At 66.8% G+C, this 56,223-nt stretch carries 53 protein-coding genes, 3 tRNA genes and 1 pseudogene (1 of these 57 only partly in view); 18 read left to right on the plus strand and 39 right to left on the minus strand.

The window, feature by feature from the left end; all coding sequences use genetic code 11:
• A partial coding sequence (acs, locus tag AC3FMM_RS27815; protein WP_488687765.1) for an acetate--CoA ligase occupies positions 1-1,946 on the minus strand: 1,946 nt, incomplete at its 3' end.
• A 310-nt stretch (positions 1,947-2,256) separates the two neighbouring features.
• Here acs and AC3FMM_RS27820 point away from each other — a divergent pair.
• The 4 genes from AC3FMM_RS27820 (at position 2,257) to murI (ending at position 6,494) form a co-directional block, all read left to right on the plus strand.
• Positions 2,257-3,216 (plus strand): DMT family transporter, encoded by a 960-nt coding sequence (locus tag AC3FMM_RS27820; RefSeq protein ID WP_115710120.1) that lies wholly within the window; start codon positions 2,257-2,259, stop codon positions 3,214-3,216.
• Positions 3,217-3,315: 99 nt separating this feature from the next.
• The gene (locus tag AC3FMM_RS27825) at positions 3,316-3,864 is read left to right on the plus strand and encodes a TIGR00645 family protein (RefSeq protein ID WP_115680614.1); all 549 of its coding nucleotides are present in this window, start codon (positions 3,316-3,318) and stop codon (positions 3,862-3,864) included.
• Positions 3,865-4,060: 196 nt separating this feature from the next.
• Complete coding sequence (locus tag AC3FMM_RS27830; protein WP_115710122.1) at positions 4,061-5,584, plus strand: fumarate hydratase; 1,524 nt, start codon at positions 4,061-4,063, stop codon at positions 5,582-5,584.
• 100 nt (positions 5,585-5,684) lie between these two features.
• On the plus strand, positions 5,685-6,494 hold the full coding sequence (gene murI, locus AC3FMM_RS27835) for a glutamate racemase (protein ID WP_115710123.1): 810 nt from the start codon (positions 5,685-5,687) through the stop codon (positions 6,492-6,494).
• A 13-nt stretch (positions 6,495-6,507) separates the two neighbouring features.
• Here murI and AC3FMM_RS27840 read toward each other — a convergent pair whose 3' ends face one another.
• The gene (locus AC3FMM_RS27840; protein ID WP_115681464.1) at positions 6,508-8,820 is read right to left on the minus strand and encodes an AAA family ATPase; all 2,313 of its coding nucleotides are present in this window, start codon (positions 8,818-8,820) and stop codon (positions 6,508-6,510) included.
• Positions 8,821-9,307: 487 nt separating this feature from the next.
• On the opposite strand from AC3FMM_RS27840, the gene AC3FMM_RS27845 reads away from it, so the two are divergent.
• The 4 genes from AC3FMM_RS27845 to AC3FMM_RS27860 all read left to right on the plus strand — a co-directional run bounded on the left by AC3FMM_RS27845 (position 9,308) and on the right by AC3FMM_RS27860 (position 11,773).
• Positions 9,308-9,964, plus strand: coding sequence for an energy transducer TonB (locus AC3FMM_RS27845; RefSeq protein WP_115710125.1), 657 nt, complete (start codon positions 9,308-9,310; stop codon positions 9,962-9,964).
• 63 nt (positions 9,965-10,027) lie between these two features.
• On the plus strand, positions 10,028-10,756 hold the full coding sequence (locus AC3FMM_RS27850; protein ID WP_018005132.1) for a MotA/TolQ/ExbB proton channel family protein: 729 nt from the start codon (positions 10,028-10,030) through the stop codon (positions 10,754-10,756).
• A 21-nt stretch (positions 10,757-10,777) separates the two neighbouring features.
• Positions 10,778-11,191, plus strand: coding sequence for an ExbD/TolR family protein (locus AC3FMM_RS27855; RefSeq protein WP_115710127.1), 414 nt, complete (start codon positions 10,778-10,780; stop codon positions 11,189-11,191).
• A gap of 252 nt (positions 11,192-11,443) precedes the next feature.
• Positions 11,444-11,773 carry a hemin uptake protein HemP gene (locus AC3FMM_RS27860; protein WP_115711686.1) on the plus strand — a complete coding sequence of 110 codons (330 nt, stop codon included), beginning with the start codon at positions 11,444-11,446 and terminating at the stop codon, positions 11,771-11,773.
• Between the two features lie 266 nt (positions 11,774-12,039).
• On the opposite strand, the gene AC3FMM_RS27865 is transcribed toward AC3FMM_RS27860, so the two are convergent.
• From AC3FMM_RS27865 to AC3FMM_RS27880, 4 genes are all read right to left on the minus strand, one after another.
• Entirely contained in the window at positions 12,040-12,447 is a 408-nt protein-coding gene (locus AC3FMM_RS27865) for a heme-binding protein (RefSeq protein WP_062800826.1), read from the minus strand.
• Between the two features lie 162 nt (positions 12,448-12,609).
• Positions 12,610-12,867 carry a hypothetical protein gene (locus AC3FMM_RS27870; protein WP_115680618.1) on the minus strand — a complete coding sequence of 86 codons (258 nt, stop codon included), beginning with the start codon at positions 12,865-12,867 and terminating at the stop codon, positions 12,610-12,612.
• A gap of 267 nt (positions 12,868-13,134) precedes the next feature.
• The gene (locus AC3FMM_RS27875; protein WP_116312829.1) at positions 13,135-13,497 is read right to left on the minus strand and encodes a hypothetical protein; all 363 of its coding nucleotides are present in this window, start codon (positions 13,495-13,497) and stop codon (positions 13,135-13,137) included.
• A gap of 714 nt (positions 13,498-14,211) precedes the next feature.
• A complete protein-coding gene (locus AC3FMM_RS27880; RefSeq protein ID WP_488687766.1) occupies positions 14,212-15,300 on the minus strand; it encodes a YeiH family protein in 1,089 nt (362 codons plus the stop codon).
• Between the two features lie 99 nt (positions 15,301-15,399).
• Here AC3FMM_RS27880 and AC3FMM_RS27885 point away from each other — a divergent pair, with 99 nt between their 5' ends.
• A complete protein-coding gene (locus AC3FMM_RS27885; protein WP_116312831.1) occupies positions 15,400-16,341 on the plus strand; it encodes a LysR family transcriptional regulator in 942 nt (313 codons plus the stop codon).
• Between the two features lie 22 nt (positions 16,342-16,363).
• On the opposite strand, the gene AC3FMM_RS27890 is transcribed toward AC3FMM_RS27885, so the two are convergent.
• The 6 genes from AC3FMM_RS27890 to uvrC all read right to left on the minus strand — a co-directional run bounded on the left by AC3FMM_RS27890 (position 16,364) and on the right by uvrC (position 21,261).
• The gene (locus AC3FMM_RS27890; RefSeq protein WP_115710134.1) at positions 16,364-17,596 is read right to left on the minus strand and encodes a cation:proton antiporter domain-containing protein; all 1,233 of its coding nucleotides are present in this window, start codon (positions 17,594-17,596) and stop codon (positions 16,364-16,366) included.
• A 348-nt stretch (positions 17,597-17,944) separates the two neighbouring features.
• Positions 17,945-18,018: transfer RNA gene (locus tag AC3FMM_RS27895), tRNA-Cys, on the minus strand.
• A gap of 99 nt (positions 18,019-18,117) precedes the next feature.
• Positions 18,118-18,193 (minus strand) — tRNA-Gly (locus AC3FMM_RS27900).
• A gap of 61 nt (positions 18,194-18,254) precedes the next feature.
• Positions 18,255-18,330: transfer RNA gene (locus tag AC3FMM_RS27905), tRNA-Gly, on the minus strand.
• 171 nt (positions 18,331-18,501) lie between these two features.
• Complete coding sequence (gene pgsA / locus AC3FMM_RS27910; protein WP_115680623.1) at positions 18,502-19,101, minus strand: CDP-diacylglycerol--glycerol-3-phosphate 3-phosphatidyltransferase; 600 nt, start codon at positions 19,099-19,101, stop codon at positions 18,502-18,504.
• Positions 19,102-19,218: 117 nt separating this feature from the next.
• Positions 19,219-21,261: an excinuclease ABC subunit UvrC gene (gene uvrC / locus AC3FMM_RS27915; protein ID WP_488687782.1), complete on the minus strand. Its 2,043-nt coding sequence runs from the start codon at positions 21,259-21,261 to the stop codon at positions 19,219-19,221.
• Between the two features lie 172 nt (positions 21,262-21,433).
• On the opposite strand from uvrC, the gene earP reads away from it, so the two are divergent.
• Together earP and efp are read left to right on the plus strand one after the other, a co-directional pair.
• Positions 21,434-22,597, plus strand: coding sequence for an elongation factor P maturation arginine rhamnosyltransferase EarP (gene earP, locus AC3FMM_RS27920; RefSeq protein WP_115710138.1), 1,164 nt, complete (start codon positions 21,434-21,436; stop codon positions 22,595-22,597).
• 204 nt (positions 22,598-22,801) lie between these two features.
• Positions 22,802-23,362, plus strand: a complete 561-nt coding sequence (gene efp, locus AC3FMM_RS27925) for an elongation factor P (protein ID WP_010814696.1) — start codon at positions 22,802-22,804, stop codon at positions 23,360-23,362.
• A gap of 96 nt (positions 23,363-23,458) precedes the next feature.
• On the opposite strand, the gene nagZ is transcribed toward efp, so the two are convergent.
• The 23 genes and pseudogenes from nagZ to AC3FMM_RS28040 form a co-directional block, all read right to left on the minus strand.
• Positions 23,459-24,508 carry a beta-N-acetylhexosaminidase gene (gene nagZ, locus AC3FMM_RS27930; RefSeq protein WP_115710140.1) on the minus strand — a complete coding sequence of 350 codons (1,050 nt, stop codon included), beginning with the start codon at positions 24,506-24,508 and terminating at the stop codon, positions 23,459-23,461.
• Positions 24,509-24,522: 14 nt separating this feature from the next.
• A complete protein-coding gene (gene acpS / locus AC3FMM_RS27935) occupies positions 24,523-24,945 on the minus strand; it encodes a holo-ACP synthase (RefSeq protein WP_111517564.1) in 423 nt (140 codons plus the stop codon).
• Entirely contained in the window at positions 24,942-25,724 is a 783-nt protein-coding gene (pdxJ, locus tag AC3FMM_RS27940; protein ID WP_115680627.1) for a pyridoxine 5'-phosphate synthase, read from the minus strand. The genes acpS and pdxJ overlap by 4 nt, the downstream gene beginning before the upstream one ends.
• Before the next feature lie 38 nt (positions 25,725-25,762).
• Positions 25,763-26,650, minus strand: a complete 888-nt coding sequence (gene recO, locus AC3FMM_RS27945) for a DNA repair protein RecO (RefSeq protein ID WP_115710142.1) — start codon at positions 26,648-26,650, stop codon at positions 25,763-25,765.
• 54 nt (positions 26,651-26,704) lie between these two features.
• Positions 26,705-27,640 (minus strand): GTPase Era, encoded by a 936-nt coding sequence (gene era / locus AC3FMM_RS27950; RefSeq protein ID WP_115680629.1) that lies wholly within the window; start codon positions 27,638-27,640, stop codon positions 26,705-26,707.
• Positions 27,637-28,407, minus strand: coding sequence for a ribonuclease III (gene rnc, locus AC3FMM_RS27955; RefSeq protein WP_012353305.1), 771 nt, complete (start codon positions 28,405-28,407; stop codon positions 27,637-27,639). Before rnc ends, era begins: the two co-directional genes overlap by 4 nt.
• A gap of 1 nt (position 28,408) precedes the next feature.
• The gene (locus AC3FMM_RS27960; RefSeq protein WP_115680630.1) at positions 28,409-28,804 is read right to left on the minus strand and encodes a DUF4845 domain-containing protein; all 396 of its coding nucleotides are present in this window, start codon (positions 28,802-28,804) and stop codon (positions 28,409-28,411) included.
• Positions 28,805-28,851: 47 nt separating this feature from the next.
• Positions 28,852-29,751 (minus strand): signal peptidase I, encoded by a 900-nt coding sequence (gene lepB, locus AC3FMM_RS27965; protein WP_111517561.1) that lies wholly within the window; start codon positions 29,749-29,751, stop codon positions 28,852-28,854.
• A 98-nt stretch (positions 29,752-29,849) separates the two neighbouring features.
• On the minus strand, positions 29,850-31,643 hold the full coding sequence (gene lepA, locus AC3FMM_RS27970; protein WP_115710143.1) for a translation elongation factor 4: 1,794 nt from the start codon (positions 31,641-31,643) through the stop codon (positions 29,850-29,852).
• Between the two features lie 197 nt (positions 31,644-31,840).
• Positions 31,841-32,146 (minus strand): glutaredoxin family protein, encoded by a 306-nt coding sequence (locus tag AC3FMM_RS27975; protein WP_115710145.1) that lies wholly within the window; start codon positions 32,144-32,146, stop codon positions 31,841-31,843.
• Positions 32,147-32,152: 6 nt separating this feature from the next.
• Positions 32,153-33,643 (minus strand): DegQ family serine endoprotease, encoded by a 1,491-nt coding sequence (locus tag AC3FMM_RS27980; protein ID WP_115710146.1) that lies wholly within the window; start codon positions 33,641-33,643, stop codon positions 32,153-32,155.
• Between the two features lie 129 nt (positions 33,644-33,772).
• Positions 33,773-34,852, minus strand: coding sequence for a MucB/RseB C-terminal domain-containing protein (locus AC3FMM_RS27985; protein ID WP_116313279.1), 1,080 nt, complete (start codon positions 34,850-34,852; stop codon positions 33,773-33,775).
• Positions 34,853-34,860: 8 nt separating this feature from the next.
• Positions 34,861-35,490 (minus strand): annotated as a pseudogene (locus tag AC3FMM_RS27990) (sigma-E factor negative regulatory protein).
• 120 nt (positions 35,491-35,610) lie between these two features.
• The gene (rpoE, locus tag AC3FMM_RS27995) at positions 35,611-36,210 is read right to left on the minus strand and encodes an RNA polymerase sigma factor RpoE (RefSeq protein ID WP_010814682.1); all 600 of its coding nucleotides are present in this window, start codon (positions 36,208-36,210) and stop codon (positions 35,611-35,613) included.
• A 56-nt stretch (positions 36,211-36,266) separates the two neighbouring features.
• On the minus strand, positions 36,267-36,875 hold the full coding sequence (locus AC3FMM_RS28000) for a hypothetical protein (protein ID WP_240987680.1): 609 nt from the start codon (positions 36,873-36,875) through the stop codon (positions 36,267-36,269).
• Positions 36,856-38,088: a beta-ketoacyl-ACP synthase II gene (fabF, locus tag AC3FMM_RS28005; protein ID WP_115680637.1), complete on the minus strand. Its 1,233-nt coding sequence runs from the start codon at positions 38,086-38,088 to the stop codon at positions 36,856-36,858. Before fabF ends, AC3FMM_RS28000 begins: the two co-directional genes overlap by 20 nt.
• Before the next feature lie 190 nt (positions 38,089-38,278).
• A complete protein-coding gene (gene acpP, locus AC3FMM_RS28010) occupies positions 38,279-38,518 on the minus strand; it encodes an acyl carrier protein (RefSeq protein WP_008644813.1) in 240 nt (79 codons plus the stop codon).
• A gap of 169 nt (positions 38,519-38,687) precedes the next feature.
• On the minus strand, positions 38,688-39,437 hold the full coding sequence (gene fabG / locus AC3FMM_RS28015; protein ID WP_488687767.1) for a 3-oxoacyl-ACP reductase FabG: 750 nt from the start codon (positions 39,435-39,437) through the stop codon (positions 38,688-38,690).
• A gap of 16 nt (positions 39,438-39,453) precedes the next feature.
• Positions 39,454-40,383, minus strand: coding sequence for an ACP S-malonyltransferase (gene fabD, locus AC3FMM_RS28020; protein WP_488687768.1), 930 nt, complete (start codon positions 40,381-40,383; stop codon positions 39,454-39,456).
• An 82-nt stretch (positions 40,384-40,465) separates the two neighbouring features.
• Positions 40,466-41,446, minus strand: coding sequence for a beta-ketoacyl-ACP synthase III (locus AC3FMM_RS28025; protein WP_488687769.1), 981 nt, complete (start codon positions 41,444-41,446; stop codon positions 40,466-40,468).
• 53 nt (positions 41,447-41,499) lie between these two features.
• Positions 41,500-42,579 carry a phosphate acyltransferase PlsX gene (gene plsX, locus AC3FMM_RS28030; RefSeq protein ID WP_062800881.1) on the minus strand — a complete coding sequence of 360 codons (1,080 nt, stop codon included), beginning with the start codon at positions 42,577-42,579 and terminating at the stop codon, positions 41,500-41,502.
• Positions 42,580-42,744: 165 nt separating this feature from the next.
• Positions 42,745-42,924 carry a 50S ribosomal protein L32 gene (rpmF, locus tag AC3FMM_RS28035; RefSeq protein ID WP_010814675.1) on the minus strand — a complete coding sequence of 60 codons (180 nt, stop codon included), beginning with the start codon at positions 42,922-42,924 and terminating at the stop codon, positions 42,745-42,747.
• Between the two features lie 119 nt (positions 42,925-43,043).
• Positions 43,044-43,634, minus strand: coding sequence for a DUF177 domain-containing protein (locus tag AC3FMM_RS28040; protein WP_115710153.1), 591 nt, complete (start codon positions 43,632-43,634; stop codon positions 43,044-43,046).
• Positions 43,635-43,828: 194 nt separating this feature from the next.
• Between AC3FMM_RS28040 and AC3FMM_RS28045 the strand changes: the two genes are divergently transcribed.
• Together AC3FMM_RS28045 and AC3FMM_RS28050 are read left to right on the plus strand one after the other, a co-directional pair.
• A complete protein-coding gene (locus tag AC3FMM_RS28045; protein ID WP_414249338.1) occupies positions 43,829-44,428 on the plus strand; it encodes a Maf-like protein in 600 nt (199 codons plus the stop codon).
• Between the two features lie 25 nt (positions 44,429-44,453).
• Positions 44,454-45,185 carry an SAM-dependent methyltransferase gene (locus AC3FMM_RS28050; protein ID WP_488687770.1) on the plus strand — a complete coding sequence of 244 codons (732 nt, stop codon included), beginning with the start codon at positions 44,454-44,456 and terminating at the stop codon, positions 45,183-45,185.
• Between the two features lie 72 nt (positions 45,186-45,257).
• Here AC3FMM_RS28050 and AC3FMM_RS28055 read toward each other — a convergent pair whose 3' ends face one another.
• The 4 genes from AC3FMM_RS28055 to AC3FMM_RS28070 are packed head-to-tail and all read right to left on the minus strand — an operon-like array spanning position 45,258 to position 48,542.
• Positions 45,258-46,436, minus strand: coding sequence for a S49 family peptidase (locus AC3FMM_RS28055; protein ID WP_115710159.1), 1,179 nt, complete (start codon positions 46,434-46,436; stop codon positions 45,258-45,260).
• A 23-nt stretch (positions 46,437-46,459) separates the two neighbouring features.
• Positions 46,460-46,858 carry a Rieske (2Fe-2S) protein gene (locus AC3FMM_RS28060; RefSeq protein ID WP_326348543.1) on the minus strand — a complete coding sequence of 133 codons (399 nt, stop codon included), beginning with the start codon at positions 46,856-46,858 and terminating at the stop codon, positions 46,460-46,462.
• Positions 46,851-47,510 carry an HAD-IA family hydrolase gene (locus tag AC3FMM_RS28065; RefSeq protein ID WP_326348544.1) on the minus strand — a complete coding sequence of 220 codons (660 nt, stop codon included), beginning with the start codon at positions 47,508-47,510 and terminating at the stop codon, positions 46,851-46,853. The genes AC3FMM_RS28060 and AC3FMM_RS28065 overlap by 8 nt, the downstream gene beginning before the upstream one ends.
• Positions 47,511-47,540: 30 nt before the next feature.
• A complete protein-coding gene (locus AC3FMM_RS28070) occupies positions 47,541-48,542 on the minus strand; it encodes an RluA family pseudouridine synthase (RefSeq protein ID WP_115710163.1) in 1,002 nt (333 codons plus the stop codon).
• Positions 48,543-49,337: 795 nt separating this feature from the next.
• On the opposite strand from AC3FMM_RS28070, the gene AC3FMM_RS28075 reads away from it, so the two are divergent.
• The 5 genes from AC3FMM_RS28075 to AC3FMM_RS28095 form a co-directional block, all read left to right on the plus strand.
• Positions 49,338-52,469, plus strand: coding sequence for an Rne/Rng family ribonuclease (locus AC3FMM_RS28075; protein ID WP_116312837.1), 3,132 nt, complete (start codon positions 49,338-49,340; stop codon positions 52,467-52,469).
• A 225-nt stretch (positions 52,470-52,694) separates the two neighbouring features.
• Positions 52,695-53,819 carry a GTP 3',8-cyclase MoaA gene (gene moaA, locus AC3FMM_RS28080; RefSeq protein WP_488687771.1) on the plus strand — a complete coding sequence of 375 codons (1,125 nt, stop codon included), beginning with the start codon at positions 52,695-52,697 and terminating at the stop codon, positions 53,817-53,819.
• Between the two features lie 21 nt (positions 53,820-53,840).
• Positions 53,841-54,440, plus strand: coding sequence for a molybdenum cofactor guanylyltransferase MobA (mobA, locus tag AC3FMM_RS28085; protein WP_115680648.1), 600 nt, complete (start codon positions 53,841-53,843; stop codon positions 54,438-54,440).
• A gap of 29 nt (positions 54,441-54,469) precedes the next feature.
• Entirely contained in the window at positions 54,470-55,768 is a 1,299-nt protein-coding gene (gene moeA / locus AC3FMM_RS28090) for a molybdopterin molybdotransferase MoeA (RefSeq protein ID WP_488687772.1), read from the plus strand.
• Positions 55,769-55,961: 193 nt separating this feature from the next.
• A protein-coding gene (locus AC3FMM_RS28095) for a hypothetical protein (RefSeq protein WP_115710171.1) crosses the window boundary here: on the plus strand, positions 55,962-56,223 show its 5' portion. The gene runs 20 nt beyond the window's last position; only the first 262 of its 282 coding nucleotides appear in the window; the start codon lies at positions 55,962-55,964; its stop codon lies off the right edge, out of view.

Here is a 56,223-nt window from a genome sequence, read left to right on the forward strand (position 1 = left end):
TTCTCCAGCGTCGAGGTGTCCTGCGTAATCTCTTCGCCCTTGGCCAGCGACCGCAGCAGCCGGCGCATGATCTTGCCCGAGCGCGTCTTGGGCAGGTTGTCGCCAAAGCGGATGTCCTTGGGCTTGGCGATCGGGCCGATCTCCTTGCCGACCCAGTTGCGCAGCTCGGTTGCGAGCTTGGCCGCTTCCTCGCCGCTCGGGCGCGAGCGCTTGAGCACGACGAAGGCGCAGATCGCTTCGCCGGTCATGTCGTCCGGGCGGCCCACCACCGCGGCTTCTGCCACCAGCGGGTTGGCCACCAGCGCCGACTCGATCTCCATCGTGCCCATGCGGTGCCCCGACACGTTCAGCACGTCGTCGATGCGGCCCATGATGGTGAAGTAGCCGGTGTCCTTGTCGCGGATCGAGCCGTCGCCGGCCAGGTAGAGCTTGCCGCCGAGCTCTTCGGGGAAATAGCTCTTCTTGAAGCGCTCCGGATCGCCCCAGATGGTGCGGATCATCGCCGGCCACGGGCGCTTGACCACCAGGATGCCGCCGCTGCCGTTGGGCACGTCCTGTCCGGTCTCGTCGACGATGGCGGCCATGATGCCCGGCAGCGGCAGCGTGCACGAGCCCGGCACCAGCGGCGTCGCGCCCGGCAGCGGCGTGATCATGTGGCCGCCGGTCTCGGTCTGCCAGAAGGTGTCGACGATCGGGCAGTTCTCATTGCCGACGTTCTTGTAGTACCACATCCACGCTTCCGGGTTGATCGGCTCGCCCACGGTGCCGAGCAGGCGCAGGCTCGACAGGTCGTACTGCTTGGGGTGGATCTTCTCGTCGGCCTCGGCGGCCTTGATCAGCGAGCGGATCGCGGTCGGCGCGGTGTAGAAGATGCTGACCTTGTGGCGGGCGATCATGTCCCAGAAACGGCCGGCGTTCGGGTAGGTCGGCACGCCCTCGAACACCACCTGGGTGGCGCCGGCCGCCAGCGGGCCGTAGGCGATATAGGTGTGGCCGGTGACCCAGCCGATGTCGGCGGTACACCAGAACAGGTCGTCGGGCTTGATGTCGAACGACCACTTCATCGTCATCAGCGCCCACAGCAGGTAGCCGCCGGTGCTGTGCTGCACGCCCTTGGGCTTGCCGGTGGAGCCCGAGGTGTAGAGCACGAACAGCGGATGCTCGGCGCCGACGGGTTCGGCCTCGCAGGTATCGGGCTGGTTGGCGCAGACGTCGTCGAGCCAGCGGTCGCGGCCCTCGGTCCAGCCGACATTGCCGCCGGTGCGGCGGTACACGATCACATTCTTCACGGCCTCGCAGCCGCCCAGCGCCAGCGCGTCATCGGCGATGGCCTTCAGCGGCAGCGCCTTGCCGCCGCGCATCTGCTCGTCGGCGGTGATCAGCGCCACCGCGCCCACGTCGACCAGCCGCTCCTGCAGCGACTTGGCGGAGAAGCCGCCAAACACCACCGAGTGCGTCGCGCCCAGGCGCGCGCAGGCCTGCATCGCCACCACGCCCTCGACCGACATCGGCATGTAGATCACCACGCGGTCGCCCTTCTTGATGCCGAGCGACTTCAGCCCGTTGGCGAAGCGGCACACCTTGGCATGCAGGTCGCGGTAGGTGACGCGGCTGACGGTGCCGTCGTCGGCCTCGAACACGATCGCGACCTTGTCGGCATTGCCATTCTGCAGGTTGCGGTCCAGGCAGTTGTACGAGGCATTGAGCTCGCCGTCCTCGAACCACTTGTAGAACGGCGCATTGCTCTCGTCCAGCACCTTGGTGAAGGGCTTGTTCCAGTGCAGCAACTCGCGCGCGTGGCGGGCCCAGAAGCCCTCGTAGTCGCGCTCGGCCTCGTCGCACAGCGCGCGGTAGGCGTCCATGCTGGGGATGGCGGCCTGGCTGGCAAACGCCTCGGGCGGGTTGAACACGCGATGCTCCTGCATCACCGATTCGATGGCGGACATGGACTCGTCTCCTGATTTTGGACTGGCTTTGGCTGCCACGTTACGCCCGACGGCTTACTTAAACCTGACGATAAATCCCTGCAGCCGGCAGGATCAGGCGCTGCAACGTGTTGCATTGCAGCGGGAAGAATCGGGGGGCGCGCCGCGAAAGTGCAGCCTTCTCCATTAGGCTAGCACAGCTATAATGCCGCGAGCCTGATACCTGAATGCGACGCTGGCCCTTGCCACGCGGCGCCGCACCGACCAGCACGGACGCTTGCCCGTGCACCCCGCCGGCCGGTCGACCGGAAGATCCCCGAGGCAAGTACCCGTGCCCGCCAACGCTCCTGTCTTCGCTCCCGTCTACGTGCTGTTTCTGATTGCCTCGATGGCGCTGGTCGGCAGCAACGTCGGACTCGGCAAGTCGATCATCGCGCATGTGCCGGTGCTGCTGTTCGCGCTGCTTCGCTTTGTCATCGCCATCGTCTGCCTGGCGCCCTGGTACCGACCCGCGCGCATGCGTCGGGTCTCGCGCGGAGAATGGTTGAACCTGTTCCTGCAGGCGTTCTTCGGCACCTTCCTGTTTACGCTGCTGATGCTCAACGGCGTGCGCCTGACCAGCGCCATGGCCGCCGGCGTGATCACCAGCACCATCCCCGCCACGGTGGCGCTGCTGTCCTGGCTGCTGCTGCGCGAACGGCTGTCGCGGCGCACGCTGGTGTCGGTGCTGCTGGCGGTGGCCGGCATCGCCGTGCTCAACATCGCGCGCGGCGATTCCCACGGCGCCGGCGCAGGCAGCCAGGCCTGGCTGGGCAACCTGATGATCATGGGCGCGGTGGTGTGCGAGTCGATCTACGTGATCCTGTCGCGCCGGCTCACGCAGACGCTGGCCGCGATCGAGATCTGCGCCTACACGCACCTGATCGGCGGACTGCTGATGCTGCCGCTGGGACTGGTGCCGCTGCTGAACTTCGACGCCGCCGCGGTGCCGGCGCAGACCTGGCTGATGGTGCTGTGGTATGCGCTGTCGGCCAGCGTGTTCTCGTTCTGGCTGTGGATGAAAGGCATCCGCCATGTGCCGGCGCAGCTGGCCGGGGTCTTCACCTCGGTGCTGCCGGTGGCCGCCGCCACCTACGGCATCGTCTTCCTGGGCGAGCAGCCGGGCTGGCCGCACGGCGTGGCGCTGGCGTGCGTGCTGGCGGGGATCGTGCTGGCCAGCTGGCCGGGCCGGATCACGCGCGGCGCGTGGGGCGCCAAGGCGGCAGGGACCGAGCCGGGCGCGCGGGCCTGAGCGGCCTGGCGTGGCCGCGGTTACCGCTGGTAACACAGCGTTGCCATGGTCGCTTGGTACAATCCACGCCGATTTTCAACTCGCCGACCCCGCCCCGCCATGGCTTCCAACCCGATTCCCAAGCCGCAGCCCCAGACCCTGCGGCCGATCCCGAGCATCATCTTCGCGTCGCGCTGGCTGCAGCTGCCGCTGTACCTGGGCCTGATCGTGGCCCAGGGCGTCTACGTCTACCATTTCCTGATCGAAGTCTGGCATCTTCTCGCCCACGTGACCGAGTTCGACGAGAACAAGATCATGCTGGTGGTGCTGGGCCTGATCGACGTGGTGATGATCTCCAACCTGCTGATCATGGTGATCGTCGGCGGCTACGAGACCTTCGTCTCGCGGCTTGGCATCGACAACCATCCCGACGAGCCCGAATGGCTCGACCACGTCAACGCCGGCGTGCTGAAGGTCAAGCTGTCGATGGCGCTGATCGGGATTTCGTCGATCCACCTGCTCAAGACCTTTATCGACGCCGAGCAGCGCACTACCCATACCATCATGTGGCAGGTGGCGATCCACCTGGCGTTCCTGCTGTCGGCAGTGGCGATGGCGTGGGTGGACCGCATGGTAACCCACCCTGCCGGCGCGCACGCCAAGCATTGACGACGGCTTGCGGGGCCAACCCCCTTGCTGACTAACCGCGGCCATGTGCCGCGGTTTTTGCTTTTGGGCCGGCGCGCTCGCCGGCAGCGGCGTTTGCCGCACATTACCGGCTGTGGACGGCTGTATGCAGACGGGCAGAGCGGCGCCGCTCAGTGTATGATTTCGGGCTGTGTTTCACCGCTGCCCACCCCACAAAATGACAGTCATCAAGCAAGAAGACCTCATCCAGAGCGTCGCCGACTCCCTGCAGTACATCAGCTACTACCACCCGATGGACTACATCACCAGCCTGGGCCGCGCCTATGAGCTGGAGCAGAGCCCGGCGGCCAAGGACGCGATCGCGCAGATCCTGACCAACAGCCGCATGTGCGCGGAAGGCAAGCGCCCGATCTGCCAGGACACCGGCATCGTCACGGTCTTCGTCAAGGTGGGCATGGACGTGCGCTGGGACGGCGCCACCATGGGCCTGACCGACATGATCAACGAGGGCGTGCGCCGCGGCTACACGCACCCCGACAACGTGCTGCGCGCGTCGATCGTCAGCCCGCCCGAAGGCGGCCGCAAGAACACCAAGGACAATACCCCGGCCGTGATCCACTACGAAGTGGTGCCGGGCAACACCGTCGACATCCAGGTCGCGGCCAAGGGCGGCGGCTCGGAGAACAAGTCCAAGTTCGTGATGCTGAACCCGTCGGACTCGATCGTCGACTGGGTGCTGAAGACCGTGCCGACCATGGGCGCCGGCTGGTGCCCGCCGGGCATGCTGGGCATCGGCATCGGCGGCACCGCCGAGAAGGCGATGGTGATGGCCAAGGAATCTCTGATGGAATCCATCGACATCCAGGACATCATCGCGCGCGGCCCGAAGGACTGGGTCGAAGAACTGCGCGTCGAGCTGTACGAGAAGGTCAACGCGCTGGGCATCGGCGCGCAGGGCCTGGGCGGCCTGGCCACCGTGCTGGACGTCAAGATCATGGCCTGCCCGACGCACGCCGCGTCCAAGCCGGTCGCGATGATCCCGAACTGCGCCGCCACCCGCCACGTGCACTTCACGCTGGATGGCAGCGGCCCGGCCAAGCTGGAAGCGCCGGACCTGTCGCAATGGCCGAAGGTCGAGTGGGCACCGAACACCGAGACCTCCAAGCGTGTCGACCTGGACACGCTGACGCCGGAAGAAGTCGCCTCGTGGAAGCCGGGCCAGACCCTGCTGCTCAACGGCAAGATGCTGACCGGCCGCGACGCCGCGCACAAGCGCATCGCCGACATGCTGGCCAAGGGCGAGAAGCTGCCGGTGGACTTCAAGAACCGCGTGATCTACTACGTCGGCCCGGTCGATCCGGTGCGCGACGAGGCGGTCGGCCCGGCCGGCCCCACCACCGCCACGCGCATGGACAAGTTCACCGAGATGATGCTGGCCGAAACCGGCCTGATCTCGATGATCGGCAAGGCCGAGCGCGGCCCGGTGGCAATCGAGGCCATCAAGAAGCACAAGTCGGCCTACCTGATGGCCGTGGGCGGCGCCGCCTACCTGGTGGCCAAGGCGATCAAGGAAGCCAAGGTGGTCGGCTTCGAAGACCTGGGCATGGAAGCCATCTACGAGTTCGACGTCAAGGACATGCCGGTGACGGTGGCCGTGGACAGCGAAGGCACCTCGGTGCACAAGACCGGTCCGGCGGAATGGCAAGCCAAGATCGGCAAGATTCCGGTCGCCGCGTTGTAAGCCGCCAAGCGCCGGGACGGTAGAATCTGCCGTCGCGCTCGAAAAGCCGGGTTCCGACCCGGCTTTTTTCTGCCCTCTTTCCTGTCATCCCCGCATCCCCGTGAACCCCGCACCCATCGGCGTCTTCGATTCCGGCCTCGGCGGCCTGTCGGTGCTGCGCGAGATCCGCGCCCTGCTGCCGCATGAGCCGCTGCTGTACCTGGCCGACTCGAAGTACGCGCCCTACGGCGAAAAGCCCGAACGCTTTGTCGAAGCGCGCACGCTGCAGGCCTGCGAGTGGATGATCGGCCAGGGCTGCAAGGCGCTGGTGATCGCCTGCAATACCGCCACGGGCCATGCCGTGGCATTGCTGCGCGAGCGGCTGCCGGTGCCGATCATCGGCGTCGAACCCGGCCTGAAACCCGCCGCCGCGGCCAGCCGCAGCAAGGTGGTCGGGGTGCTGGCGACCGCCAATACGCTCAAGAGCGCCAAGTTCGCGCGGCTGCTGGCATCGCTGGACGGTGAAAGCCGCTTCCTGTGCCAGGCCGGGCTGGGACTGGTGACGCTGGTCGAGCAAGGGCAGATCGACGGACCCGCGGTGCGCGAGCGCCTGGACGCCTATCTCGCGCCGATGCTGGAAGCCGGCGCCGACACCCTGGTACTGGGCTGCACGCACTACCCCTTCCTGGCAGGCGCCATCCGTGCCATCGCCGGCAACCGGCTGACGCTGGTCGATACCGGCAGCGCGGTGGCGCGCCAGCTGGCGCGCAAGCTGGCCGAGCACGGGCTGGCCGCGCCGCCCGATGCCGCCGGCCGCAACCGTTTTCTCTCGACCAAGGATGCCGCGCACCTGCGCGCGATGGTGGCGGCGCTGCTGCAGGCGCAGGCCGATGCGGAAACCGTGGTGATCGAGCCGGCGCCGGCATGCTGACCGGCGCCCTGGGCTAGCGCAGGAAGCCCAGCGGCCGGTGCTCGCGCACCTCGGGCTTGATCGCGTGTTCCTGGCGCAGCTGTGCCAGGAATTCGTCCGGCGTCAGCGCCTCGCCCAGCAGTACGCACTGCCGCTTGACCGTGGCAAAGTCGCCGGGCGTCAGGCAATCCATCGCATCCAGGTCCGCGCGCATGGCGTCGGTCAGGCCGGCGGCGTCGCCGTCGAGGGCCTCGTCGACGAACATGGCCACGCGTTGCGCGGGCTTCAACGCCAGGAAACGGATCTTGAACGAGAAGCGGCGCAGCGCGGCCTCGTCGATGCGGTCGAACAGGTTGGTGGTGCAGATGAAGATGCCGTTGAAGCGCTCCATGCCCTGCAGCATCTCGTTGACCTCGGAGATCTCGTAGTTGCGCACCGCCTGCTGGCGGCTCTGCATGAAGCTGTCGGCCTCGTCCAGCAGCAGCACCGCGCCGTCCTCTTCCGCACGCGCGAACATCGCGGCGATCTGCTGCTCGGTCTCGCCCACGTACTTGCTCATCAGGTCCGAGGCGCGCCGGATCATCAGCGGCAGGTCCAGCTCGGCCGCGATATGCTCGGCCAGCGCGGTCTTGCCGGTGCCGGGCGGGCCATAGAAACACAGCGTGCCGCGCTGGCGCACGCGCAGCGCGTCGACGATCTTGACCACGTCGTAGCGGGTCTCGAGGTGCAGGTTCTCCAGCCGGTAGTGCGTCACCACCGGGCGTGCCTCGGCCTCCGGGCGCAGGCCCATGGCACGGTCGGCATGTTCGAGCTGGCGCAGGATCAGCGCCTCCACCGGCTCTTCCACCGATTCTTCCAAGTTCGGCCGCGCCAGTTCGACAAAGCGCGCCGCCGACTGCACCTGCGCCGGCGTCAGCGTCTTGCGCCCGGCCAGCCCGGTGATAAAGGCGTCGCTGACAGCCAGCCCGCCCAGGTGCTTGCGGATGATGTTCTCGCGCACCAGCGGCGGCGGAATCTTCAGCTCGAGGTGGAACTGGAAGCGGCGCAGGTAGGCGGGGTCGATCTGCCGGATCGAATTGGAAATCCAGATCACCGGCACCGGGTTCTGCTCCAGCGTCTGGTTGACCCAGGCCTTGCCGTTGACCGAGGCGCGCGTGTCCTCCTGCCCGAACAGGCTCATCAGCTCGCGCGCGCTGCCCGGGAACACGTCTTCGACTTCATCGAACAGCAGCGCGGTATGGGCGCGCCCGCGCAGGAACGCCTGCGAAACCTGCAGCGAGCGGTAGCGGTCCTTGCCCGACAGGCTGTTGCCGTCGCGATCCAGGCAATCGACCTCATACAGCTCGCAGCCGGCCTCGCGCGCCAGCAGCCGGGCGAATTCGGTCTTGCCGGTGCCGGGCGGACCGTAGATCAGCACGTTGACGCCACTGGCGTGCTGGCGCGTGGCATTGGCCAGCAGCGCGCGCAGGTAGCGCGCGTCGGTCTCCACGTGCGGATAGTCGGCGGTGGTCAGCGTGGGCGGCGCGGCCGGGCGGGTGAAGACCGCCATCATCTCGGCCTCGTTGGCGTAGTTGCCGAGCAGCACGTGCAGCAGCCGGTCCGACAGCCGCATCAGGTCGCCGAGGTCGGTCACGCTGTTTTCCGGCAGCGGCTGCTCGATCAGGTTCAGCGTCTCCAGCCGCGAGCCGGGCCGCAGCGACGCCGCCACGTCGGCCGCGCCGGCCCCGGTCAGGCCGGCCAGGATCTGGAACGCCTCCTGGCTGTGCGCGACCTTGCAGTCGACCATCACCGCGCGCAGGTCGCGCTTGTATTTGGCCAGCGCCGCATACAGCAGCAGCTTGCGCTCGTGGTCGGGCAGGTCCAGCACGTGGCTGAGCATGTCGATATTGCGCACCAGCAGCACGCGCTCGCCCTCGAGCCGCTGGGCGATCGCCGCGGCCGACGCGTCGAACACGGCAAACATGTCCTTGGCGTGATGCTTGACGTACTCGTCGAGGTAATAGAACAGCGCGCTTTCGTCGAAGGCGCTGTTCCACTGGCCGTGGCGGTCGAGGAATTCTTCCGGGGTCAGGCGCGCCGCGCCCTTCCAGGCGGGCATGTCGGCGCAGCGCGCGGCCAGGAAGCGCTGCACGCGCAGCACCACGCCGTACGGCCACACCATCTCCTGCGCGCTGACGGTCAGGACATCGTTGATATTGCTGCGCAGGTTGAAGCGCGGGCCCAGCGCGCAAACCACGCGCAACGCGAACTGCGCGCACATCCAGTCCAGCGCCGAGCTGGACGATGCGCCGGGCATGGAGCGCAGCAGCGTCGATCGGTCATCTTCAGCAAAACGTGTGAAGTCCATGAACGGGTCCCCGAGCGCGCGATGCGCAATGGCGGGCCGCGACAGGCGCACCGCCACGTCTGCAGTGTCTTTCTATGCTAGCGCGCTTTCCCGCCCCGCGGGCGCGCCCGTGCGCGGCCGGCGCCGGCCAGGGTGGCCTGGGGCACCGAAGCGCGGCGCGGTGCGATGGCGTGCCAGCGCGCATGATTCAACCGTATTGCCCCCTCCCGATTTGCCGCCGGGACTTGCCGGTATAACGCGCGCGGGCGGAAAATTCCAGTTGCGACGCACAAATCACAACAAATAAGAATCATTATCGTTTATACTCAGCAGCTGACACGCTGCCCCAGAGTGGCGCTCCCACGGCAACCCAGTTGAAGGAGCGTTTATCATGGAATTGCTGCTTAGCCTGCTGGTCGGTTGCGGCATCTCGCTGATCCTGTTCTACCGCAAGTGACGGCGCACGGCCGCCGAGGTATCGCCGCCGGCAGACTTTTGTTGTTGACACATGTTCGACCAACGCTTCTTAAAGATTACGCTCGCCGTCCTGCTGTTCCACGCCGGCCTGCTTTACCTGATCCAGAGCGGCCTGGGCCGCAAGCTCACCGAGGCCGTGATCGCGCCGGAAATCATCGCGCGCATCATTCCGCTCGAGCCGCCCAAGCAGGAGGCCCCGCCGGAGCCGCCCAAGCCGAAGCCCAAGCAGGAAACCCCGCCCAAGCAGGTCAAGGTGACCACGCCCAAGCCGACGCCGGCGCAGCCCAAGCCGGCACCGCAACCGGTCGCCGACCTGCCGCCGACGCCTTCGGCGCCTGAGGCGCCACCGGCCCCGCCGGCGCCTCCCGCACCGCCCGAGCCCGCCCCGGCACCGGTGTCGGCCGCGCCGCGTGCCGTCGGCATTGGCGAAATCCAGTGCACGCCGCCGCAACCGAAGTATCCTTCCCAGTCGCGCCGCATGGGCGAGACCGGCAAGGCCGTGGTGCGGCTGACCACCGACGAAAGCGGCAAGGTCGTGAAGACTTCGGTGGTGTCGTCGAGCGGTTCGTCGCGGCTTGACCAGGCCGCGGTCGAAGCCGTGCAGGCCATGCGCTGCAAGCCCTACATGGACAACGGCCGCGCCGTCGCCGTCACGGCGCAGCAGCCGATCGGCTTCGAGCTGAACTGACCGCCCCAGATTTCCGATCTCTGATCTGACCTAAACCTAGCGAACTCACCAGGAAACCAACACATGCAGGACCTCGGACTCACCCACCTCTGGTCGCAAGGCGACTTCGTCATGCGTGCGACCGCCATCATTCTGCTGATCATGTCGCTCGCCTCATGGATCGTGATCCTGACCAAGGCGTGGGATCTGGTGCGCCTGAAGAAGATGGCGCAAGGCGCGGAAAAGCGCTTCTGGCACTCGGACGATTTCGACCACGCCCTGGAAACCCTGGGCGCCGGCGATGCCAACCCCTTCCGCACGCTCGCCATCGCCGGCAAGGAAGCCGCCCAGCACCACCGCGCCAGCCAGCCGCAGCTGCACGACGTGATGGACATCTCCGACTGGCTGACCCGCTCGCTGAAGAGCTCCATCGATGAATCGGTGGCGCGCATGCAGTCGGGCCTGGCCGTGCTGGCCTCGGTGGGCTCGACCGCGCCCTTCGTCGGCCTGTTCGGCACCGTGTGGGGCATCTACCACGCGCTGATCGGCATCGGCGCCTCGGGCGTGCCGACCATCGACAAGGTTGCCGGCCCGGTGGGCGAGGCGCTGATCATGACCGCCTTCGGCCTGGCCGTGGCAATCCCCGCCGTGCTGGGCTATAACGCCCTCACCCGCGGCAACAAGTCGGTGATCTCGAAGCTCAACCGCTTCGCCCACGACCTGCACGCCTACTTCGTCACCGGCGCGCGCGTTCGCCCCACCGGCGCCCGCGCCGAGGACGGCACCGTGCGCCTGGCCACGGCACAGCGCTAAACCGCTAGCAAGGAAGTCATCATGGCATTCGGCACTCTCGAAGGGGACGACGACGAGGTGATGAGCGAAATCAACATGACGCCGCTGGTCGACGTCATGCTGGTGCTGCTGATCATCTTCATCATCACCATCCCCGTGATCAACCACGCGGTGAAGATCGACCTGCCGCGCGCCACCAACTCGCCGAACGACCCGAAGCCGCAGAACATCAACGTCTCGATCGATGCAAGCGGCAAGGTCTTCTGGAACCAGGTGGAAGTGGACCAGGCCACGCTGGAAAGCAATATCTCACTGGCCGCGCAGCAGCAGCCGCAACCTGAACTGCATTTGCGCGCTGACCGCGAGGTGCGCTACGAGCGCGTGGCCGAGGTCATGGCCGCCGCACAGCATGGCGGCCTGGGCAAGATCGGTTTCATCACCGAACCCAAGCAGTAAGCCGGCGCCTGCGGGCGCCCGCCAACGACAAAGGGCACCTTCGGGTGCCCTTTTGTCATGGTGCCGCCAGTTCCTACAGTGCGGCCAGCGCGCGCCGTGGCACGGGACATGGTCGTTGCCTGATTCTTAGCGAGAGACTATTGTAATGATAACAATTCTCATTTAATATCTTTCCATCGACTGCGCCCGGTTCGGCATGGCCGCTCCGGGTTGCACACCCCTTACTCTCCTATCGCAGAACGGAGCCAGATGATGAGCACACTTTCCCTGCCGCTGTCGCAACCCCGTGAAGTCACCCGCCGCCGCCTGTCGTTGCGCCGCGTCGACGTGGCCGCGCAGCCGCGCCGGGACGCCAGCGCCAAGACCACCCCGTCGGCGATCGCCTCGGTCAAGTCCGCCGTGGCCGCCCTGCCCGCGCGGCTGGAAGCGCTGGTGCGCGACAGCCTGAGTTCGGCGCCTGCCGGCGAGCCGGTAGCGCTGGAAGCCATCATGCGCGGGGCCAACACGCTGCCGATCCTGCACAACGGCGAGGTCTACACCCTGCGCGTGACGCGCTACGGCAAGCTGATCCTGACGAAATGACGCGGCCCCGCGGCGATGCGGCAGGAACGCAGCCCGGAGGAAGCGATTCGAAATCCGCGCCTGGCGCGGACGCCACGAACGTGGCAGCCAAGACTTTTGTGGGGACCACCTCGGAACGAGGTGTTGGGCAGTAGCCAGGTATGCGCGCCGCGGGCGGGAGTCAGACCCCACGCCAGGCCGGCCGTACCCAGCCATGCCCTCTTTTATGCCGCCCCGCAGGCCGTGCCTGCGGGGCATTTTCATGCACCGGCGCCGGCGCGATCGCCTTACAGGCCCAGCGCGGCGATGCCGGCACGCGCGACTTGCGCGTCCTCGGTCGACTTCACGCCCGACACGCCGACGGCGCCCACCACCTGCTCGTTGCAGACGATGGGCACGCCGCCCTCCAGCATGCCCTGCAGCACCGGCGCCGTCATGAACGAGTAGCGGCCGTTGTTGATCATGTCTTCGTAGACCTTCGACTCACGGCGGCCCAGCGCCGAGGTACGGGCCTTCTCGCCGGCGATATAGGCCGAGATCGGCGCGGCGCCGTCCAGGCGCTGCATGGCCAGCATATGGCCGCCATCGTCGACCACGACGATCGACACGGCCCAGTGATGGTTCTTTGCCTCGGTTTCCGCTGCGGCCATGATCTTCTTCACATCGTCTGCCGTCAGAACCGTCTTTTGCTGCATGCCACTCTCCTGGTCATAGATTTGGATTGAGGCCGAAGTATAGCGCCGCACCTGCGCCACCGTCATGGCAAGCGGCTGCCACGTGCCGCGCCCCGCCGTGCTCACCACGGCAAAATGGCCCGCGAGCGGGCCATTGGTGATGCGACGACTGCAGCGGTGCGATCAGGCGCCGTCGGTGAAGGAATCAGGCTTGCCCACGCGGGCGCCGTCGGTGAACGGGTCAGTCTTGCCGACGCGCGCGCCATCCGTGAACGGATCCGGCTTGCCGACCTTGGCGCCATCGGTGTACGGATCCACGGCGCCGATCTTGGCACCATCGAGATACGGGTCGACCTTGCCGACCGCGGCGAACGAGGCGGTGGACGCAGTGCCCAGGAACGCCAGTGCGGCGGCGGCAATCACGGCTTGTTTGATCTTCATGAGATTCCCCTTGCTTCTTGGTTGGTCACGGCATCGCTGGCCAGGTGTCTCGGCGTCATCGCGATGTCACACAAGTAGTTTAGGGAAAACCCTTATCTTGATGCAGGTGATGCTTTGAGCAGTCTGTTCAAATATTTTGACCTCGATCAAATTGCGTCACGCCTTCCGGAACCAGCCCGGCACCGTTATGTCGCAATGCAGCGCCATAAGGAAAGGGCCCGCAGTTGGGGCCCTTTCCTTTTGGACAAGCTGAATCGAAGACAGAGCTTAATCGCGCCACTTGCCGTGACCGTGACCATGACCGTGACCATGCCGATGGCCGCGGTGATAGCCCGGCGGGCCATAGTAGCCACGGTGGCCGCCGTAATAACGCGGCGGACCATAATAGCCAGGACCGTAGTAGACCGGGCGCGGGCGCACCACCACCGGCGGCGGACCATAATAGACCGGAGCCGGGGCCACCACGACGGGCGGCGGGCCATAATAGGCCGGAGCGGGCGGATAATACGCCGGCGCACCGATCACCACGCCCGGAACGCCGACGGACACGCCAACGCTGACATGGGCCATGGCTGCGCCAGACGCCAACCCGGCGGCAATACCGAATGCTGCAAGCCACCAACGTTTCATATCCGCCTCGCAAAGTGGGATTTCTCGTAACTGATATTGTAGGGGTTCGGAAATTTCCAGGTGCAACGGCGCACACGACATTGTTACCAGCCGTAACAGTGTCGTCACTTTTCGCTTGAGGCTGGCCTGAGGTGTCGGCGCGCTCGCGACCCTTCCCTTTCGTCGAAGCCGTAGCTTGCATCCGGGATGCGGAGCCACCACAATATCGGGCTTGCCGCGCGCTGCAGCAACCGGGGCCGCTCTGGCGCCGATCGGGACCAACGCAGCGCTCGCGCCCGAGTGGTGAAATCGGTAGACACAAGGGACTTGAACAATTTGAGCCTTCGGGGGGAAACGCCCGAAGTGACGCCCGTCAAAGTCGGCGAACGCCCTGGATGCATGGCATCCGAGCCAACGCCGAGCCAAGCCCCTCCGCATGGTTGGGAAGGTGTAGAGAGCAGACGGCGGGCACCTACGGCCGCAAGGCTATGGTGAAGGCGTGCTCCAGCCCACGAACAGCGCCCGCGCTGGCGGCGAAAGCCGAAGTGGGAAGAAAATCCCTCGCCGCAAGGCGTGCCGGTTCGATTCCGGCCTCGGGCACCAATCCACGGTTGCCGCCATTTGCGTGGCGGCAACATCCTGCGGACCGCCGCTCGCTGCTGACGGCCGCCAGACTTGCAGCAAAATAAAAAGGGGGCCATCGCCCCCTTTATAGCGTGGCTTCTGACTGCGCCGTCACGCCATGGCGTAGCACATCAGCGCCCCCACCCCCATCAGGAACACGAACAGCACCCCGGCCAGCGCCAGCGGCTTGCGGCCGGCGCGCACCAGGTCGCCGATGCGGGTGTGCAGGCCGATCGCCAGCATCGCACAGGCCAGCAGCCAGTTGTCCAGCGCGATCAGCGGCGCCTTCCAGGCAGCCGGAACGGCCCCGGCCGAGTTCACCGCCATCACCGCGACAAAGCCCACCGCGAACCACGGCACCGACTTCATGATGCCGCGCAGGCGGCCGGCGCCGGACTGGGCCGCTTGCGAGCCTCCCTGCGGCCACAGCGCCATCACCAGCAGCAGCGGGCCCAGGGCCAGCACGCGCACCATCTTGGCCACCACGGCGGCGTCGGCGGTCGGCTCGCTGATCATCTTGCCGGCGGCGATCACCTGCGCCACTTCGTGCAGCGTAGCCCCGGTGAAGATGCCGAACATGCGCTCGGTCACGGCCCAATGCCAGTGGCCGGTGGCCAGTTCGTACAGGTAGGGATAGAGCAGCATGCCGACGGTACCGAACAGCACCACCGTCGCCACCGCCACGGCAGTCTGCTTGTCATCGGTGCGCACCACCGACGACACCGCGATGGCCGCGGCCGCGCCGCAGATGGCGCTGCCGGAACTGACCAGGATCGCCTCGCGGCGGCTCAGGCCGAAGAAACTTGTTCCGACCCAGGTGCCGAACAGCAGCGTGGCGACCAGCATGGTCAGCGGCACGGCGATGCCCGGCAAGCCGAGCGCGACGATCGAGGCGAAAGTCAGGCGCAGCCCGTACAACGCCACGCCCAGCCGCAGCAGGTAGTGCCGCGCCACCTGCATGCCGGGAGCCAGCGGCGCCAGCCAATGGCGCGGCAGCGTATTGGCCGCGACCATGCCGGCGCACATGGCCAGCGTCAGCGCGCTGAGCCCGTAGCGCGATACCGCCGGATGCTCGGCCAGCGCAATCGCCAGCCAGGCGATGCCGCCCAGCGGGAGCAGCGTCAGCAAGCGCTGCGACCAGGGCGGCGGCAAGGCCGGCGCGGAGGCCGGAGTGGTGCGGGGGCTGGAGACGGAAGACATGGCAGGCTCGGGTGGGTGTGCTTTAGTGACTCCAGCGTAATGGCGCCCATCTAACCCGTAAAACGGGTAATATCGTTATGCGTTATTGATATTTTCGATATGGACCTTCACCCCACCCCGCCAGCCGCGCTGCGGCCGGAGCAGCGCCCGCTGCGTCTGACGCTGCGTCAGTTGTCCGTCTTCGTGGCGGTGGCCCAGCATGGCAGCACCATGGCCGCGGCCCAGGCGCTGGCGATGTCGCAGTCGGCGGTCAGCGCCTCCCTGGCCGAACTGGAGCGCGCGCTGGACAGCCCGCTGTTCGACCGCATCGCGCGCCGCCTCAGCATCAACGAGACCGGTCGGCAGTTCTTTCCGCGCGCGCTGTCGCTGCTGGACCAGGCCCAGGAACTGGAGCGCTTTGCCGGCCAGACCGGGGTCCAGCTGCGCATCGCCGCCAGCAACACCATCGGCAGCTATATGCTGCCGCCCCTGCTGGCGGGCTTCCGCCACTCGCGCAGCGGCCCGTGCACGCTCGACCTGCGCATCGGCAATACCCGCGAAGTGCTGCAGTCGCTGCTGCAGTTCGAAGCCGATATCGGCCTGGTCGAGGGCGCCAGCCATGAACGCGACCTGCGCAGCGTGCGCTGGTGCGACGACGAGATGGTGGTGATCGTCGGCCCCTCCCATCCGCTGGCCGCGGCGCCCCATGACCTGGTGGCACTGCGCGATGCCGAATGGATCGTGCGCGAGCCCGGCTCGGGCACGCGCGAGGTGATCGAGGAGCGGCTGGTGCCGCTGCTGGGCGAACTGCGCTTCGCGCTGGAACTGGGCAATGCCGAGGCCATCAAGCGCGCGGTGATGAGCGGCTTCGGCGTCAGCTGCCTGTCGCTGCACGTGGTGCGCGACGAACTCGAGCGCGGCACGCTGGTGGCGATCCGCGAGGGCCTGCCGCGCATCGTGCGCCCCCTGCAACTGGTGGTGCACCAGGACAAGTTCCCGACCCAGGGTCTGCTGGCGTTCACCGAATACCTGCGCACCATGGCGCCGCGCATCGGCGCCTGAAGGAAGCCGTTCAGGAAACCCCTCAGGCCGGCTGGGGATCCGCGCCGCGGCTGCGCCGCGCGGTGTACAGGTCGAGCATGTGGAACAGCACGGGATTGAGCATGATCGACAGCAGCGCGCCGGCCAGGATCAGGGCCTGGCCACGTTCGGGCAGGATCTTCAGATAGACGCCCAGGCTGGCGAGGATGAACGAGAACTCGCCGATCTGCGCCAGGCTGACGGCAATGGTCATGCCGGTCTGCCCCGAATGCCCGAAGGCACGCACGATCCCCAGCGCCGCCAGCGACTTGCCGACCACGATGATAAACACCGTCGCCAGCACGCCCCAGGGGTCGTTCACCAGCACCATCGGGTCGAACAGCATGCCCACCGAAACGAAGAACAGCACGGCGAAGGCGTCGCGCAGCGGCAGCGATTCCTCGGCCGCGCGGTGACTGAACTCGGATTCCGCCAGCACCATGCCCGCAAAGAACGCGCCCAGCGCGAACGACACGCCGAACAGCGCATAAGCGCCATAGGCCACGCCCAGCGCCGTCGCCAGCACGCCCAGGCGGAACATCTCGCGGTTGCCGGTCCAGACGATGCGCTCGAGCATCCACGGGATAAAGCGGCGGCCGATCACCAGCATCACGGCGACGAACGCCGCCACCTTGCCCAGCGTGGCGAAGATCGCCAGCACCACCTCGCCAGTGCCAGGGGCGGCATCGCCGGAAGCCGCGCCCGCGCCGGCCAGCAGGCCCGCCATCGCCGGCAGCAGCACCAGCGCCAGCACCATCGCCAGGTCTTCCACGATCAGCCAGCCGACGGCGATGCGCCCCTGCGGCGATTCCACCAGGTCACGCTCCTGCAACGCCTTGAGCAGCACCACGGTGCTGGCCACCGACAAGGCCAGCCCGTACACCAGCCCCTGCCCCCACGACCAGCCGAAGCCCCAGGACACCAGCATGCCCATCAGCGTGGCGATGCCGATCTGCACCACCGCACCCGGAATGGCGATGCGCTTGACCGCCATCAGGTCCTTGACCGAAAAATGCAGGCCCACGCCGAACATCAGCAGGATCACGCCCAGCTCGGCCAGTTCCGGCGCCAGCGCCTGGTCGGCGGTGTAGCCGGGGGTATGCGGCCCCACCACGATGCCCGCGCACAGGTAGCCGATCAAAGGCGGCAGCCGCAGCCGGCTCGCGACCGCGCCAAGGATAAAGGCCAGGACGATACCGCCGACGATGGTACTGATAAGCGGGGTGGCGTGATGCATGCGCGCGGGATTCCTCGTGTCAGGGGCTGAACGGCTAACCCGCTCCCTTGCCCTGGCAAGTGGCACAGCGCATCCGGCGCGCACCAGCGGTCAGCGCGGGACAGTCGCCGCAACCCTCGGCAGCAGCATCGGAACGGGGAAGAACGGGAAATGCCGCAGCGGCCCCGGACACGCCGGCGGCGCGTCACGGATCAGGGATGGCGATTGACTTGCTGCCCCGCGAACCAGGCCGCGGAGCCCCCCGAAAAGCGTACGACAGGAGTAATGTAACATGCCCGCCACGTCCGGGCGGCGCAGCCGGCCCGGGAAAACAAAAACGGCGCCAAAAGGCGCCGTTCTGCTTGCAACTGGAGGCGGAGGTCGGAATCGAACCGGCGTACACGGCTTTGCAGGCCGCTGCATAACCACTCTGCCACCCCGCCAGGTGACGTGCTGCTGGATTGTATCCGCATTCAGCCGCGGCCGCCGCGTGCGGCGATTCAACCCAAACAAAAAGGGAAGCGTGGCTTCCCTTTGGGGATTGGAGCGGGAGACGAGTCTCGAACTCGCGACCTCAACCTTGGCAAGGTTGCGCTCTACCAACTGAGCTACTCCCGCATACAACTTTGACTGCCAGCCCCGCACCGCGATGACCGCGCTGCCGGACCCTGTTTTGACCTGGAGCGGGAGACGAGTCTCGAACTCGCGACCTCAACCTTGGCAAGGTTGCGCTCTACCAACTGAGCTACTCCCGCAGGGCACTGCTGAAATCGTATTAAGGTGTTTTATGCCGCAACACGCAGATATCTCACAACATCTTGCGCCAAACCCACCTTATCTCGCTGCTTTCGTTTGCGTCGTCAGCAACGAGAATGAGATTATGCAAAGAACAGCCCTCTGCGTCAACCACTTTTTCGAATTTCTTTTCATTTGGGCGCGCCCGCGCGTGCCACCACGTTGCTGCGTTCGCGGATCTGCGGCCACGCCAGCTTCATGTAGTAGATCATCGACCACAGCGTCAGCACCGCCGCCACATAGATCATCCAGGTGCCAAGCAGATGGGCATCGAAGCCGAACAGGCGGTCGCTGAACAGCAGCAGCGGAATCGCCACCATCTGCACGGTGGTCTTGAGCTTGCCGAGGAAATTCACCGCGACGCTCTTGGAGGCGCCGATCTGCGCCATCCACTCGCGCAGCGCCGAAATCGTGATCTCGCGCCCGATGATAACCAGCGCGATCAGGTCGGTGACCCGGTCCAGCGCCAGCAGCGACAGCAGCGCCGCAGTCACCATCAACTTGTCGGCGACCGGATCCAGGAACGCGCCGAACGACGAGGTCTGGTTCCAGCGTCGTGCAAGGAAGCCGTCCAGCCAGTCGGTTACCGCGGCGATGATGAAGAACGCCGCCGCGGTAACGTTCTTGGTATGCATCGGCAGCCAGGCGTCGGGCAGGTAGAAGACCCCTACCACCAGTGGAATCATGGCGACGCGAAGCCAGGTCAGCAGGATCGGGATATTGAAGGGCATGGAACTCGGACGGCGGGGGGACGGTAACCAATCCTGCGATTGTCGCCGATTTCCGGGCCAATCGAGCATTTCCGGCGATTGGCGTGCCGGCCCGCCCCCGGTCGCGGGCGGGCGCGGTCAGTGCAGCTGCCGGTAGATTTCCTCGGCAAGGCCGCGCGAAATGCCCTCGACGCTGGCCAGTTCGTCGATGCTCGCGGCCATCACGCCGCGCAGGCCGCCAAAGCGGGTCAGCAGCTTCTGGCGCCGGCGCGCGCCAATTCCCTCGATCTCTTCCAGGCGCGAGGTGGTGCGCGCCTTGGCGCGGCGCGCGCGCATGCCGGTGATGGCAAAGCGGTGCGCCTCGTCGCGGATCTGCGCCACCAGCATCAGCGCGGCACTGCCCTGGCCCAGTTCGAGCGCGGGGCGGCCATCGGCGAACACCAGCGTCTCCAGGCCGACCTTGCGGCCCTCCCCCTTGGCGACCCCGACCAGCAGGCCGATATCCAGACCCAGCTCCTCGAACACCTGCCGCGCCACCTCGACCTGGCCCTTGCCGCCGTCGATCAGCACGATCTGCGGCACCAGCGCCGCGGCTTCACTGCTACCCTCGATGCCGCCGTCTTCCTGGATCTGTTCGACCAGCTTCTGGTAGCGCCGTGTCAGCACCTGCCGCATCGCCGCGTAGTCGTCACCGGGAATAATGTCCTGGATGTTATAGCGGCGGTATTCGCTGTTCTGCATGTCATGGTGGTGGTACACCACGCACGACGCCTGCGTGGCCTCGCCGGCGGTATGGCTGATGTCGAAGCACTCGACGCGCAGCAGCGCCAGATCCTCCAGGTCCAGCCCGATGGTTTCCGCCAGCGCGCGCGTGCGCGCTTCCTGGCTGCCCTGCTCGGCCAGGCGGCGCGACAGCGCCAGCGCCGCGCCCTGCTGCGCCATCTCCAGCCAGATCTTGCGCTGGCCCTGCGGCTGGCGCACCAGCGTGACCTTGCGCCCGGCGTGCAGCGCCAGGGCCTCGAGCACCGCGCCATCGTCCGGCACATGGCTGACCACGATGATGGGCGGCGCCGACTGCTCCAGGTAGTGCTGCACCATGAAGGCCGACAGCACGCGCGTGGCAATGCGGTCCACGGTCAGCGGCAGCGCGGCGGCCGCGGCGCCGGACTCGTCGGCGCTGTCTTCGGCGCGCTCGTCGGCGTCCTCGACGATCATCGCCGCTTCATCCGCATGGGCCGGGAAGTAGGCCTTGTCGCCCAGGTGGCGCCCGCCGCGCACCATGGCCAGGTTGACGCAGGCGCGGCCACCTTCGACCGCGACCGCCAGCACGTCGATGTCGCGCGCCTGGCCCCCCACCTCTTCCACCGCCTGGCGCTTGAGCACGGTCGACAGCGCCGCGATCTGGTCGCGCACCGCCGCCGCCTGCTCGAATTCCAGGCGCTCGGCGTGCTGCTCCATCTTGCCCTGCAGGCCCTCCAGCACCTCGCTCTGGCGGCCTTGCAGGAAGCGCGCCGCGTTGGCGACATCGCGCGCGTAGTCGTCCTCGCTGATGGCATTGACGCACGGCCCGGTGCAGCGGTGGATCTGGTGCAGCAGGCACGGCCGCGTGCGGTTGTTGAAGACGGTGTCCTCGCAGGTGCGCAGCTGGAACACCTTCTGCAGGATCTGCATGCTTTCGCGCACCGCATAGGCGCTCGGGAACGGGCCGAAGTACTGGTGCTTGCGGTCGGTGGCGCCGCGGTAGTACGCCATGCGCGGGAAGCGGTGCCCGCTCAGCTTAAGGAACGGGTACGACTTGTCGTCGCGGAACAGGATGTTGTAGCGCGGCGCCAGCGCCTTGATCAGGTTGTTCTCGAGCAGCAGCGCCTCGGCCTCGGTGCGCACCACCGTGGTCTCGATGCGCGCGATGCGCGACACCATCATCGCGATGCGCGGCGACAGCTGGGTCTTGTTGAAGTAGCTCGACACCCGCTTCTTCAGGTCGCGCGCCTTGCCCACGTACAGCACATTGCCGTTCGCGTCGAAATAGCGGTAGACGCCCGGCAGGCCAGGCAGGCGCGAAATGACTGGGCGCGCATCGAAGGGCTCGGCCGGAGCCTCGGCCAGGGCTTCAGGCGGCGCTTCAGGCGGCGCTTCTGCCTGCGTTTCTGCCTGCGTTTCCGCTGGCGCGGCGGAAGGCATCTCGGCGTGCGCCTCGGCCGGTACCTCGTCGGCGGGTTTCGGGGAATCGGGTTGCTGGTCTGACATGTGGGGACGGTGACCGCTGCGGACCGGCGCGCGTCAATGCCGCGCGGCCTCTAAAATCGCAAGTTTAGAGCAATTCAACCGCGCGCCCCGCCGACCACCACCTCTCATGCCTATCCGTTCCTGGGACATCTTCTGCACCGTGATCGACAACTTCGGCGACATCGGCGTCTGCTGGCGGCTGGCCCGCCAGCTGGCGCAGGAGCACGGGCACGCAGTGCGGCTGTGGGTCGACGACCTGGCCAGCTTCGCCCGGCTGGCGCCGGAGCTGGACACAGCCGCCGCGATCCAGCACCTCGCCGGCGTGGAAATCCGCCCCTGGCATCCGTCAGCCGCGGCCGGAGAAGCGGACGGCACCGCCGGCGCAATGCCGCACGATGCCGTCATCGAAGCCTTCGCCTGCCACCTGCCGCCGGCGTTCCTCGAGCGCATGGCGGCGCGCGCGCCCAAACCCGCGTGGATCAACCTGGAATACCTGAGCGCGGAAGCCTGGGTGCGCGAACATCACGCGATGCCCTCGCCCCATCCGCGCCTGCCGCTGGTCAAGCACTTCTTCTTCCCCGGCTTCGAACCCGGCACCGGCGGGCTGCTGCGTGAATCGATGCTGGGCGCGCAGCGTGCCGCGTTCCTCGACGGCGCGGCGGCGCAGGCATCACTGTGGCACCGGCTGGGCGTGACCCCGCTGACCGATGCGCTACGCGTGAGCCTGTTCGCCTACCGCAACCCCGTGCTGCCTTCGCTGCTGGAGCAATGGCGCGACGGCACCGAGGCCGTCCATTGCCTGGTGCCGGCCGGCCTGGCGGCCCGGCAGGTGGCGGAGTGGCTCGGCGCCCCGCTGGAGCCGCACCGGCCGCTCGCGCGCGGCAGCCTGTGCGTGCAGGCCATTCCCTTCGTGCGGCAGGAACACTATGACGAACTGCTGTGGGCCTGCGACCTTAATTTCGTGCGCGGCGAGGACTCCTTCGTGCGCGCGCAGTGGGCGGCGCGGCCGCTGGTCTGGCACATCTATCCTCAGGACGACGAGGCCCACCGGGTCAAGCTCGATGCCTGGCTGGAACTCTTCACGAAAAGCGGCGTGGCGCCAGCAGCGGCGGCCGCACTGGCCGATTTCTGGCACGCCTGGAACGGCTACGGCAATGCGCCCGACTGGCCGCGCCTGCGAGCGCAGCTGCCCGCACTTGCGGCGATCGCGCCGCGCTGGGAGCGGCGCTTGCAGCATCCCGGCGACCTTGCCGCCAACCTGGTGGCGTTCTGCGAAAATCAGGTAAAATAACCGGTTGATCCAAATGGCGACCGGGCCGGAGAACCAGGGCCTTGCCGGGCGTGTACCACCACGCGGGGCAATGGCTTAAAGCAAGCTGGGCACGGGGTCGCGAGCGCGTGGATCCGGGCTCTCGCGGGCTTACCGCGGGCACGCCGGCAGCGCGCCTTCGCCATTCCAAATTCCTAGACTTTATTTTTCAGGAAATCAGTTCAGATGAAAATCGCACAGGAACTCCGCGTCGGTAACGTGTTCATGATCGGCGGCGATCCGATGGTCGTGCAGAAGGCCGAGTACAACAAGTCGGGCCGCAACGCCGCTGTGGTCAAGATGAAGTACAAGAACCTGCTGACGGACGCACCGGGCGAGTCGGTGTTCAAGGCCGACGACAAGTTCGAAGTGGTGGTGCTCGAGCGCCGCGAATGCACCTACTCGTACTTCGCTGACCCGATGTACGTGTTCATGGACGCCGACTACAACCAGTACGAAGTCGAGAAGGACAGCATGGGTGACTCGCTGAACTACCTCGAGGACGGCATGAACGTCGAAGTCGTGTTCTACAACGACAAGGCCATCTCGGTCGAAATGCCGACCACGCTGGTCCGCGAAATCGTCTACACCGAGCCGGCCGTCAAGGGCGACACCTCGTCGGGCAAGGTGCTCAAGGGCGCCAAGATCAACACCGGTTTCGAACTGCAAGTGCCGCTGTTCTGCAACATCGGCGACAAGATCGAAATCGACACCCGCACCGGCGAATACCGCAGCCGCGCCAACTAAGGCGCTGGTCTGGCCCCGCTTCAGCGCGGGGCGTGCAATAAAAAATGGCAGCCTTGGCTGCCATTTTTGTTTGCGCACGACGCGCGGCGCACGCGTTCAGGCGATCAGCTCGTGTTCCTTCAGCGTGCGCAGTGCGGCGCGGTATTCGCCCTCCTGCTGCAGCTTGTTCCAGTCCAGCGGCTTGCGGCGCGCGAACAGCTTGCGGATACGGCGCTGCGAGGGCTTGCCGATCTCGACGTCGAGCTCGCTCAGCAGCTGGTCGGCGCGGTCGGGGTGGTTGCAGATCAGCACCATGTCGCAGCCCGCGCCCAGCGCGGCGCGCGCGGCCTCGGTGACGGTGCCGGCGACGCTGGCGCCTTCCATGCTGAGGTCGTCGCTGAAGATTACGCCCTCGAAGCCCAGCTGCGCGCGCAGCACGTCCTGCAGCCAGTAGCGCGAGAAGCCGGCCGGGCTGGGGTCGACCTTGGGATAGATCACGTGCGCCGGCATCACCGACGACAGCGACAGCCCCAGCCATTCATACGGGCGCGCGTCCTGGCCGAGGATCTGGTCCAGCGTGCGTTCGTCGACCGGGATCGCCACGTGCGAATCCGCCTCGACGTAGCCGTGGCCGGGAAAGTGCTTGCCGCAGTTGCTCATGCCGGCCAGCAGCAGGCCGTGGTTCAGGTGGCCGGCCAGCATCGACACCACGCGCGGGTCGGCGTGGAAGGCGCGGTCACCGATCACGGCACTGCGGCCGTAGTCGAGGTCCAGCACCGGGGTGAAGCTCAGGTCGATATCGCAGGCGCGCAGCTCGGCGGCCAGCACGTAGCCGCAGGCGACCGCCGCCTTGGTCGCGGCCAGCACGTCGCGTTCCCACAGTTCGCCCAGGCGGTGCATCGCCGGCAGGTGGGTAAAGCCGTCGGTCTTGCAGCGCTGCACGCGACCGCCTTCATGGTCGATGCAGATCAGCACATCGTCGCGCACGGCGCGGATCGCGCGCGTCAGTGCCTGCAGTTGCGCGCGCGACTCGAAATTGCGCGCGAACAGGATCACGCCGCCGGTGAGCGGATGCGCGATGCGGCGCGCGTCTTCCGCGTCGAGCTGCTTGCCGACGACATCGAGGACCACCGGGCCCGGCCGCTTGCCGGAATTCTTCTTGGACATGGAAGGGGTTGGGTTCACAAGGCTGTAGGTTGAGACGCCGCCGCGCCGCTGCGCTCGGCAATGGCGAAGGCGACTGCGTAATCATGTTCGTCACTGACACTGACCCGCACGACCAGCCCGCGTTCCGCCAGCCACGCAGCGAGCTCGCCATGGCACACCGCGGTGGGCTCGCCGGACGGCAGGTTCATCAGTTCCATCGCGCGCCACGTCATCGGCCAGCGCATGCCCAGGCCGATCGCCTTGGAGAACGCCTCCTTGGCCGCGAAGCGCGTCGCCAGGAACGCCAGGCCGCGCTTTTCCGAACGGGCCTTGCGGGCGTGGTATTTGGCCAGTTCGTCGGGGCCCAGCACCTTTTCGGCGAAACGGCCGTTGGTGCGCGTCATCACGCCCTGCACGCGCGCGATCTGGATGATGTCGGTGCCGATGCCGTAAATCACGCCGGGGTGCCCCCGGCAGGATATTGCGTGCCCAGGCGCGCGGCCACCATGATCGCCTTCATCTCGCGCACCGCGTTCTCCCAGCCCGCGAATACCGCATGCGCGACGATGGCATGGCCGATGTTCAGCTCCTTGATGCCCGGCAGTGCCGCGATCGGCTGCACGTTGGTGTAGTGCAGACCGTGGCCGGCATTGACCACCAGGCCGTGCTTCTGGCCGGCATCGGCCCCGTCGGCGATGCGGCGGAACTCGGCCGCCTGCTCCTGCGGCGTATGCGCATCGGCATAGCGCCCGGTATGCAGTTCGATCACGGGCGCGCCGCAGGCAGCGGCCGCAGCGATCTGGTCGGCGTCCGGATCGATAAACAGCGACACGCGGATGCCGGCACCGGCGAGCTGCGCGCACGCGGCCTTGACCTGTTCGAAGCGGCCGGCCACGTCCAGCCCGCCCTCGGTGGTCACCTCTTCGCGGCGCTCCGGCACCAGGCACACGTCCTGCGGGCGGATCTCGCAGGCGATGTCGAGCATCTCCTGCGTGATTGCGCATTCCAGGTTCATGCGCGTGGCCAGCTGCGGGCGCAGCGCGCGCACGTCGGCATCGCGGATATGGCGCCGGTCTTCGCGCAGGTGCAGCGTGATCAGGTCGGCGCCGGCCTGTTCCGCCAGCAGCGCGGCGCGAATGGGATCGGGGTACACCGTGCCGCGCGCGTTGCGCAGCGTGGCCACGTGGTCGATATTGACGCCAAGGTCGATGACGCCCGGATTTGCGTGGAAGATCATGCGAGCAGGTGCAGGAGTAAGTCGGAGGTTCTTGTCGGTCAGAGGTACTGCAGGTCGATCAGTATCTGGCGCGTCTTCAGCGGCGCACCTTGCAGATAATAATGCAGCAGGAACCGCATCAGCGCGCGGCTTTGCGCGGCAGTCTGCGCGCGGCTGTAGTCGTCCTGCGCCATGTCCAGCAGGGTCTGGCCCGAGACCACCGGCCACGTCGACGGATCGCTCGGCTGAGCCCGGCGCACGCCGCGCTCGGGCTGGTAGACATAGTCGAGGCCCGGCAGCACCCGCTCGCCGGTACTCAGGCACTGGTCGAACGCCACCGCGAAACCCGTTTCCTGCAGCAGCACGCGCTCGAAACTGCGCAGCACCAGGCCGGCCGGCTCACCATGCGCCAGCCGCGTCAGCGTCGACAGGTAATGTCGGAACAGCACCGGATGCGCGTCCTCGCGCGGGCAGAAGCGCATCAGCAGTTCGTTCAGGTAGAACGCCGACAGCAGCGCGTCGCCGGCCAGCGGCGGCATGCCGCCCACCCACTCGGCCTTGGTGAGGGTCTTGACCTCGCCGCGGCCACTCCATGACACCGAGACCGGGTGGAAGTGCTGCAGCACCGCGCGCAGCGCCGAGTGCGGGCGCTTGGCGCCCTTGGCCACCATCGAGATGCGGCCGTAGTCGCGCGTGAACACGTCCAGGATCAGGCTGGTCTCTCGGTACGGCCAGGCGTGCAGCACGAAGCCGGGCTGCTCGCCCACACGCGATTCGGGGCGCGCCGGCACAATGCGCATGGCGCGGTCCATCATCGCGCGCGCGGCGGCGTCGGCCATGCCGGGCAGCGCGCCGCTGTCGAGCAGTTCGGCGGCCTCGTCGACCACGGGGTCGGCGCGCCGGGCCTTGGGCGCGGGCGCGCGCGCGATGTCAGCGGTCTTGCTCACGGGGCGCTCGCTGGGGGCTCGCTGTCGGGTTGGGCGTCGGGATCGTTGCCAGGCTCACTCGTAGCCGTATGCGCGCAGGCCGGCTTCGTTGTCGGCCCAGCCGCTCTTCACCTTGATCCACATTTCCAGGTAGACCTTGCCGTCGAACAGCTTTTCCATGTCCAGGCGCGCCTCGGTCGAGATCTGCTTGAGCTTGCTGCCCTTGTTGCCGATGATCATGGCCTTGTGCGCATCGCGCTCGACCAGGATGGTGGCAAAGACGCGGCGCAGGCGGCCTTCGGTCTCGAACTTGTCGATGATCACGGTGCTGGTGTACGGCAGCTCGTCGCCGGTCCAGCGGAACACCTTCTCGCGGATGATTTCCGACGCCAGGAAGCGCTCGCTGCGATCCGTCATCGCATCGGCGTCATACATCGGCTCGCCTTCCGGCAGGTAGGGCCGGATGATGTCGAACAGCCGCGCGATATGGTCGCGGGTCTTGGCCGACATCGGCACCACTTCGCGGAACGGGAACAGCTGCCCCATCTTTTCCAGGAAGGGCATCATCACTTCCGAGCGGTTCTCGCCGATGCGGTCGAGCTTGTTGGTCACCAGCAGCACCGGCGTGTTCTTCGGCAGCAGCGCCAGCACCTTCTCGTCGTCGGCGCCGTAGTAACCGGCCTCGACCACGAACAGGATCAAGTCAACCGACGACAGCGTCGAGGTGACCGCGCGGTTCAGCGAACGGTTCAGCGCGCTGGCGTGGCGGGTCTGGAAACCCGGCGTGTCGACGAACACATACTGCGCGTCATCCGTGGTCTGGATGCCGACGATGCGATGCCGCGTGGTCTGTGCCTTGCGCGAGGTGATGCTGATCTTCTGGCCGACCAGCGCGTTCATCAGCGTGGACTTGCCCACATTGGGGCGGCCGACGATGGCCACGGTGCCGCAGCGGAACGCCGCAGCCGGGGTATCCGCCGCGTCTTGCTGCGGATGGGTAGATTCGGTCATTCCTTCAACCTGAGAGACAGCTGCGGGTCCTGCGGCTGGGGTTGCTTGCGGGTCTTGCCGGTACGCTCGGCGCGGCTGCGCTTGAGCAGCTGCGGCACCAGCTTCTGGACTTCATCGAGCGCCAGCTTGGCGGCGGCCTGCTCGGCGGCGCGCCGCGACGCGCCGGTGCCGAACACCCGGACTTCCAGTTTAGGCACGGTGCACTCGACTTCAAACTGCTGGCTGTGCGCGGCGCCGTGTGTGGCGATTACGTTATATTGCGGCAGGGCAATCTTGTGGCCCTGCAGGTATTCCTGCAGCAGGGTCTTGGCGTCCTTGCCCAGCGTGCGCGGATCGACCTGCTCCAGGATCGGGATATAGAGCTTGCGGATCAGTGCGCGCGCTGCGTCGAAGCCGGCGTCGAGGAACACCGCGCCGACGATCGCTTCGAGCGCATCGGCCAGGATCGACGGGCGGCGGAAGCCGCCGCTCTTCAGCTCGCCCTCGCCCAGCCGCAGGGTGTCGGACAGCTGCAGCATCTGGGCGATTTCGTACAGCGCCTGCTGCTTGACCAGGTTGGCCCGCACCCGCGACAGGTCGCCCTCGTCGAGCTTGCCGAACATGCCATAAAGCATGTCGGCCACGGCGCAGTTGAGCACCGAGTCGCCGAGGAATTCCAGGCGTTCGTTGTGCTGGGCGCTGTGACTGCGGTGCGTCAGCGCCTGTTGCAGCAATTCGGGCTTGCTGAATCGGTAGCCGAGTCGTTGCTGCAAGGCGTCGAGGTTCATATCAGTGCTGCGTTCCTGAATAGGTAATCAACAGGCTCAGGGGTCCGTAGACAGGCACCTCGGTGCGGTACGAGAAATCGACCGACTGGATGGTGCCGTTATCGTCTTCCCGGATCAGCAGGTCCTCGCCCTTGACCGCGGTGATGCGGTCGATGGCGGCCTGCTTCTCGAAGAATTCGACCACTTCACGTTTGTTGGCGGCGCGCTGCTTGGCATAGCCGGCGGCGCGCTTGACCGAAAAATATTCCACCAGGCTCGGGATCGCGCGCAGGGCCGGCAAGGCCACGCCGACCACGAACACCACGATCACCAGCAGCGTCCACACGGAAAACCCGCCGGCGCCAGCCCGGCGCCATGCCGGATGGTTTCCTGCCCCCACCTTCCCAAATCGACCCATCGCGCCTGCCCTCTTTTTGTTGAGTGTTCTTGCGCCGCGTCAGATGCTTACTTAAACGATCCCACGCGTCCGAAATTGCCCAGGTTCATCCAGATCACGAATGCCTTGCCGACGATGTTCTGGTCCGGCACAAAGCCCCAGTAACGGGAATCCAGGCTGTTGTCCCGGTTGTCGCCCATGACGAAATAGTGACCTGCAGGTACCTTGCAAGTCACACCCTGCTGATTGTAGGTGCAGTTGTCCCGGTACGGAAAATCCGGATCCGCGCCGGCGATAAAGGCCGGGCGGTCGGCGTCGTTCAGGATGCCATGATCGACGCCGCCGGGCAGCTTTTCGCGGAAATGGCGCGAATAGGCCAGGCGCTCCTCGTCGAGGAAGTCCGGCAGCGCGGTGTACTCGGCCGGCTTGCCGTTGATGGTCAGGCGCTTGTTGGCGTACTGCACCACGTCGCCGGGCACGCCGATGACGCGCTTGATGTAGTCGAGCGACGGGTCCTTCGGGTAGCGGAACACCATCACGTCGCCACGCTGGGGCTCGCCCATGTCCATGATCTTCTTGTTCACCACCGGCAGGCGGATGCCGTACTCGTACTTGTTGACGAGGATGAAGTCGCCGATCAGCAGCGTCGGGATCATCGAGCCGGACGGAATCTTGAACGGCTCGACCACGAACGAGCGCAGCACGAACACCGCCAGGATCACCGGGAAGAAGCTGGCCGAATACTCCAACCACCACGGCTGGCGCAGCTTTTCCTCGGCCAGGCGCTTGCGCGTGGCGTCGGCATCGGCCGTGCCGAAGCTGCCTTGCAGGCGGCCCTGCTGCGAATCGAACTCGGCCAGCGCGAGCCGCGCCGAAGAGCGGCGCTGCCGCTCGAACACGAGCTTGTCGGCCACCCACGCCACGCCCGTGATCACCACCAGCACAAAAAGGATCAGTGCAAAATTCATGACGGCTTCTGGTTCTTGGAAATCCTGGTACAGCCTGTTCTCTCACCACGCCGGCAAGGCTGCAGGGCATGGTCCTGCCCCTGCCCTGCGCGCGGCAATTATTTGTCGTCGACTTGCAGGATGGCCAGGAAGGCCTCCTGCGGAATCTCGACGGTGCCGACCTGCTTCATCCGCTTCTTGCCCGCCTTCTGCTTTTCCAGCAGCTTCTTCTTGCGCGAGATATCGCCGCCGTAGCACTTGGCCAGCACGTTCTTGCGCAGCGCCTTGACGTTTTCCCGCGCGATGATGTTGGAGCCGATGGCGGCCTGGATCGCCACGTCATACATCTGGCGCGGAATGATCTCACGCATCTTCGCCGCGACTTCGCGCCCGCGGTATTGCGAATTGGAGCGGTGCACGATCACCGACAGCGCGTCGACCTTGTCGCTGTTGATCAGGATATCGACCTTGACCACGTCGGACGGCCGATATTCCTTGAACTCGTAATCCATTGACGCGTAGCCGCGCGACACCGACTTCAGGCGGTCGAAGAAATCCATCACGATCTCCGCCATCGGGATCTCGTAGGTCAGCTGCACCTGCTTGCCGTGGTAGCTCATATTGATTTGCGAGCCGCGCTTTTGCGTGCACAGCGTGATCACCGAGCCGACATATTCCTGCGGCATATACAGGTTGACGGTGACAATCGGCTCCAGGATCGCCTCGATCTTGCTCGGGTCGGGCATCTTCGCCGGATTTTCGACGGTCATCATGGTGCCGTCGCGCATCTCGACCTGGTACACCACCGTCGGCGCGGTCGTGATCAGGTCCATGTCGAACTCGCGCTCGAGGCGCTCCTGCACGATCTCCATGTGCAGCAGGCCGAGGAAGCCGCAGCGGAAGCCGAAGCCCAGTGCCTGCGACACCTCCGGCTCGAACATCAGCGAAGCGTCGTTCAGGCGCAGCTTTTCCAGCGATTCACGCAGCGCCTCGTATTGGTTGGCTTCCACCGGATACAGGCCGGCAAACACCTGCGGCTTGACTTCCTTGAAGCCCGGCAGCGGCGCTTCGGCCTTGCGCTGCACGGTGGTGATGGTGTCACCGACCTTGGCCGCCTTCAGTTCCTTGATGCCGGCGATGACAAAGCCCACCTGCCCGGCGGTCAGCGCGTCGCGCTGGATCGACTTGGGCGTGAACACGCCCACCTGCTCGACCAGATGCTGCGCGCCGGTGGCCATCAGCAGCACTTTGTCCTTGGTGCGCAGCGTGCCGTTGACCACGCGCACCAGCATCACCACGCCGACGTAGTTGTCGAACCACGAGTCAATGATCAGCGCCTGCAGCGGCGCGTCGGCGTCGCCCTTGGGTGGCGGCACCTTGGCGATCAGCGCCTCGATCACGTCCTGCACGCCCTGACCGGTCTTGGCCGAGCACGGCGTGGCATCCTGCGCGTCGATGCCGATGACGTCCTCGATCTCCTGGATCGCGCTGTCCGGGTCGGCCTGCGGCAGGTCGATCTTGTTCAGCACCGGCACCACTTCCACGCCCAGCTCGATCGCGGTGTAGCAGTTGGCGACGGTCTGCGCCTCAACCCCTTGCGAGGCGTCGACCACAAGCAGCGCGCCTTCGCAGGCGGACAGCGAGCGGCTGACTTCATAGCTGAAGTCGACGTGTCCCGGGGTGTCGATCAGGTTCAGGTTATAGATCTTGCCGTCGCGCGCCTTGTAGCTCAGCGCCGCGGTCTGCGCCTTGATGGTGATGCCGCGCTCTTTCTCGATATCCATCGAATCGAGAACCTGCGCTTCCATCTCCCGATCCGACAGCCCTCCGCAAAGCTGAATGATCCGGTCGGCCAGGGTGGACTTCCCATGGTCGATGTGGGCAATGATCGAGAAATTACGGATATGGTCCATCTAATGTTCAGGGAAGCGCCGGCTGAGAGCCCGGGCGGCAACAAGCAGTGGAGCGGCCCGGCGCCGCGCGCCGCAAGGCGTGCGCGGGCGTACCGCGGGTTCGGGGGGCACAAATTTTGCGCCAATCCGCAATTTTACCGGATTTTCAATGACTTCCGGGTCGTCATCTGGTGGCGTGGCGCGGATGCCGGCGCGGCTCAGCGGGCGGTGCGTGTAGCGCCATGTGCGGCAAGCCATACCCTTGTCGCCGCTTCATCCAGGAAATAGTGACAAAGGGGCGCGGCATGCGCCGACGTGTCCGCCGGCAAGTCCGCCGGCGTGCCGGGCATCAGCACCGGCACCAGCTCGCCAAAGCGCGCCTCCAGCGCGGCATCGGCGTCGACATCGACTTCATGCAGGGTAAAAGAAAAATCGCGCCGGAGCGGCTCCAGCGCGACTTTCATGTCTTCGCAAAGATGGCAGTACGCCCGGCCGTAAAGCGTCAGCGCGGGCGTGGATACCATGGCGGGTCAGCGGGTCGAGGCGGCGCCCGGTCGCAGCGTCAGCACCTGGGTGGCGTCGCCGCGCCGCACGAACACCGCGGCGATCCGGCTCTTGTCCAGGCCGCGCACCAGTTCGTTGAACTGGCGTGCGTTGGTCACGTCGGTGTCGCCCAGGCGCAGGATGATGTCGCCCGGACGGATGCCGGCACGCAACGCCGGGCCGTCGGCCACCTCCACCTCCACTCCGGACTTGAGCTTGAGCTCTTTCAGGCGCGCCTCGGGCAGGTCGTTGACCACCAGGCCCAGCGCGTTAGGCTTGCCGGCCTGCGGCGCGCTGTCATCCTTCGGCGTCGCCCCGCTGCGGGCGCGGGCCTTGCCGTCCGGCTCCAGCTCGGTGACGGTGATGCTGACCTCGCGGGTCGCGCCCTTGCGCCACAGCTGCAGCGGCACGCGCGTGCCGGGCTTGGTCTCGCCGACCATGCGCGGCAGGTCCGAAGCCCGCTCGATGTCGCGGCCGTTGAACTTCAGGATGATGTCGCCCGCCTCGATGCCGGCCTTTTCGGCAGGACCGCCCGGCTCGACACTGCCGACCAGCGCGCCGCGCGCACGGCCCAGCCCCAGCGAATCGGCGACTTCCTTGGTGACATCGCCGATCGCCACGGCAATGCGGCCGCGGGTCACACGCCCGGAGGACTTGAGCTGCTCCGACACGCGCATGGCCTCGTCGATCGGGATCGCGAACGAGATCCCCATATAGCCGCCGCTGCGGCTGTAGATCTGCGAGTTGATGCCGATCACTTCGCCGCGCAGGTTGATCAGCGGCCCGCCGGAGTTGCCCGGATTGACCGCGACGTCGGTCTGGATGAACGGCAGGTAGTCGCCGGTGTCGCGGCCCTTGGCCGAAACGATGCCGGCGGTCACGCTGTTGTCCAGCCCGAACGGCGAGCCGATCGCCAGCACCCACTCGCCGGCGCGGACCTTGTTGGAATCGCCCAGCGGCAGGCGCGGCAGCCCGCTGGCCTCGACCTTGAGCAGCGCCACGTCGGTGCGTTTGTCGGAGCCGATCAGCTTGGCCTTGAATTCACGCTTGTCCGGCAGCGTCACGTAGATGGTTTCGGCGTCGGCCACCACGTGCGCGTTGGTCATCACATAGCCATCCTGGCTGATGATGAAGCCCGAGCCCACGCCGCGGCTCTGCTCTTCCTGCTGCGGCGGCTGGCCGCGGCGCGGCGGGGTGCCCGGCGCCGGGGCGCCGGGCATCGGCACGCCGAAGAAGCGGCGGAAGAACTCGGCCATCTCGTCGTCGCCGCCCGGCACGCCGCCGCGCTGGCGCACCAGCTCGGTGGTGCGGATATTGACCACGGCCGGGCTGGCCTTCTCCACCAGGTCGGTGAAGTCGGGCAGGTTGTAATTGGAGGCAGCGGCCTGGGCGTGGCTGACTTCGGCAACGGTCGGGCCGAGCAGCATCATGGCAGCCATGACCACGGCCCGCGCCAGGGCTGGAGATCTGAACATCATCGACAACTCCCGGGATTCAGCGAAAAGAAGAAAAACCGACTGGATGTGATCCCGTGGCGGGGACCCCTGCGCAGGTTTCATGAAGCCGGCCCCGGACGGAATCCGGGCGCCGGCCGCACCGGCTCACGCTCAGTGTACCGTCTTGGGCGGACGGTACTCTACGGCCGTCGCAAACTGGCGCACGGTGCTCGCCGGCACCTCGCCCACCACGGTAATCCAGAAATCGGCAACCCGGCGCACCACGACCTGGGTCGCGCCGAGCGCGGCCACGCCTTCGCGGCGCGCACGTTGCTCGGAAACCGGCTCAATAAAGACCGACAGGCCGGTCAGCCCGTCGCTGTAGACGACCTGCAGCACTTCGAACACCTGCCCGCGGGCATTGCCCGGGTTCGGCGCGCGCAGCTCGCCGAGCGGGCGGCGAACCTCGCGGATCTTCTGGAACCCCTTGAGCGGCACCGCGATCGACCAACCCTCGTCGGCGATGTTGGTGGGCTGGTAAGTCACCTCATAGTGGTTCCAGTTGCTGGAATTCTTGATCGCGCCAAGGATGCGCTGCTTCTCGGAAGGAACCCCGATCTGCACCTGCGAGAACGCCACCTGCTCCAGCACCTTGCCGCCGTCGCCGATGGTCTGCGCGCGCATCAGCAGGCCGGAGTTCTTCTCGGCCCACAGGCGCACCGCGTAACGCGCGGCATCGTGAGGTTCCAGCGCAAAGACCTCGCACTCCATGCCGGCCACGCGCTCGGCGGGCATCTTGCGCATGTCGTACAGGTCCAGCACATCGTTCTTGTTGGTGGCGAGCAGCGCCGGGAAGCGGTCCTTGGCTTCCTGCTTTTCCACCACCACCAGCTTGGCTTCGGGGATCAGGCTGTGCACCACGTCGTTCTGCCGCAGCACTTCGCGCGGCTTGCCGTCGAGGGTTTCCAGCCGCTCGTATTCGTTGTGGACGAGGTCGCTGTAATGCTGGATGCGCGAGGCGTGCATGACGCTGCCGCGCTGATAGATCAGCGTGCCGACATAATTCTCGCGCTGGGCGGCTTTATGGATCTTGTTGAGCCAGGCAGTGGCGTCGCGTCGGTTCAGCGTATTGTCCGAAGGCTGCGCGGTGGCCGCGGCAGCGCTCAGACACAAGGCCAGAAAAAAGGACCTGCGCAGGGCCCTAATTCTCTGCGCGCCCGCTACATAGGCGGACGAACCTCCTTTATGCATGTCCGGCATTATTCCTGCGTATTTTCCTGAGTGAAGTTCGCACCGTTGGCAACCGTGCGCATGGACGGCACGAAAGCATCCGTTGCCACTGAAGTGCGATGCGCACGCAGGTATTCGTCCAGGCGCGGGTCGCGGATCATCTGCGGCGCGTCCGCGGCAACCGTGACGATGCCGGTGGCCTAGCCGGCGGCCGGCTGCTCGGCACGGGCCACCACGGCGTCGGGCGTTCCGACCGTGGCCGGACCGCGCAACTGCGGCACCACCACCCAGCTGACCGCGGCCACGGCGGCGGCGATCGCGGTGCCCGGCATCACGCGGCGCACCCACGACGGCCTGACCAGCAGGCGATGGCGGGCGCTGGCCTGCGCCACGGCCGGCACCAGCACGTGCGGCTCGGCTTCCAGGCGCGCGGAGAAACGCGAGAGGAAATCGGCGGTGGAGCCCGCCTGCGTCAGGTCTTCGGACCGCAGCGCGTCGCCGATCAACTGGTATGTGGTCCAGTCCGAAATGCCGGCCTCGCCCTTCGCGAGATCCAGCACGGCATCAACTTCATGCGGCGCCAGTTCGCCATCCATCAATACGGAGATCTGCTCCGCTGCTTCCACTACATGAACCGACTGCTTATGAGCCTGACCCATTTCCCACCCCAAGACATTCCATTGAACACCGATAATCCCGTTACTGCTGTCGCTTATCGATGCAGGAATAGGCTGCAACGCTGGCCGCACGACATTCTTCTCTACTACCTGAACCGCCAATTACCACCGCTTGCCCTCTGCCGTTCCCAGTAGCGGGCGCAATTTCTCGGCAATCGCCTCGCGCGCGCGGAAGATCCGCGAGCGCACCGTGCCGATCGGGCATCCCATCGCTTCGGCGATTTCCTCGTAGCTGAGGCCCTCGATCTCGCGCAGCGTGATGGCGGTCCGCAATTCTTCCGGAAGTGCTTCCATCGCGCGGTTCACCGTCTCGGCGACTTGCCGCGTGTGGAGCATCGACTCCGGCGTATTGATATCCCTTAGTTGTTCACCGTCCGCAAAAGTTTCAGCCTCTTCCGCATCGATATCGCTGGACGCTTCCGGGCGGCGGCCCTGGGTGGCCAGGTAGTTCTTGGCGGTGTTGACGGCGATCCGGTACAGCCACGTGTAGAAGGCCGACTCCCCGCGGAACTGGGGCAAGGCGCGGTATGCCTTGATGAAGGCATCCTGCGCCACATCCTCGACTTCAGCGGGATCCCTGACCAGGCGCGAAATCAGGCGAATGATCTTCCGATGGTATTTGGTCACCAGAAGTTCAAAGGCCCGCTTGTCGCCCTGCTGGACGCGTTCAACTAGGAGCTGATCGGCTTCGCGTTCGCTCACGTATGGCTCACCTGCAGTGTATCTCTTGGTTTGGTCGTCACGACAAACGTTGTATTTTACCTACGATTCTCAGCCCGCCCGGTGAAGCAACGCGCATCCTGTGACCGCAAGCTAACAAAATCGTTCCCTGTCCGGGCGTCAGGTTGCACCCGCAGTGCAACTCGCGCGGACCGCCGCAGCCAGCGCGCCAGTTCGGGGCCGGCGGCCTGCCAGGGTAGAAGAATGACGCCGGGCATGGCAGCGCCGCCGGGGGCAAGGCACACCACCGTAGCGCCTCCGATCTGCCAGCACTGCCGCACGATGGCCTCGCGCCGCGCACCGCCCGGTGCTTCCAGCCAGAGTCGCAGGGGTCCTTCGGCGTCCGCGTCCTGCACGGCCGTACAGGTCCAGCGCAGGCCGCGCCACCATGCCGGCCACGCGCGCAGGGCCGCCACGGCGGCCAGCGCGAGGCCCATGGCCGCGGCGAGGTGCCACCACAGGAATCCGGCCTGGCTGCCGGCGATGGCGTCGGCCAGCGTCCGCGTCAGCAGCGCGAGCGCCAGCAATTCGCCGGCACAAAACACGAACAGGGCCCACCCCAGAGGGTGGACCCTGCCATGGCGCAACCCCTTATGGAACTCCTTAAGGGCCCGCCTCAACCACGGATCAGGCGCGGCGGAAAACAAGCGTGCCGTTGGTGCCGCCGAAACCGAAGTTGTTCTTCACCGCCACGTCGATCTTCATCTCGCGCGCCGTGTTGGCTACGTAGTCCAGGTCGCACTCGGGATCCTGGTTGTCGAGGTTGATCGTCGGCGGCGAGACCTGGTGGTGCAGCGCCAGCACGGTGAATACCGATTCCAGGCCACCGGCGCCGCCCAGCAGGTGGCCGGTCATCGACTTGGTCGAGTTCACCACCATCTTGTAGGCCTGGTCGCCGAATGCGGCCTTGATCGCATCGGACTCGTTCTTGTCGCCCAGCGGCGTGGAGGTGCCGTGCGCGTTCAGGTAGTGCACCTGGTCGGTGTTGATGCCGGCATCCTTGAGCGCATTGACCATGCAGCGGCGCGGGCCGTCCATGTTCGGTGCGGTCATGTGGTAGGCGTCGCCGCTCATGCCGAAGCCGATCAGCTCGGCATAGATGCGGGCGCCGCGCGCCTTGGCCGATTCGTACTCTTCCAGCATCATCACGCCCGCGCCCTCGCCCAGCACGAAGCCGTCGCGGTCCTTGTCCCACGGACGCGAGGCTGCTGCCGGATCGTCATTGCGGGTCGACAGCGCGCGCGCGGCGGCGAAGCCACCGATGCCGAGCGGCGACACGGTCGATTCGGCGCCGCCCGCCAGCATGGCGTCGGCATCGCCGGCCTGGATCAGGCGGGCGGCCAGGCCGATGCTGTGCAGGCCGGTGGTGCATGCCGTCACCGCGGCCAGGTTCGGGCCCTTGATGCCGTGGATGATCGACAGGTGGCCGGCGATCATGTTGATGATCGAGCCGGGCACGAAGAACGGCGAAATCCGGCGCGGACCCCGCTCGCTCAGCACGGCATGGGTATCCTCGATCATCGGCAGGCCACCGATGCCCGAGCCGACCAGCACGCCGATGCGCTCGGCATTGGCTTCGTTCACTTCCAGGCCGCTGTCCTTGAGCGCCTGCGTCCCGGCCGCGATGCCGTAATGGATGAACGTATCCATGTTGCGGGCTTCCTTGGCCGGGATGTAGTCCTCGGCATTGAAACCCTTCACCTCGCCGGCGAAGTGCACGGACAGCGCGGAGTGATCGAATTTGGTGATGGTGGCGATGCCGGACTTGCCGGCTACCAGGTTGGCCCAGCCTTCGGCAACCGTGTTTCCGACCGGAGACACAAGGCCAAGCCCAGTGACGACGACGCGACGACGGCTCACTATGTTTTCCTACGGGTGCGTGAAACGGGAACGGAACGCGGAGTTGCCCGCCGCCGGCCCAGCGGGCCGCGCGGCGAAGCTCATTCCATTCTGCTTCTTCGAACAGACGAAAGCCACAGAAAACAGCAAGGCGCGGCCGCAACGGCCCGCCCACCTGCCTTCTGTGGCTCGGAATGCAGAGACGACGGGCTTAGGCCTTGACGTGCGCGGTGGCGTAGTCGATAGCCTGTTGCACGGTCGTGATCTTTTCGGCTTCCTCATCAGGAATTTCCATGCCGAATTCATCTTCCAACGCCATCACGAGTTCAACCGTGTCCAGCGAGTCCGCACCGAGATCGTTCACGAACGAGGATTCGTTCTTGATGTCTGCCTCGGCCACGCCAAGCTGTTCTGCAACGATTTTCTTGACGCGTTGTTCGATATTGTCCATGTAACCCTCCAGGGAAGTTCGACAAAAAGTGGGCGCATTTTAGCAGGTTTGGGACAACAGAAATGCTGCCTGCCAAGCTTTGCAAGAATCGCGCCCGATTGGTTCGGAAAACTACGACTTCCGGCAGCTTCTTCCGGCTTCTAAACCGAAAAAGCGCGCCGGAAAACCATTAATTCATGTACATCCCGCCGTTCACATGCAGGGTGGTGCCGGTGATGTAGGCGGCTTGCGGACCCGCCAGGAAGGCTACCGCATTGGCGATATCCTCGGGCTGCCCGAGGCGGCCCAGCGGAATCTGCGTCTTGAGCGAAGCATGCTGCTCTTCGGACAGCGCCTTGGTCATGTCGGTATCGATAAAGCCCGGCGCGACGCAGTTGACGGTCACATTGCGGCTGCCGATTTCGGCGGCCAGCGAGCGAGTCATGCCAGCCACGCCGGCCTTGGCCGCGGAGTAGTTCATCTGGCCGGGATTGCCGACCGAGCCCACCACCGAGGTGATATTGATGATGCGGCCCTGGCGCGCCTTCATCATCGGGCGCAGCACCGCGCGCGACAGGCGGAACACCGAGGTCAGGTTGGTCTGGATCACGGCCAGCCAGTCCTCGTCCTTCATCCGCATCGCCAGCTGGTCCTGCGTGATGCCGGCATTGTTGACCAGCACGCCGATGCCGCCGTGGCTCTTGACGATTTCTTCGATGAGCGCATCGCAGGCCGCGGCGTCGTTGACATTGAGCACGGCGCCCTTGCCCTTCAGGCCTTCGGCGCCGAGGTAGTCGGTGATGCCGGCCGCGCCGGCTTCGCTGGTCGCGGTGCCGATCACGGTGGCGCCCTGCCGGGCCAGTTCCAGCGCGATGGCGCGGCCGATGCCGCGCGAGGCGCCGGTGACCAGCGCAACCTGATTGTCGAGAAGTTTGGTCATGCGGTTGTCCTGTTGCTTACTTCAGCAGTGCCAGCGTGTCCTGCAGCGAGGCCGGATCGAAGATCGCGCCACCGCTCAGGTTGCCGTCGATGCGCTTGGTCATGCCGGCCAGCACCTTGCCCGGACCGCATTCGATCACGTGGGTGATGCCTTCGGCGGTCATCTTCTGCACGCACTCGACCCAGCGCACCGGCGCGGCGGCCTGGCGCACCAGCGCATCCTTGATCGCCTCCGGATCGCTGACGATGGCGACGTCGACGTTGTTCACCAGCGGAATCGACGGAGTCGAAAAAGCCAGGCCGGCCATGCGCTCGCGCAGGCGGTCAGAGGCCGGCTTGAGCAGCGACGAATGGAACGGCGCCGACACCGGCAGCGGCAAGGCGCGCTTGGCGCCCTTGGCCTTGGCGATTTCGCAGGCCTTCTCGACCGCGCCCTTGTGGCCGGCGATCACCACCTGCGACGGCGCGTTGAAGTTGACGGCCTCGACCACGCCCGCAGCCGACGCTTCGGCGCATGCGGCGCGCACGTCGTCATCCGACAGGCCGAGGATCGCGGCCATGCCGCCCTCGCCCACCGGCACGGCTTCCTGCATGGCCTGCGCGCGGAAACGCACCAGCGGCACGGCGTCGGCAAACGGGATCACGCCGGCGGCCACCAGCGCCGAGTACTCGCCCAGGCTGTGGCCGGCGACCAGCGCCGGCGCCGGACCACCGGCATCGAGCCAGGCACGGTAGATCGCGACCGCGGCGGTCAGCATCACCGGCTGCGTATTGGTGGTCAGGTTCAGTTCTTCGGCAGGGCCTTCGGCGATCAGGCGGCCGAGATCCTGGCCGAGCGCAGCCGAGGCTTCTTCCACGGTGGCACGCACCACGGCGTTGTCGGCGAAGGCATTGAGCATGCCGACCGACTGCGAACCCTGGCCGGGAAATACGAATGCGAATTTCATCGGATGAAAACCTAACAAGAAATCGGGGGCCGGCGCCGTGGCAAGTCGTGCCTGCGCGGCACGCCTGGGCACCGACCGCGTATTACATGCGCAGCAGCACCGCGCCCCAGGTGAAGCCGCCGCCCACGCCTTCCATCAGCACGGTGTGGCCCGGGCGGATGCGCCCGTCGCGCACGGCCACGTCCAGCGCCAGCGGGATCGAGGCGGCCGAGGTATTGCCGTGCTCGTGCACGGTGGCGACCATGCGCTCGGCGGGCAGGCGCAGTTTCCTGGCCGTGCCCTGCATGATGCGGATATTGGCCTGGTGCGGAATCAGCCAGTCGACCTGGTCGGGCGACACGCTGGCGGCTTCCATGGCTTCGCGCGCCACCTTGTCGAGCACGTTGACGGCGAGCTTGAACACCGCCTGGCCGTCCATGTGCAGGAACGGGTTGCCAGTGATGTTGCCGCCGGCGACGTTGCCAGGCACGCACAGGATGTCGACATGGCTGCCGTCCGAATGCATGGCGCTGGACAGGATGCCCGGCTCGTCGGACGCCGACAGCAGCACCGCGCCGGCGCCGTCGCCGAACAGCACGCAGGTGGTGCGGTCGTTGAAGTCGAGGATGCGCGAGAACACTTCGGTGCCGATCACCAGCACATTGCGGTGCGAGCCGCTGCGGATGAACTTGTCGGCGGTGGCCAGCGCGTACACAAAGCCGGAGCACACCGCCTGCAGATCGAAGGCCGGGCAATGGTTGGTGATGCCCAGCTTTTCCTGCACGATGCAGGCGGTGCTGGGGAACACGAAGTCCGGCGTCGAGGTGGCGACGATGATCAGGTCGATGTCCTGCCGGTCGATGCCGGCGGCCTCGATGGCCTGCTCGGCTGCCTTGACCGCCAGCGTGCTGCTGGTCACATCGGGTTCGGCCCAGTGGCGCGCCGAGATGCCGCTGCGCGAGACGATCCACTCGTCGCTGGTCTCGATGCCTTTCTCGGCAAGCTGCGCCGCCAGCTCATGGTTGGTCACGCGCCGCGGAGGCAGGTAGCTCCCGGTACCGATGATTTTTGCGTACTTGGTCATGTATTGTCGGATCGTATGGCCCGCCGGCACGCTCGACCGGCGCGCAGTGGCGCTCAGGCGACGTGGGGGCTGGGATGCGCGCCAGGCGCCTCTGTCTCCGGGGCGGGCTGGGCACCGCCTGCGGCGCTGGATTTATCGGCAAACGCCCGGGTGATACGGGCGATCACGCCATTCTTGGCGGCATCATACCCGCGTTTGATAGCCCACTCAAAAGAATGGGCATCGGCCGAGCCGTGGCTCTTGATCACCAGCCCGCGCAGGCCCAGCAGCGACGCGCCGTTGTAGCGCGCCGGGTCGAGCCGCTTGGCCAGGCGCGACAGCACCGGCATGGCGACCGCGGCCAGCAGCTTGGTGAACCACGAGCGAGTAAATTCTTCCTTGATCATGCTGCCGATCATCTTGGCCAGGCCCTCGGTGCTCTTGAGCGCCACATTGCCGACGAAGCCGTCGCAGACCACGATGTCGGTGGTGCCCTTGAAGATGTCGTTGCCTTCCACGTTGCCGTAGAAATTCAGCTCCGAGGCGCGCAGCAGTTCGCCGGCGCGCTTGACCACCTCGTTGCCCTTGATGACTTCCTCGCCGATGTTCAGCAGGCCCACCGTGGGGTGTTCCTTGTGATCGACGACGGCCACCATGGCCTCGGCCATGCGCGCGAACTGCAGCAGGTGCTCCGGCTCGCAGTCGGCATTGGCGCCAAGGTCCAGCACCGTGGTGCCCCAGCCCTGTTCGTTGGGAATGGTGGTGGCGATGGCCGGCCGCTCGATGCCTTCGAGCGTCTTCAGCACGTAGCGCGATACCGCCATCAGCGCCCCGGTGTTGCCGGCGGAAATGCAGGCGCCGGCCAGGCCTTCCTTGACCTGGGTGACGGCAACCCGCATCGAGGAGTCGCGCTTCTTGCGCAGCGCCACCTCGACCGGGTCATCCATGGTGATGACCTCGGTAGCCTCGACGATGCTGACGCGCGGATGGTCCAGCGCGTGCAGCTTCTTCAGCTGCGCCCGGATGGCGTCGGGCAAGCCGACCAGCACCATCTCGGCATCGTCGTGGCGGGAAAGAAAACTGATCGCCGCGGGCACCGTCACGGAAACTCCGTGATCGCCGCCCATGCAGTCGATAGCGATTTTGATCGTCATTGTTCCTGGTACGGATAGCGCGGCGGCGCACGCCACGCCCGGCGGGAATTCCGAGCGCCCAACAAAAAAGCGGCAACGATCTTGCCGCTTTTTTGTGTCTGACCGATTATTGTCCGACCCACAGGCATGCGCGAGCGAGACGCAACGTCACGCCTAGCGAAGCTATCAGTCGTTCTTGGTCTTGATGACCTTGCGACCACGGTAGTAGCCGTTCGGGCTCACGTGGTGGCGCAGGTGGGTTTCGCCGGTGGTCGGCTCGACGGCCAGCGGTGCGGCCGACAGGTGGTCGTGCGAACGGTGCATGCCGCGCTTGGACGGCGACTTCTTGTTCTGTTGAACAGCCATGATGACTCCTTCGAGAATTTTTCAATATTAACACACGCATCCCGCCCAAGGCGTAGCCGGGGCCCGGCCGGATGCTTCAGATTCACCTGCAAGACCCTGCAGGCCGCGCGCTGGCGGCTTCAATGCCGGGTCTTCAGGCCGGCCAGCGCCGCGAAGGGCGAAGGCCGCTTTTCTTCCTCAGGCTCAGCTTCAGGCTGGGCCTCGCCGTCCGATCCGGTCACGAGGCTTTCGTGCACCGTCGGGCAGACGTCATGCTTGGGTGCCACCGGCAACGCCAGCAGCACTTCATCTTCTATCAGTTCCAGCAGCGAGAACCGCTTCGAGCCGGCGATCACGTCGACCTCGTCGTCGTCCATCGGCGCGGCGTCGGCCGCTTCTTCGCTTTCCACCACCTCGAAACGCGTCGCCGTATCGATCGGCTGGGCATAGGGCGCCAGGCAGCGCTGGCAATCCAGCCACATCCGGCCCTGCACCGTCACGTCGAGGAACAGCCGCTGCGCCACCGGGGCGCCGGGCTCGGCCGCCTCTTCGCGGACGAAGCCGGTTGCCGTATAGGCGAAGGTCTCATCGGGTGCCGAGGCTGGCGCTTGCGCGGCGGTCTCGGCTAAGATGCGCGGCAAATCCCGCACCGCCACCTCGCCGGCCAGGCTTTCACCCTTTCGGCACATGGCGAAGAGGTCAAGCGCGCGCAGGTCAGTCGGCTGGGTCATGTGCGTGGCTCCTGTCGCAAATCAATGACGGGTTCGCCACATTCACTACCTGACGGATTGCGGGCCGCGCACATTGGCGGCACTGCGCCCGGGTGCGGATGCGGCTAAACGCGCGATTATACGGTGTAAACCTTCCCGAGGTCAAAGGCCTTGCCCCGGAAGCCACACGGCTTCCTGTCCTGATTCTATTACTTATGTCTCCAGATCCTCGCCCCCGGCTGATCCTCGGCTCCGGCTCGCCCTACCGCCGCGAACTGCTGGCGCGGCTGCGCATTCCCTTCGAAGTCGCGGTGCCGGACATCGACGAAACCCCGCTGGCCGGCGAAGCGCCCGAGGCCACGGCGCTGCGGCTGTCGCAGCGCAAGGCCGAGGCCATCGCGGCGCGCCACCCCGGCGCGCTGGTGATCGGGTCGGACCAGGTGCTGACGCTGGACGGCGCCCAGATGGGCAAGCCGGGCACGCACGACAACGCCGTGGCGCAGCTGCGCCGCATGCGTGGCCGCACCGCCACCTTTCACTCGGCACTGTGCCTGCTCGATTCCCGCACGGGGACCGCGCAGCTGGCCGACGTGCAAACCCGCGTGACGATGCGCGATCTCAGCGACGCCGAAATCGAGACCTACCTGCAGCTGGAGCGCCCCTACGACGTGGCCGGCAGCGCCAAGTCCGAGGGACTCGGCATCACGCTGCTGGCGCGGGTCGAGTCCGACGATCCCACCGCGCTGGTCGGCCTGCCGCTGATCGCGCTGACCGGCATGCTGCGCCAGGCCGGCTATCCTCTCCTTTCCGCATGAAACGCATCCACCTCACCCTCCCACGATGAGCGGCACCCTCTACCTGATTCCCAATACCCTGGGCAAGCGCGACGAAGCCGATCCGCTGGCCGACGTGATCCCGGCCGGCGTGCAGCAGATCGCGGCCGCGCTGGACTACCTCGTCGCCGAGAACGCCAAGACCGCGCGCGCCTTCCTGAAGAAACTGAGCGAAACCACGCCGCTGCCGCGCCCGATCCAGCAGATCGAGATCCAGGAGCTGAATGTGAATACGCGCGCCGACGCCCTGGCGGCGCTGCTGGCGCCGCTGCAGGCCGGCCGCGACGGCGGCCTGCTGTCGGAAGCCGGCGTGCCGGCGGTGGCCGACCCCGGCGCCGACCTGGTGCGCCTGGCGCATGCGCGCGGCATCCGCGTGCGGCCGCTGGTGGGGCCCAGTTCGATCCTGCTGGCGGTGATGGGCTCGGGCCTGAACGGCCAGAGCTTTGCCTTCAACGGCTACCTGCCGGTCGATGCCAACGAGCGCGCGCAGCGGCTGCGCGAACTGGAACAGCGCTCGCGCAAGGCCAGCCAGACCCAGGTCTTCATCGAAACGCCGTACCGCAACGGCGCGCTGCTGGAGGCCATGCGCCAGCATTGCGCCGGCACCACGCTGCTGTCCGTGGCGGTGGACCTGACCCTGCCCGGCGAGACCATCGTCACGCTGCCGCTGTCGGACTGGCGCCCCGAGCGGATCGCGCTGCACAAGCGCCCGGCGATCTTCTCGCTGCTCGCCCTCTAGGGCAAACCACTGCACGGAAATGACAAAGGGGGCGCTTGCGCCCCCTTTGTTCACACGCTGCCGCGCCAGGCTTCAGCGCATGCCCTGCATGCCGGTGCTCCACAGCATGGTCTTCATCGCCGCGGTGCCCACGGCCGCGCCAAAGCGCTTGGCCACGCGCTCGGCGATGTTCTCCTTGACCGTGTAGTCGACGATGTCTTCGGCCTTGAACAGGTCGCGCGCCACGTACTCCGCACTGCCCAGCCCGTCGGCCAGCCCCAGCGCGACGCTGCGCTCGCCCGACCAGAACAGGCCCGAGAACAGCTCCGGGTCGTCCTTGAGCCGGTCGCCGCGGCCTTCCTTGACCACGTCGATGAACTGCTGATGGATCTGCTTGAGCATGGCTTCGGCAAAGGCCTTCTGCTTGGGCACCTGCGGCGAGAATGGGTCGAGCATGCCCTTGTTGGCGCCCGAGGTGTAGAGCCGGCGCTCCACGCCCAGCTTGTCCATCAACCCGGTAAAGCCGAAGCCGTCCATCAGCACGCCGATCGAGCCGACGATGCTGGCCTTGTCGACATAGATCTTGTCGGCCGCCGCCGCCACGTAATAGCCGCCGGAAGCACAGATTTCCTCGACCACCACATACAGCGGCTTGGACGGGTAGAGGCCGCGCAGGCGTTGGATCTCGTCGTTGATGATGCCCGCCTGCACGGGCGAGCCGCCGGGCGAATTGATCTTCAGGATCACCCCGGCGGCGTTGTTGTCGGCAAAGGCCGCCTGCAGCGAGGCGTTGATCGCTTCGGCGCTTGCCGGCGTGCCGGCGGCGATCTCCCCTTCCAGCGTAACCATCGCGGTGTGGCGGCCAGAGGCGCTGATAGCGCCATCGCCCTTGAAGTCGAACACCGCGAACAGGATCAGCGCCAGCAGGCCGAGGGTCACCAGGCGGAAGAAAATGCGCCAGCGCCGCGCCGCGCGCTGCTCGCGCAGCGATTCGGTTAGTACTTTTTCCAGCACATCGCGCTCCCAGCCTCCGCCCACCTGTCCGCTGGCGGTGGCGCCGGCCAGGCGCGCCTTGCGCTCGCGCGCCTCCTGCCGCGCGGCGTCATCGCCCGCGCGCAGCTCGTCCTCCAGCGGGAAATCGGCGCGCTTCGCGGTCACCAGACGCTCCGACTCCGGCTCGGGCGCCGGCCCGGCCTCGCCGGCCGGCTTGCGCGGGTCCGGCTGCCCCGGTTCGTTGGGTTCATCCGAGGGCGGCTTCTGTTGTTCTGTCATGCAAATCGCTCGTGGAAATCCATTCAGGCGCCGCCGGAAGGCTCGGGGGCGCGGTACGGGGCCCGCGGCAGCCAGTAGACCTGGCCATCGCGCTCCTCGACCTGCAGCTTGGCCAGCGCGGCCCCGCGGCAGGGGCCGCCGACGCACTCGCCGCTATCCGGCGCGTACACCGCGCCATGAGTGGCGCACATCAAGTATAGGCCCGAGGCATCGAAGAACCGGCCCTCCTGCCAGTCCAGCTCCATCGGCACGTGCGCGCACTGGTTCAGGTAGGCATGGGCAACGCCGTCGAAACGCACCACAAAGGCGCCGATCTCGCGCCGGTCGAGCGCCACCGAAAAGCGCACGCCAAGTCCGCCCTCCTGCAATGCATCGGCGGCGCACACCCGCACCGGCGCCTGGCCGGAGGCCGCGTCAGGCATGGGCCAGCAGCCACTCGGTCAGGTCGGAGATCGAGCTGGCGCAGTGCACCGGCGCCATCGCGCGCAGCGACTCGGCCGGATGCGCCCCGTAACAGACCCCCAGGCCCTTGGCGCCGGCGTTGGCCGCCATCTGCAGGTCATGGGTGGTGTCGCCGATCATCACCGTGCGCTCCACGTCCTGGCCCAATTCGCGCGTCAGCTCGTGCAGCATGGCCGGGTGCGGCTTGGAGAAGGTCTCGTCGGCACAGCGCGTGGCGTCGAACAGCGCGGTCAGGCCGGTGGCCGCCAGCGCGCGCTGCAGGCCGACGCGGGTCTTGCCGGTGGCCACGCCAAGGAAATAGTGTTCCGCGCGCAGCGTCTCGAGCATTTCGCGCACGCCTTCGAACAGCACCAGATCGGCGTCGCGGGTCAGGAAATGGTAGCGGTAGCGCTCGGCCAGCCGCGGATAGTCGGCCGGATCCAGCGTCGGCACTGCGTATGAGAGCGCGTCCTTCAGACCCAGGCCGATCACGTGGCTGGCGGCGCTGTCGTCGGGCACCGGCAGGCCAAGGTCCCGGCTGGCCAGCTGGATGCACTTGGCGATGGTCGGGGTCGAGTCCATCAGAGTCCCGTCCCAGTCGAAAACGATCAGGTCAAATTGTTGCCTGGCCATGGAAGTCCTTGTGGCGTTTGAAGCACTACCCTACTCTGGGGCGTGCAATTCACGCAATTGTTGCAGGAATCCGACGCACTCGTCGGGCAGCGGCGCCTCCACCGACAGCGGCTCGCCGGTGGCCGGGTGGATGAACACCAGGCGGTGCGCATGCAGGAACATCCGCTTGATGCCGGGCTTGGCCCCGGAACGCGCCAGCGACTTGTTCAGCGAGAAATCGCCGTATTTTTCGTCGCCGACGATCGGGAAACCCGAGTGCGCCAGGTGGACGCGGATCTGGTGCGTGCGGCCGGTCTTCAGCTCTGCCTCCAGCAGCGTGAAACCCTGGAAGGCCTCGATCCGGTTGAACACCGTATGCGAGGCCAGCCCGTCGGCCTGGACCCGCACGCGGCGCTCGCCGTCCGGCGTGCTGAATTTATATAGCGGCAGCTTCACGTGCTGGCGGGCGTTGAGGAATTCGCCGGCGACGCAGGCGAAGTAACGCTTGTCCATGGTGTTGCCGCGAATCTGCTCATGCAGGTGGACCAGCGCCGAGCGCTTCTTCGCCAGCACCAGGATGCCTGAGGTCTCGCGGTCCAGCCGGTGCACCAGCTCCAGGAACTTGGCCTGCGGCCGCGACCGGCGCAGCTGCTCGATCACGCCGAAGGCGACGCCCGAGCCGCCATGCACCGCGACGCCCGCCGGCTTGTTGATGACCAGCAGGTGCGCGTCTTCGAACAACACCGGGAATTCCCCGGCAGGCACCGGCGCCGCGCTGGATTGCGCCGCACTCGCCACCCGCATCGGCGGGATGCGCACCACATCGCCCGACTGGAGGCGATAAGTGGCATCGATACGCCCCTTATTGACCCGAACCTCGCCCGAACGGAGCACCCGGTAAATATGGCTCTTGGGTACCCCCTTGGCTACCTTCAACAGGAAGTTGTCGATGCGCTGGCCTTCGGAGCCTTCGTCAATCGTGACATACGCCACCTGTGGGCTGGCCGGCGCAGCTTCGGCAGCCTTTTCAATTTGATGGCGTAACTCATTCATTTTCAATATAATTTCCTCGCTGTTCCGGCTCGAGGCCGGCAGCGCAAGACCTGTGTAAGCGATGGATCTTCGAGTTTTATTCGATTTTTCGCATTCTACACTTGGGGTTGCCGTCGACCCCGCCCGTCTCCCGCAATTCGCGTTACGCCAAGCGCCAGACGGGCAAATGGCAGCAAAAAAGCAGCACGCACGGTGCCGCCGGCATGCAGGAAGTCGCCCAAAGGTGGCTTCGGCACGGGCAGGCGGTGACGTGGGAACTGAGTGTTCAGGTAAAACAGAATTTAAGGGCGGATGCCGCAGCCGGCATCCGCTTCGGTGAGAGAAGTCCCGCCCGCACCGGGAAACGGTGCCGGCCGGCAGGTTGACCTGCCGCCTGACTGGAAGTTACCGGCGCCCGGTCGCAGAACTCCAAGAAGTAGTAGGTGCGCCCGCCAGGAGAAGTCAGGCAGCAACGGCAACCATGCCGTGTCCGAAAAATTTGCTCTTTGACGCGTCTAGGCCTTCCGCGGCCGGCCGCGATGCCGCCGGCGCTGGTTGCGCCGGCGCCAAGCATCGCCTCCGGCACGGGAATGCGCCGGATGTCTGCGCAAGAGCAGCCTCCGGTGTTCTCTCCTGCCCTGCGGTCGTTACCCCGACGTCATCGCTCTCTTTCACCCGCGCCCAGCCGCCCGCATGTCTTGCGCAGCGGCGCTTTCCGGCAATTCTCGCGCCTCGCTCGCTCCCTCGCGTGCTCCATGGATCGCCGCGGACACCGCCCAGACGGTGCCACCCGCGACACTGGAGTGAGGTATTGCGATGAAACGCATGCTGTTCAACGCGACGCAACAGGAGGAATTGCGCGTCGCCATCGTCGACGGTCAGAAGCTGATCGATATCGACATCGAGACTGCCGGGCGCGAACAGCGCAAGGGCAACATCTACAAGGGTGTCATCACCCGTATCGAACCTTCGCTGGAAGCCTGCTTCGTCAATTACGGCGAAGAGCGCCACGGCTTCCTGCCGTTCAAGGAAGTCGCGCGCGCCTTCTTCAAGGAAGGCATCGACGTGCGCAACGCGCGCATCCAGGACGCCCTGCATGAAGGCCAGGAACTGATCGTCCAGGTCGAGAAGGAAGAGCGCGGCAACAAGGGCGCGGCCCTGACCACCTTCATCTCGCTGGCCGGCCGCTACCTGGTGCTGATGCCGAACAACCCGCGCGGCGGCGGCGTGTCGCGCCGCATCGAGGGCGAAGACCGCCAGGAGCTGCGCGAGACCATGGCGCAGCTGACCGTGCCGGAAGGCATGAGCATCATCGCCCGCACCGCCGGCATCGGCCGCTCGGCCGAGGAACTGCAGTGGGACCTGAACTACCTGCTGCAACTGTGGAAGGCCATCGACGGCGCCGCCGGCGACAACAAGGCGCCGCTGCTGATCTACCTGGAATCCAGCCTGGTGATCCGCGCCATCCGCGACTACTTCCAGCCGGATATCGGCGAGATCCTGATCGACACCGACGAGATCTACGAACAGGCCCGCGCCTTCATGAGCGTGGTGATGCCTGACAACATGAACCGCGTGAAGAAGTACCGCGACGACGTACCGCTCTTCTCGCGCTTCCAGATCGAACACCAGATCGAATCGGCCTACTCGCGCATGGTGATGCTGCCGTCGGGCGGCGCCATCGTGATCGACCACACCGAGGCACTGGTGTCCGTGGACGTGAACTCGGCCCGCGCGACCAAGGGCGCCGACATCGAGGAAACCGCGCTGCGCACCAACCTCGAGGCCGCCGACGAGATCGCCCGCCAGCTGCGCCTGCGCGACCTGGGCGGCCTGATCGTGATCGACTTCATCGACATGGAGTCGGGCAAGGCCCAGAAGGACGTGGAAACGCGCCTGAAGGACGCGCTGCGCCACGACCGCGCGCGCGTGCAGATGGGCAAGATCAGCCGCTTCGGCCTGATGGAGCTGTCGCGCCAGCGCCTGCGCCCGTCGCTGTCGGAGGGCTCGCACATCACCTGCCCGCGCTGCAATGGCACCGGCCATATCCGCGATACCGAATCCTCCGCCCTGCAGGTGCTGCGCATCATTCAGGAAGAGGCGATGAAGGAAAACACCGCCGCCATCCACTGCCAGGTGCCGGTGGAGGTCGCCGCCTTCCTGCTGAACGAGAAGCGCCAGGAAATCAACCTGATCGAGTTGCGCTTCAAGGTCAACGTGCTGCTGATTCCCAACAAGCACCTGGAAACGCCGCACTACAAGCTGGAGCGCCTGCGCCACGACGACCCGCGCCTGGAAGACAGCACCGCCAGCTACAAGATGGCCGAGGCTGCCGCCAAGGAACTGGAAGCCGACACCAGCTACAGCAGCCGCCGCAAGGAAGAAGCCAAGCCGCGCCAGGAAGCCGCGGTCAAGGGCATCACGCCCGAGCAGCCCGCCCCGGTCTCGGTGCCGCGCCCCGAGCGCGCGCCGCGCCCGGAAGCCGCGCCGGTGGCGCCGCCCGTGCCGGCCACCAAGCCGGTGGAAGCCGGCGGCTTTATCGCCTGGCTGAAGGGCCTGTTCGGTGCGCGTCCGGCCACTCCGCCGGTGGTGGAGCCGGCCAAGCCGGCAGCCGCCGCGGAAACCCGCAGCGCCGATGGCCGTCGTGAGCGCGGTCCGCGTGGCGAAGGCCGCGGCCAGCGTGGCGAGCGCGCCGAACGCGGCGAACGCACCGAACGCGCTGAGCGTGGCGAGCGCCAGGGCCGCGGCCAACGTGGTGAACGTGCCGAGCGCGGCGAACGCACCGAACGCGGCGAGCGTGGCGAACGCCAGGCCGCAGAGCGCGGCGAGCAGCGCGAGGGCCGTGGCGAACGCCAGGGCCGCCAGCCGCGCCAGCAAGGTGAAGGCCAGGCAACGCCGGCCGTGGCGCGCCAGGCCGAGGCCGTGCCCGCCGAGCGCGCCCAGGGTGAACGCGCCGAGGCACGCCAGGAAGGCCGCCGCGACCGCAACCAGGAACGCCGCGAGCGCCAGCGCGAACGCCAGCGTGAGCGCAGCGAACTGCGCGAAGCCGAAGCCGGCGAAGCGCCGCAGCCGGAAGCCATCGCTGCCGCCCAGGCCCTGGGCGTGCTGCCGCAGGCCCTGAACGAAGACACCCAGGCCCGCGCCGAACTGCCGGAAGGCGCCGAAGCTGCCGCCGAAGGTATCTTGGAAACCGCGGAGACCGCCGAGGGCGAGGAACGCCGCCGCCGCAACCGCCGTGGCCGCAACCGCTATCGCCGCGAACGCGACGAGTCGGTGCAAGGCGTGGCGGGTGAAGGCGAAGGCGAAGGCTTCGTCCCGGCCAGCGCCGAAGCCGGCGCACCGGCCGAGCCCGCGCAGCAGCCGGCCGTGGCCGCGCAAGCCGCACCCGAAGCTGTCGAAGCAGTCCGCATCGCGGTGCCGGCAGATGTGACGCCGGCCCCGGCAGCACAAGCCACCCCGGCGGTCCAGCCGGAGGCCGCGCCAGCTGCCGAACCTGCCGAGGCTGTCACGCCGGTGGCCGGGGCGGTGACTGAGGCCGTTGCCGCCGAAGCCATCGCCGAGCCTGCCGTCAGCGCCGCGGTCGAAACCGCTGCGCCGGTCGTGCCGGCCGCTGCCCCCGCCGCGGCACCCGCACCGGAGCCCGTGCTGGCACCGGTCGCGCAAACCGCTCCGGCGGCCGAGCCGGTAGCCCAGGCAACGGCACCGGCCCCGGTGGCCGCCGCAGCGCCGGCGTCGCTGGAAAACCTGGAGCCGATGCTGGCCACCGCCGGGCTGCAATGGGTCCATACCGACAGCGACAAGCTGCGCTCGGCCCAGGAAGCCGCCGCCCGCATCGCGCCCGCCCCGCGCGTACCGCGCGAGCGCAAGCCGCTGCCGCCGCTGCCCCAGGGTCCGATGATCCTGGTGGAAACCGGCAGCCGCGAAGTGCAGATGGCATCGCAGCAGTAAGCGACGCCGCTGCGCGGCAGCCAAAGCAAGAAGGGGACGGCCAGGCCGTCCCCTTTTTTCATGGGCGGCGCGCCGGATGAATCCCCGTCATCACCGCGGGATGCGGATGCCCTGCCCCCGCCTCGGCTAGAATGGCAGCAGAATGCATCCGGCCCCCGAGCGCCCGCGCCACATCGCTTCTTGCGTTGCCGTCCCGCTCCCCGGACGCCGTGCCACCCACAGGCCATGACCGAATCCGTCATCCCGATTTTCGACCTGCGCGACCATCGCTACCGCTCGATGACGCCCAGCATTCCCGGCACCCTGGTTGCGCCGACCGGCCTGGTGGCCGACCGCCGCGGCCGGCCGCTGCATGACCTGCGCATCTCGGTGACGGACCGCTGCAATTTCCGCTGCGTCTACTGCATGCCGAAGGAAGTATTCGACAAGGACTACACCTTCCTGCCGCATTCCGAGCTGCTGAGCTTCGAGGAGATCGAGCGCACCGCGCGCCTGTTCGTGGCCCACGGAGTCGAGAAAATCCGCCTGACCGGCGGCGAGCCGCTGCTGCGCAAGAACATCGAGCACCTGGTCGAGATGCTGGCGAAGATCGAAACCGTGTCGGGCAAGCCGCTCGACCTGACCCTCACCACCAACGCATCGCTGCTGGCGCGCAAGGCGCGCGCGCTGCGCGACGCGGGCCTGACACGGGTCAGCGTCAGCCTGGACGCAATCGACGATGCCACCTTCCGCCGCATGAATGACGTGGACTTCGCCGTCGCCGACGTGCTGCGCGGCATCGAGACCGCGCAGGCCGTGGGCCTGGCGCCGATCAAGGTCAACATGGTGGTCAAGCGCGGCACCAACGACCAGGAAATCGTACCGATGGCGCGCCACTTCCGGCATAGCGGCATCATCCTGCGCTTTATAGAGTTCATGGACGTGGGCGCCAGCAACCACTGGCAGATGGATGAGGTGCTGCCGTCCGCCGAGGTGGTGAAGCGCATCGATGCGGAATTCCCGCTGGAACCGGTGCAGGCCAACTACTCCGGCGAAACGGCCGAACGCTGGCGCTACCGCGACGGCGCCGGCGAGATCGGCGTCATCTCCAGCGTCACCCACGCCTTCTGCGGCGACTGCAGCCGCATCCGCCTGTCCACCGAAGGCCGGCTCTACCTGTGCCTGTTCGCCACCGAGGGCTTCGACCTGCGCGCGCTGCTGCGCGGCGGCTACAGCGACCTGGAAATCTCCAATGCGATCGCGCAGGTATGGCAGGGCCGCACCGACAACTATTCCGAGCAGCGCAGCGACCCGGCAGTGCGCGCGAAACGCGCCGAGCGCAAGATCGAGATGTCCTATATCGGCGGCTGAACCCGCCGCACAGCGAACTCCATGATTGCACGCGACGACATTACCGGCCTGATTCTCGCAGGCGGCAGGGGCAGCCGCATGGGCGGCACCGACAAGGGCCTGCAGCCGCTGCATGGCACGCCGATGGCCATGCACACGATGATGCGGCTGACGCCCCAGGTGGGCGGGCTGATGATCAACGCCAACCGCAACCTGGCTGCCTATGAGTCCTTCGGCGTGCCGGTCTACACCGACAGCGTGCCCGACTTCGCCGGCCCGCTGGCCGGGATGCTGGCCGGCCTTGAACAATGCGCGACCCCCTGGATGGTGACGGCGCCGTGCGATTCGCCGTTCCTGCCGACCGACCTGGTGGCGCGCCTGGCACAGGCGATCGAGGCCGAAGGCGCCGAGCTGGCGATCCCGGTCACGCTGGACCAGGATGGCCGGCGCCAGGCCCAGCCGGTGTTCTGCCTGATGCCGGTCAGTGCGCTCGACAGCCTGGTGGCTTATCTTTCCGGGGGCGGCCGCAAGATCGAGACCTGGGCCGCCTCGCAGCGGCTGGCCGAGGTGCTGTTCGACGACGCCGCGGCCTTTGCCAATATCAACACCCTGGACGAACTACGCGCGCACGAAGCGCGCTGAACTCCTGCCCCAGCCACCGCCGAGCCGCCATGCCATCGCTGCAATCCGTCATTTCCTGCCTGTCCGACTACGATCCCACCGCACTGCCGGTGGACCAGGCCAACCGCATCATCGGCGAGGTGGTCGAGCCGGTGCGCGGCATCGAGCAGCTGCCGATCCGCAGCGCGCTGGACCGGGTGCTGGCCGAGGACATCGTCTCGACCATCGACGTGCCGGCGCATGACAACTCGGCGATGGACGGCTATGCCTTCCACGGTGCGGCCCTGGCCGCGGCGCAGACCGCCACGGTCGAGCTCGAGGTGATCGGCAGCGCCCTGGCGGGCGGTGCCGGCGCGCTGGCCCCCACCGCCGTGCAGGCGGTGCGCATCATGACCGGCGCGGTGATGCCGGCCGGCTGCGATACCGTGGTGCCGCAGGAGTTCGTCGAAACCGTCGCCGACGGCGTGCGCATCCGCTTTGCCGCGGACTGCGTCCGCATCGGCGACAACCGGCGCCTGCGCGGCGAGGACCTGGCGCACGGCCAGGCCGCGCTGCAGGCCGGGCGCATCCTGCAGCCAGCCGACCTTGGCCTGCTGGCGTCGCTGGGCGTGGCCGAGGTGCGGGTGCGCAGGCGCCTGCGCGTGGCGTTCTTCTCCACCGGCGACGAGCTGCGCTCGATCGGCGAGCCGCTCGACCCGGGCTGCGTCTACGACTCCAACCGCTACACGCTGCACGGCATGCTGCGCCGGATGAACGTGGACCTGCTCGACATGGGCGTGGTGCGCGACGATCCCGACTCGCTCGAAGCCGCTTTCCGCACCGCCTGCGAAAGCGCCGACGCGGTCATCACCTCCGGCGGGGTGTCGGTCGGTGAGGCCGACTACACCAAGCAGATCATGGCGCGCCTGGGCGATGTCACGTTCTGGAAGATCGCCATGCGCCCGGGCCGGCCGATGGCCTTCGGACGGATCCAGGCCGACGGCGCGGGCGCGCACTCGGCCCTGCTGTTCGGCCTGCCTGGCAATCCGGTGGCGGTGATGGTCACCTTCTACCATTTCGTGCGGGCGGCGCTGCACCGGCTGATGGGTGCGACGGTGCCGCCGCTGCCGCTGCTGCGCGTGCGCAGCGCGCAGGCGATCCGCAAGAAGCCGGGGCGCACCGAGTACCAGCGCGGCATCCTGGCGCGCGCCGGCGACGGCGAGTGGGAAGTGCGCATCACCGGCCAGCAGGGCTCGGGCGTGCTGCGCTCGATGAGCGAGGCCAACTGCTTTATCGTGCTCGGCCACGAGCAGGATTCGGTCAAGGCCGGCGACGCGGTCGAGGTGATGCTGTTCGACGGGCTGGTTTGACCGGCACGGCGGGGGCTGCGCGCAACCATTCGCTACACGATCGTAGCAATGTGTCGTTTTTGTGCCGCACATTTGCCGCCGCGGCACCGTTGCCGCCGGGCTTTCGGCTGCCCCGCGGCCGGCGGGCTATGCTTGGCATCGGCCAATCGCTACACTTGGCGCACGATTCAGAAACATTCGAGTATCCCCCGTCATGAATCAGGAGATTGCGTACCTCCACCCCGTCAAGACCGCCCGCGCGCTGGTGCTGGTCTACCTGTGCTTCTCGCTGCCGATCGTGTCGCTGGGCCTGTTTGTCACCTTCGTCCGCTATGGTGACCTGCCGGCCATCACGGTGTTCAGCGCGATCATCCTCAATGCGCTGATTGGCTTCGGCCTGCTGTGGCTGGCCTGCAAGGCCTACAACTGGGTGGCCGCCCGCTTCGGCGGCATCGAAGTCCACGTGCGCGAGCTGG

The organism is Cupriavidus sp. 207A1, from assembly GCF_057798955.1.

What these genes read in the sequence shown, in the direction of transcription:
- AC3FMM_RS27825 (WP_115680614.1), top strand. Translation starts at nt 3,316, where the DNA reads ATGGCTTCCAACCCGATTCCCAAGCCGCAGCCCCAGACCCTGCGGCCG.
- AC3FMM_RS27830 (WP_115710122.1), top strand. Translation starts at nt 4,061, where the DNA reads ATGACAGTCATCAAGCAAGAAGACCTCATCCAGAGCGTCGCCGACTCC.
- AC3FMM_RS27840 (WP_115681464.1), bottom strand. Translation starts at nt 8,820, where the DNA reads ATGGACTTCACACGTTTTGCTGAAGATGACCGATCGACGCTGCTGCGC.
- AC3FMM_RS27845 (WP_115710125.1), top strand. Translation starts at nt 9,308, where the DNA reads ATGTTCGACCAACGCTTCTTAAAGATTACGCTCGCCGTCCTGCTGTTC.
- AC3FMM_RS27850 (WP_018005132.1), top strand. Translation starts at nt 10,028, where the DNA reads ATGCAGGACCTCGGACTCACCCACCTCTGGTCGCAAGGCGACTTCGTC.
- AC3FMM_RS27855 (WP_115710127.1), top strand. Translation starts at nt 10,778, where the DNA reads ATGGCATTCGGCACTCTCGAAGGGGACGACGACGAGGTGATGAGCGAA.
- AC3FMM_RS27860 (WP_115711686.1), top strand. Translation starts at nt 11,444, where the DNA reads ATGAGCACACTTTCCCTGCCGCTGTCGCAACCCCGTGAAGTCACCCGC.
- AC3FMM_RS27865 (WP_062800826.1), bottom strand. Translation starts at nt 12,447, where the DNA reads ATGCAGCAAAAGACGGTTCTGACGGCAGACGATGTGAAGAAGATCATG.
- AC3FMM_RS27870 (WP_115680618.1), bottom strand. Translation starts at nt 12,867, where the DNA reads ATGAAGATCAAACAAGCCGTGATTGCCGCCGCCGCACTGGCGTTCCTG.
- AC3FMM_RS27875 (WP_116312829.1), bottom strand. Translation starts at nt 13,497, where the DNA reads ATGAAACGTTGGTGGCTTGCAGCATTCGGTATTGCCGCCGGGTTGGCG.
- AC3FMM_RS27880 (WP_488687766.1), bottom strand. Translation starts at nt 15,300, where the DNA reads ATGTCTTCCGTCTCCAGCCCCCGCACCACTCCGGCCTCCGCGCCGGCC.
- AC3FMM_RS27885 (WP_116312831.1), top strand. Translation starts at nt 15,400, where the DNA reads ATGGACCTTCACCCCACCCCGCCAGCCGCGCTGCGGCCGGAGCAGCGC.
- AC3FMM_RS27890 (WP_115710134.1), bottom strand. Translation starts at nt 17,596, where the DNA reads ATGCATCACGCCACCCCGCTTATCAGTACCATCGTCGGCGGTATCGTC.
- pgsA (WP_115680623.1), bottom strand. Translation starts at nt 19,101, where the DNA reads ATGCCCTTCAATATCCCGATCCTGCTGACCTGGCTTCGCGTCGCCATG.
- uvrC (WP_488687782.1), bottom strand. Translation starts at nt 21,261, where the DNA reads ATGCCTTCCGCCGCGCCAGCGGAAACGCAGGCAGAAACGCAGGCAGAA.
- earP (WP_115710138.1), top strand. Translation starts at nt 21,434, where the DNA reads ATGCCTATCCGTTCCTGGGACATCTTCTGCACCGTGATCGACAACTTC.
- efp (WP_010814696.1), top strand. Translation starts at nt 22,802, where the DNA reads ATGAAAATCGCACAGGAACTCCGCGTCGGTAACGTGTTCATGATCGGC.
- nagZ (WP_115710140.1), bottom strand. Translation starts at nt 24,508, where the DNA reads ATGTCCAAGAAGAATTCCGGCAAGCGGCCGGGCCCGGTGGTCCTCGAT.
- pdxJ (WP_115680627.1), bottom strand. Translation starts at nt 25,724, where the DNA reads ATGATCTTCCACGCAAATCCGGGCGTCATCGACCTTGGCGTCAATATC.
- era (WP_115680629.1), bottom strand. Translation starts at nt 27,640, where the DNA reads ATGACCGAATCTACCCATCCGCAGCAAGACGCGGCGGATACCCCGGCT.
- rnc (WP_012353305.1), bottom strand. Translation starts at nt 28,407, where the DNA reads ATGAACCTCGACGCCTTGCAGCAACGACTCGGCTACCGATTCAGCAAG.
- AC3FMM_RS27960 (WP_115680630.1), bottom strand. Translation starts at nt 28,804, where the DNA reads ATGGGTCGATTTGGGAAGGTGGGGGCAGGAAACCATCCGGCATGGCGC.
- lepB (WP_111517561.1), bottom strand. Translation starts at nt 29,751, where the DNA reads ATGAATTTTGCACTGATCCTTTTTGTGCTGGTGGTGATCACGGGCGTG.
- lepA (WP_115710143.1), bottom strand. Translation starts at nt 31,643, where the DNA reads ATGGACCATATCCGTAATTTCTCGATCATTGCCCACATCGACCATGGG.
- AC3FMM_RS27975 (WP_115710145.1), bottom strand. Translation starts at nt 32,146, where the DNA reads ATGGTATCCACGCCCGCGCTGACGCTTTACGGCCGGGCGTACTGCCAT.
- AC3FMM_RS27980 (WP_115710146.1), bottom strand. Translation starts at nt 33,643, where the DNA reads ATGATGTTCAGATCTCCAGCCCTGGCGCGGGCCGTGGTCATGGCTGCC.
- AC3FMM_RS27985 (WP_116313279.1), bottom strand. Translation starts at nt 34,852, where the DNA reads ATGCATAAAGGAGGTTCGTCCGCCTATGTAGCGGGCGCGCAGAGAATT.
- acpP (WP_008644813.1), bottom strand. Translation starts at nt 38,518, where the DNA reads ATGGACAATATCGAACAACGCGTCAAGAAAATCGTTGCAGAACAGCTT.
- fabG (WP_488687767.1), bottom strand. Translation starts at nt 39,437, where the DNA reads ATGACCAAACTTCTCGACAATCAGGTTGCGCTGGTCACCGGCGCCTCG.
- fabD (WP_488687768.1), bottom strand. Translation starts at nt 40,383, where the DNA reads ATGAAATTCGCATTCGTATTTCCCGGCCAGGGTTCGCAGTCGGTCGGC.
- AC3FMM_RS28025 (WP_488687769.1), bottom strand. Translation starts at nt 41,446, where the DNA reads ATGACCAAGTACGCAAAAATCATCGGTACCGGGAGCTACCTGCCTCCG.
- plsX (WP_062800881.1), bottom strand. Translation starts at nt 42,579, where the DNA reads ATGACGATCAAAATCGCTATCGACTGCATGGGCGGCGATCACGGAGTT.
- rpmF (WP_010814675.1), bottom strand. Translation starts at nt 42,924, where the DNA reads ATGGCTGTTCAACAGAACAAGAAGTCGCCGTCCAAGCGCGGCATGCAC.
- AC3FMM_RS28040 (WP_115710153.1), bottom strand. Translation starts at nt 43,634, where the DNA reads ATGACCCAGCCGACTGACCTGCGCGCGCTTGACCTCTTCGCCATGTGC.
- AC3FMM_RS28045 (WP_414249338.1), top strand. Translation starts at nt 43,829, where the DNA reads ATGTCTCCAGATCCTCGCCCCCGGCTGATCCTCGGCTCCGGCTCGCCC.
- AC3FMM_RS28050 (WP_488687770.1), top strand. Translation starts at nt 44,454, where the DNA reads ATGAGCGGCACCCTCTACCTGATTCCCAATACCCTGGGCAAGCGCGAC.
- AC3FMM_RS28055 (WP_115710159.1), bottom strand. Translation starts at nt 46,436, where the DNA reads ATGACAGAACAACAGAAGCCGCCCTCGGATGAACCCAACGAACCGGGG.
- AC3FMM_RS28060 (WP_326348543.1), bottom strand. Translation starts at nt 46,858, where the DNA reads ATGCCTGACGCGGCCTCCGGCCAGGCGCCGGTGCGGGTGTGCGCCGCC.
- AC3FMM_RS28065 (WP_326348544.1), bottom strand. Translation starts at nt 47,510, where the DNA reads ATGGCCAGGCAACAATTTGACCTGATCGTTTTCGACTGGGACGGGACT.
- AC3FMM_RS28070 (WP_115710163.1), bottom strand. Translation starts at nt 48,542, where the DNA reads ATGAATGAGTTACGCCATCAAATTGAAAAGGCTGCCGAAGCTGCGCCG.
- AC3FMM_RS28075 (WP_116312837.1), top strand. Translation starts at nt 49,338, where the DNA reads ATGAAACGCATGCTGTTCAACGCGACGCAACAGGAGGAATTGCGCGTC.
- moaA (WP_488687771.1), top strand. Translation starts at nt 52,695, where the DNA reads ATGACCGAATCCGTCATCCCGATTTTCGACCTGCGCGACCATCGCTAC.
- mobA (WP_115680648.1), top strand. Translation starts at nt 53,841, where the DNA reads ATGATTGCACGCGACGACATTACCGGCCTGATTCTCGCAGGCGGCAGG.
- moeA (WP_488687772.1), top strand. Translation starts at nt 54,470, where the DNA reads ATGCCATCGCTGCAATCCGTCATTTCCTGCCTGTCCGACTACGATCCC.